Genomic DNA, 56330 nt, shown 5'->3' with positions numbered 1-56330 from the left:
GCGAGCGGCGCGTGCGGGTGGGTGGGGCGCGTGCGGGTGGGTGGGTGCGGGTGGGTGGGTGGGTGGGTGCGGTCAGCGCAGGGAGGCGCGGGCCGAGAAGGCGATGCTGGCCAGCAGGAAGCCGCCGTTGACGATCGTGAAGGCGACAATCACCCAGAGGACCAGCGCGGGTGCCACGGCCAGCACCAGGGCGGCCACGAAGATCACCGCGCCGTAGTCGCGGATCAGCTTCACCAGGCGCACCGGCAGCGAGGTCGAGGTGACCATGCTGGCGGCGTTCGGGCCGGCCTGCATCACCGAGGTGACCAGGTTGACCATCCAGGTGCCCGCGAAGGTCGCCACCAGCCAGGTCGGGGTGGCGGGTTCCTGCGCCACGGCGGTCGCGGCGAGCGCGGCGACCAGGGCGATCTGGGCGGCCACGTCGCAGAGCACGTCGACCCGGGCCCCGGCCGCGCTGCCCTGGCCGGTCACCCGGGCCAGCTGCCCGTCGGCGCAGTCCAGGGAGTACGCCACCTGCCAGCCGATCAGGGCGAGCAGGCCGACCACCCAGGCGGGTACGTCGCCGTCGGCGACCGGGCCGGCGAGCGCCACGACGGTGACCGAGGTGGCCAGCCCGAGCACCAGGTTGCCGATGGTCAACGCGGTGGGGCGCAGTCCGAGCCGCTGGGCGACCAACGCGAAGACGGCACCCAGCCACTGGCTGATCGACTCGCTGAACAGGCCGCCGCCCCGGTTCACCCGGTGGAAGTCGGCGACGGTGGGACGGGGCTCAGCCAAGCTGGTCGCGGATTGCACCGGCGTAGTCTGCCAGCCGCTCCCGCGTCTCGGTAGGCGACAGTGCCAGGTGCTCCAGGATGGTGTAGCGGTCCGGGCGGGTACGCGGCGCGAACTGCACCGCCTCCACGAACTGGTCGTCGGTGAGCGCCACCTCGGCGGGGAGCCGGGGCAGGCCGTGCCGGGCGAGGCAGGCCGACATCTCCCCGAAGCGGCGGAGGTCCCCGCGCAGCCAGGTGCAGAACAGCGCGCCCAGCCCGGCCAGCTCGCCGTGTGACGCGGTGCCGGGGAAGAGCGAGTCGACCGCGTGCATGATCTCGTGGCAGCCGCCGCTGGACGGTCGACTGGTGCCGCACACCGCCATCGCCAGGCCACTGGAGATCAGCGCCTCGGCCAGCACGGTGACGAAGGCGTCGTCGGCCATGTCGCCCGGGTGGTTGAGCACCGCCTCGGCGCCCGCTCGCGAGAGTGACGCGGCCAGCCCGTCGACGGGCTCGCCGCGTACCCGGCGGGCCAGTTCCCAGTCGGCCAGCGCGCTGATGTTGCTGATCACGTCGCCGATGCCGGCCCGGTTGTGCCGGTCCGGGCCGCTCTCGACGAAGTCCAGGTCGACGATCACCGCGATCGGGATGTGCACCCCGTAGGAGCCCTTGATCCCGTCGGTGATGAGGCTGGACACCGGGGAGCCGATCCCGTCGTTGGCGAGGCTGGTCGCCACCGACACCATCGGGAGGCCCCGACGGGTCGCCGCGTACTTGGCCACGTCGATGGTCTTGCCGCCGCCGATGCCGACGACCGCGTCGTACGACCGGGCGCGGAGCTTGCCGCCGAGGTCGTCGGCGGCGTCCAGGGTGCCGCCGGAGACGGTGAAGACGTCCGCCGAGCGCAGGGACGGTCGGATCAGCTCCGCGATCTGGGCACCCTGGCCGGGGCCGACCACCACCGCGACGTCACCGCCGGCGGAGATCCGCCCGTCGGCCAGGATCGCGCCCAGGTCGGCGACCGCCCCGCGCCGCACGTCGATGTGCAGCGGGGTCAGGATGCTCCGCGCTAGTAGCGGCACGCGATCTCCCGCGCGCGGGCCAGGTCGGCGTGGTTGTCGACCTCGACCCACGGGACGTCGCCGATCGGCGCCGCCCGCACCTCCCCGCCCCGGTCGGAGAACTCCTGGTAGCCGTCCTCGTAGTAGAGGTTCGGGTCCCGCCGCCAGGTCGCCTCCAGCGCGTCGGCGAGAGCGTCGGCGACCTGCGGCTCGATCAGCGTGGCACCGATGTACTCCCCGTACGCCTCGCCCGGGTCCATCAGCTTGGTGATCCGGGTGAGCTGGCCGGCGGCGTCGAAGGTGGTCTTCATCTCCTCTTCGGCCAGCGGCTTGAGGGTGTCCACCGCGAGCAGGATGCCCGGCCCGCGTTCGGCGAGCAGGGTCTTCTCCACGCTCACCGGGTGCACGGTGTCCCCGTTGACCAGCAGGACCCCGCGAGCGAAGTACTCCCGGGCCAGCCAGAGCGAGTAGGCGTTGTTCCACTCCTCGGCCTTGTCGTTGTGCACCAGGGTGATCGTGACCCCGTACCGCTTCTCCAGGTCGGCCTGCCGCTCCCGGACCGCGTCCGCCGCGTAGCCGACCACGATCACGACGTCGGTGAGCCCGACCTCGGCGAGGTTGCCCAGCGCGATGTCCAGGATCGTGGTCTCGCCGTCCACCGGCACCAACGCCTTGGGCAGGGTGTCGGTGTACGGGCGCAGCCGGCGTCCCGCTCCGGCCGCGAGCACCATTCCGATCATCGCGACATCCTCCCTCGTCCTGCTCCCCGTCATCGCTGGAGGATAGCGCCGGTTGGTCGGGCCGCTCTGGTCAACCGGGTCAGCCGGGCAACGCCGCCAGGTCGGCGAGCATTGTCAGTCGTTCCTCCGCGCCGAGAGCGGCGTACGGGCCGGCCGCCCGCCGGTCGGTCTCCAGCTCGATGGCGGTCCGCTCGGGGCCGGCCGGCAGGGCGGCGACGCTCGATGCGGTGTGCCCGGCGGCGGTCCAGGCCGCGGCGTGCGCGTCGGCCCGGTGGTATCGCAGCGTGCCGAGCCGGTTGAGCAGCAGCACACCCGACGGGGTGCCGTCCGGCTCGTGCGGGGGTGCCATCGCGGCGAAGGCGGAGCCGCCGTGGTCGCCCTCCTCGTCGGCCAGCACCAGGGCGTACGACAGTAGCCGGCCCAGGGCTGCCACCAGCCGGGACACCCGTTCGCCGTGCCCGGCCCACAGTTCCTCGGTGACCTCGGCGTGCACCTGGTACAGCTCGGTGAGGAAGGCCGCCCCCCGCTCGGTGGCGGAGAGTGTGCCGTCCGGGCCGCGGTGGAGCATCCCGTACGCCACCTGCTTGTCCACCGTCCGCCGGACGGCGACCGGGTCCTGGTAGCGGGTGATCGCCGCGAACCCGGGCCCGTCGACCCTGCCACCGGGTGCGGCCAGCCGGGTGCGCAGGTCGACCAGGAAGCCGGTCGCCGCCACTCCGCCGTACCGTTGGGACAGAACGGCCCCTCCGCCGTCGCGGCCGGCCAGCATGGCGGCGCGGAAGGCCCGGTCCACGGCCGGGGCGAGCAGCCCGGCGAACCGGTGCGGCGCCAGCTCGACGGTGTTCACTGACCGATCGACCGCAGGAGGGCGAAACCCTCATCCGCGATCCGCCGGATCAGGCCGTCGTTGACGTCGCGGTGCTCGTCCAGCAGGGCCACGTCGTCCTCGGCCAGCCAGCGGTACTCGGTGTGCTTGCCGGCCTCCAACCTCGGGCGGTCGAGGTCGCCGTCGACGCGGACCAGGAAGTCGTACTCGATGCGCGTCAGGTCGTCGTCGCCGACGTAGCGGTACTCGCCCACCTGGCCGAGGACGTGCGAGAGGACCCAGCCGGTCTCTTCGGTGATCTCCCGGCGTAGTGCCTGGTCGATGTTCTCGCCGGGGTCCAGGTGGCCGCCGACGATGTCCCAGCAGTTGGGGAAGAGGCGTCGGTGGGGCGAGCGGCGCTGGAAGAAGATGCGGCCGTCGCGGTCGACGATCAGCGCGCCGGCGCAGCGCAGGGGCTCGGTGGACACCGTTCGACAGTAGCGAGCGCCTGATGTCTCGCCGAGGCTCGGTCTTGTCCCGGAAACATCAACGGACGACCATGTTCGTACCGGATGCCACCGTCCCAAGGGAGTGATGTGTGATGCAGGTACGGGATGCGATGTCCAGCCAGGTCCTCGTCGTCGGTCCGGAGCACACGCTCCGGCAGGCGGCCCGGATGATGTCGGCCCGCGGTGTCGGGTCGGCGGTCGTGATCGACCCGGACTCCGAGGGCGTCGGGATCATGACCGAACGCGACGTGTTGAAGGCCATCGGCGCTGGTCTGGACTGTGACGTGGAACGCACCGGTGCCCACCTGACCTGGGACGTGGTCTACGCCGGGCCGGAGTGGACGGTGGCCGAGGCGGCCGCGGCGATGGCCCGGGGTGGGTTCCGGCACCTGGTGGTGCTCGACGGTCGAGAGGTGGCCGGGGTGATCTCCGTGCGGGACATCATGCGGGTGTGGGCGGAAGATCAGGCCGCCGTGGCCACGACCTGACCGGGCGGGGCCAGAATCTCGGCGCGCGCAGGTGTGCCCGACCGGATAGACGGGTAGGGATTTCCTGCGGGCGCGGAGATGCCGTGGCTCGCGGGGGAGGTCCCGATGCGCGACGCGGAGCGGCTGGTCGAGCAGCAGTACGCCATGCTCCTGCGTCGGGACGTGGCCCGTCTACCGGATCTCTACGCCCCGGAGGCGTTCTACGCCATGCCGGGCGTGACGGTCCGTCCGATCGAGCTGCCCGCACTTCTGCGCACCTGGACGGGCGCCTTCCCGGACCTGCGGATCGACCCGCTGGGCGCGGTCCGCACCGGCGGTGGTGCCGCCGTCGAGCTGCGTCTGACCGGCACCCACACCGGCACGCTGCACTCGCCGTACGGCACCGTCGCGCCCACCGGCCGGACGGTGAGCTGGGAGGTGGCCGACGTGGTCCGGGCCCGCAAGGGCCGGATCGTCGCCTGGCGCTCCTACTTCGACTGGAGCCAGCTCCTCGACGCGCTCGGTGTGCAGCTGGAGGGACTTTCCCGGGCGGCGCACCACGACGCGCTCGCACTTCCGGTCTGATCTGTCGCCGACCGGTGGAGTCGGGTCACCCGTCCCGGTGGCTCAGGATGCGGACATCGCCGTGCCGTCCGCGCGTCCCCCACCGCCGCCCGTACGCTCAACATCCATGACCGCCGAGCAGTTGATCTCCTTTGCCCGTGGGGCTCCCTCGCTGGACATCGTCGATGTCGAGGGGCTCAAGGCCGCCGCCGTCCGCGCCTTCGACGCCGACCCTGCGGGGGTCACGGCGTACGGCACCTCCGTCGGCTACCTCCCGCTGCGAAAGTGGATCGCCGAGAAGCACGGGGTGGAAGCCGACCAGGTGCTGGTCACCAACGGGTCGCTCCAGGCCGACGCGTTCCTCTTCGACCACCTGGTCCGCCCCGGCGACGCGGTGGTGGTGGAACGCCCGACGTACGACCGGACGCTGCTCAATCTCCAGCGGATGGGCAGTGAGCTGCACGGCATCTCCGTCCAGCCGGACGGCCTGGACACTGCCGAGCTGCGCAAGCTGCTGGAGTCCGGGGTCCGACCCCGGCTCGCCCACGTGATCCCGAACTACCAGAACCCGGCCGGCATGACGCTGTCGGAGGGGAAGCGTCGGGAGTTGCTCGACCTCGCTGCCGAGTACGAGTTCACGATCTTCGAGGACGACCCGTACGCGGACATCCGCTTCCGTGGTGAGGCGCTGCCGTCGATGCTCTCGTTGGACACCCGCAACGTGGTGGTGCACGCGTCGAGCTTCACCAAGACGGTCTGCCCGGGTGTCCGGGTCGGTTACCTGGTCGGCCCGGCGGACCTGATCGCCGACATCGCCAAGAACGCGACCAGCCTCTACATCTCGCCCGGCATGGTGTCGCAGGCGATCGTGCACCAGTTCTGCGTCTCCGGTGACATCGACCGTTCCATCGAGACGGTCCGGGCGGCGCTGGGCGAGCGGGCCCAGGTGCTCGCCGAGTCGTTGCGCCGGCACCTGCCGCAGGCGCGCTTCGTGGAGCCCGACGGCGGTTACTTCCTCTGGGTGGAGTTCCCGGAGGACGTGCTGGTCGACCGGCTCGCCCCGGCCGCCGCCGAGCGTGGGGTCGCCGTGGTCAAGGGCAGCGACTTCGTGTTGGACGGTGGGCGGCACGCCCTCCGGTTGGCCTTCTCGGCGGTGACCGCCGACCGGATCGACGAGGGTGTCCGTCGTCTCGCGGCGGCCGTCGAGGCGGTCCGCGCCTGAGCCAACTGTCGGGTTCCCGACAGAACGACGATGCCGGCCGTCCCGGGACTCCCGTCCGGGCGGCCGGCGGCCCACAATGCTGCGAGCGTCACCCGTCGGATGTAGCGGAGATCACCGCCCGGCCCGATCTCGGGTGACGTGGCAGCACAACCTCCCGCCCCCACCGGTGCCGGGTGGGCCGTGTCGTCCCCGCACCCCCCCGATGCGGCCCGGCCCACCCGGCACCACCCCAAGGGCTGTTCCACAGGTCTGGCCGCTCGGACTCCGCCTCGGTGCGGCCACCCCTTGCGAAACGGGCCCGGGCGACCGCCGTCACACCTGTCATCGACCGTGGTCGGCGTAGCCTGCAAGCCGCAGCCGAGCGTGGGAGGTGACGCGATGACGGATCGGACAGAGCGGGACCGGACGGCATCGTCCACCCCTGGTCGGGTGTTGCGACCCCGGGCCTGGCCGTCCCCGGTCCGGGCGATGACCCGGATCCTCAACGCGGACGGCTCGCCGCCCGTGCCGACCCCGACCGGCACCGACCGCAGCTCGGTGGTCGACTGCGCGCTGTACGTCGACGGCAGGCGGCAACCCGGCGAGTGGACGTACGCGGACGCCCTGGCGGCGGCCCGCCGCGAGGAGCACGGCTTCGTCTGGCTCGGTCTGCACCAACCGGAGCTGGCCGAGATGACGGCCATCGCGGAGACCTACGGTCTGCACGAGCTTGCCGTCGAGGACGCCGTCAAGGCCGAGCAGCGCCCCAAGCTGGAGCGGTTCGGCGATGTCGTCTTCCTGGTGCTGCGTACCGCGAGGTACTGCGAGCACGCCGAGCTGACCGAGAACTCCGAGGTCGTGGAGACCGGGCAGGTGATGCTCTTCATCGGCCCGAACTTCGTGATCAGCGTCCGGCACGGCGACGCCTGCCGGCTCGCCCCGATCCGGGCCGACCTGGAGACCAAGCAGGAACTGCTGCTCCAGGGCCCGTGGGCGGTGGCGTACGGGGTGACCGACCGGGTGGTCGACCTCTACCTGGAGGTCGCCGACCAGATCGAGGACGACCTGGACGTGCTGGAGGCCGAGGTCTTCGACCGGCACGGCCACGGGCGGATCCAGCGGATCTACCAGATGAAGCGGGAACTGGTGGAGTTCAAGCGGGCGGTGGTGCCGTTGCAGCGGCCGCTGATGACGCTGACCTCCCAGGTCAACCGGGACGTACCCAAGGAGATCCGTCGTTACTTCCGAGACGTGCAGGACCACCTGAGCCGCACCGTGGAGCAGGTGAACTCCTATGACGACCTGCTGAACTCGATCCTCCAGGCGAGGCTCGCCCAGGTCACCGTCGACCAGAACAACGACATGCGCAAGATCGCCGCCTGGGCCGGCATCGCCGCGGTCTGGACCGCCATCGCCGGCATCTACGGGATGAACTTCGACAACATGCCCGAGCTGAAGATGACGTACGGCTATCCGGTGGTGCTCGCCCTCATGCTCGGCGTGTCGTTGGCCCTCTACCGCTGGTTCCGCCGCAACGGCTGGCTCTGACCGAGCGGGGCGGAAGCACCCGACTGCTCGGCCCGACCGGCGCATTGCGCTGTGATCCACTCGGCTTTCGTGAAACCGGGGCATCACGCACACCTGGACGCCCCGGTTTCAAGGAAGCCGAGTCGATCTTGCCCGGAGCCGAGCGCCGAGCGCCGACACGACACAGCGCCAGCGAGCGACAGCGCCGACACGCGACAGCGCCGGCGAGCGGGGAGTGTCCCCGCTGCGCCGGCGCTCGGTGCGGTGTCGCTGGGTCAGCGACGGCCGTTGGTGCGGGCCGTGTCCTTGCCCAGTGCCTTGGTGATGTCGTCGGTCGGCCGGCCGGAGACGTCCGTGGCACCCTCGGCGACCGAGGGGACCTTGTCGGTCGGCCGGACGCCGGTCGGCTTGGCCGTGCCGGTGGTGCTGGCGCTGCTGCCGCCGGCCACCGCCGAGCTGCCGGCACCCGTCATCCCCGCCGCGCCGGTCATGGCTGACCCGCCGGTCATCGCGGGCCCACCGGTCATCGCGGACCCGTCGGTCCCCTTGGTGGCGGCCGGCGTGCGCACCTCGATCGAGTCGACCTCGTCGCGCATCGGCTCGAGGGTGCGGGTCGGGTCGTACTCGGCCCACTCCTGCTGCTCCCGGCGACGGCGCATGGCGACCGCGCCGGCGACGCCAGCGACGACACCCGCTGCCAACAGGCCGGTCATCATCGAGCCGCGACGTCGCGGCTGCTTCTTCTTACCGGTGATCCGCATGGTCTTCGACTTGGCCTTCCTGGTCAGCGGCCCTGCCTGCGCGGCGCCGTCACGGGCCGCCGCGGCCAACGGTGCCAGCGTGGTGAGTGTCGTCCCCCAGCCGGTCGACGCGCTGTCGCGTACCTTCGCCGCAGTCGGCGCCACGTAGCCCCGGGCCACCTGGACCCGCGGACCGACGGTCGCGCCGGCGCCCTTGGCTGCGTGGTTCGCTGCCTGCATCAGGTGGCTGATGCTCTGGTTCAGCTCGGCCTTGGCCAGCTGCCCCTGGGACTTACGCCGCCCGAATCCAAACACGGTCCTACCTCCTGGGAGTTGTTCCTTCGTCATCCTCCACCTTCGGATGCCTCCGCGATGCCAGATCGGGCACATGGGAGGATCCGCATGGAACTGACCAACGAGTGAGGAGTACCCGTGGCCGAGGCTGTCTACGCCACCCTGCACACCAACGCTGGCCCGATCCGGCTGGAGCTCTTCCCGAACCACGCTCCGAAGACGGTCCGCAACTTCGTCGATCTGGCCGAGGGCAACCGGGAGTACACCGACCCGCGCACCGGTCAGCCGGGCAACGGGCCGTACTACGACGGCACCATCTCGCACCGGGTGATCAGCGGATTCATGGTCCAGATGGGCGACCCGACCGGCACCGGTCGGGGTGGCCCGGGCTACAAGTTCGCGGACGAGTTCCACCCGGAGCTGCGCTTCGACCGGCCGTACCTGCTGGCGATGGCGAACGCCGGACCGGGCACCAACGGTTCGCAGTTCTTCATCACCGTGTCGCCGACGCCGCACCTCAACAACCGGCACACCATCTTCGGGCAGGTCGCCGACGAGCAGTCGGTGAAGGTCGTCGATTCGATCGCCAGCACCCCGACCGGCCCGAGCGACCGTCCGCTCCAGGACGTCGTCATCGAGCGGGTCGAGATCGAGCGGTCTGCTTCCTGACCGACCGGCGAGGTACCTTTGCTCGCATGATTGAGCGCTCCGGAGCACCGCACCGGCCGGCGCCGGTGGTCAGCGCGGTGGTGGACGGATGGTCGGCCCGGTGAGCGAGTCTCCGCCGACCACCCCGGTCTGCTACCGGCACCCCGGCCGGGAGACCTATGTCCGGTGCACCCGCTGCGACCGGCCGATCTGTCCGGACTGTATGCGGGATGCGTCGGTCGGGCACCAGTGCCCGGAGTGCGTCAACGAGGGACGTCGGAGTGTCCGGCCGGTGCGTACCGCCTTCGGTGGCGGTACCGCCGGCCGGCACGGCTACGTCACCAAGACCCTGATCGCGGTGAACGCGCTGCTCCTGCTGCTCTCCATCGCCTCGGCGCGGGGTGGGGACGCGGCGATGGGGGGCTCCGGCTTCGGTGGCCTCATGGGTGGCGGCACGCCGCTGACCGAGTGGGGTGCGGTGCTCGGCCGGGCGTACCTCTCCGACTACACGCTCGGTGGGATCGCCGAGGGCCAGTGGTACCGGCTGGTCACCGCGATGTTCCTGCACTACGGCGTGCTGCACCTGCTGCTCAACATGTGGGCGTTGTGGGTGCTCGGTCGGTCGCTGGAGGCCAACCTCGGGCGGGTGCGGTTCGCCGCGCTCTACCTGATCGCCGGCCTGGGCGGCAACGTGGCCGCCTATCTGTTCAGCAGCCCGAGGGCCGCCACCGTCGGTGCGTCGACCGCCGTGTTCGGGCTCTTCGCCGCGCTGATCATCATCGAGCGCAAACTGGGTCGGGACATCTCCCGCATCATCCCGATCCTGGTGATCAACCTGGTGTTCACGCTGGCGGTGCCGGGCATCTCGATCCCCGGGCACCTGGGCGGGCTGGTCGTCGGCGCGCTGATGGCGTTGGTGCTCGCGTACGCGCCGCGGGGTCGGCGCACGTTGGTGCAGGTCGCCGGCGGCGCCATCATCCTGGTGGTTCTGCTCGCGCTCGTGCTCTTCCGGACCGCCCAACTGCTCGGCTGACAGATCACGGGGTCGGGCGGGCGGCGCGCAGTGCGGCGGCCACCTCTTCCGGGGTGGCCCCGAGGTCGTACCGGCCGAACAGGTGCAGCGAGTTGCCCGCGTCGATCTCCAGGGTCTCGCTGGTCAGCCCCAAACGTGGCCGACGGTCGACGGTGATCGCCTCGACCGCCGACCAGGGCAGCAGTCGTCGGCCCGCGAACCCGTGGATGACGGTGAGCCCCGCGGGGTCCACGGCCAACCGGACCGGCACGACCAGGTCGCGTACCGCCCAGCCGGCCACCGTGACGGCGGCCAGGACGGCCACCACCAGGCGGACCGGGTCGCCGTCGGCGAAGAGCAGCCCGAGCGCGACGAGCAGGACGGCGCCGGCCAGTTTCGCCGCTGGCAGACTCGACGGCACTCGCCACTGTCGGGCCGCGGTGATCTCATCCACCCGCCCAGCATGCCAGCGGTCGTCGGATTCCGGCATCTCGTAAGAGTGGGGCCGGACGGTCGGTCGCGGGACGACGTAGGATCGGGGCAGCCCAAGTTACCGGGGAGTAAACATGAGTGACGCGGTCATCGTCGGCGCGGTACGTACCCCCGTCGGGCGGCGCAAGGGCAGCCTCGCCGGCGTCCACCCGGTCGATCTCTCGGCGCACGTGCTGCGCGCCCTCGCCGAGCGCACCGGGCTCGACCCGGCGCAGGTCGACGACGTCTTCTGGGGTTGCGTCTCCCAGGTCGGCGAGCAGTCGTGGAACATCGCCCGCAACGGCGTGCTCGCCGCCGGCTGGCCCGAGACGGTGCCCGGCACGACGCTGGACCGGCAGTGCGGCTCCAGCCAGCAGGCACTGCACTTCGCCGCCGCGACGGTGCTCTCCGGCCAGGCAGACCTGGTGGTGGCCGGTGGGGTGGAGTCGATGACCCGGGTGCCGATGGGCTCCAGTGTGGCCGGCGGCATGCCGTTCAGCGACCAACTCCGGGACCGTTACCGGGGCGTCGAGGGCTTCGCCGACGACGCGCCCCTGCCGTTCAACCAGGGCGTCGGTGCCGAGCTGATCGCCCAGCGGTGGCGCCTCTCGCGTACCCAGCTCGACGAGTTCGCGCTGGCCAGCCACGAGAAGGCAGCCGCCGCACAGGACGCTGGCGCGTTCGACCCGGAGCTGGCGCCGGTGCCGCTCGCCGATGGTGGGAAGTTCGCCGCCGACGAGGGCATCCGCCGGGACACGACGTTGGCCAAGCTCGGTGAGCTGGCCACGCCGTTCCGTGCCGACGGCGTGGTGACCGCCGGGTCCGCGTCCCAGATCTCCGACGGCGCCGGGGCCCTCGCGGTGACGACCTCCGAGTGGGCCAGCCGGCACGGCCTTCGGCCGCTCGCCCGGATCCACACCGCCGTGGTCGCCGCCGACGACCCGGTCACCATGCTCACCGCCCCCATCCCGGCCACCGCGAAGGCGCTGCGCCGCGCGGGGCTGGGCATCGAGGAGATCGGGGTGTACGAGGTGAACGAGGCGTTCGCCCCGGTGCCGCTAGCCTGGCTGGCCGAGACCGAGGCGGACCCGGAGCGGCTCAACCCGCGCGGTGGGGCGATCGCCCTCGGTCACCCGCTCGGCGGCTCCGGTGCCCGGATCATGACGACCATGCTCCAGCACATGCGGGACAACGGGATCCGCTACGGCCTGCAGACCATGTGCGAGGGCGGCGGCATGGCCAACGCCACCATCGTCGAGCTGGTCTGACACCGGAAAACGTCTCGCCTCAGCCGGAAGGGCCGCCTAAGGTGCCCAGCGTGACGACGATCGCCGGTGAGCGTGCCCCCGACTGGTCCAGCGAGCAGTGGCAGGTGCGGGCCCGGTCCTGGGTGGACGCGCGCCTGAGCCGGACCGGCCGTCGGGTGACCGGGCTGGTGGAGCCTCGGGTGCGCCCGTGGTCGCTGGTCTGGCGGGTGCCCACCGACGACGGCCCGGTCTGGTTCAAGGCCAACAATCCCGGCACGGTGCACGAGGCCACCCTGATCGCGACGCTCGCCGAGCTGACACCGCATCGGGTGCTGACACCGATCGCGGTGGACGCGGAGCAGGGCTGGTCGCTGCTGCCCGACGGCGGTGAGTCGTTGCGCGACGTGCTGGCGCGCGACCCCGATCTGACGCACTGGGAGCGGGCGCTGCCCGGGTACGCGGCGCTCCAACTGGCCACCGCGCCGTGCGCCGACGAGCTGGTCGCCCGGGGCGTGCCGGACCACCGCCCCGAGGCATTGGCCGAGCTTCTCGCCGAGCTTCTCGCCGATCACGAGTCGCTGCTGATCGGTGTCGAGGGCGGGCTCAGCCCCGACCTGCACGAGCGGCTGCGGGCGGAGCTGCCGTCGTACGCCGAGCGGTGCCGTCGGCTCGCGGACATCGGCATCCCGGCCACGGTGCAGCACGACGACCTGCACGACGGCAACGTCTTCGCGGGCACGGACGGCTACCGCTACTTCGACTGGGGCGATGCCTCGGTGGCGCACCCGTTCGGCACGCTGCTGGTGACCCTGCGCTCGATCCGGCACGCGAAGAAGCTGGCGGCCGACGACACCGGGCTGGCGCGGCTGCGCGACGCCTACCTGGAGGCGTGGACCGACCGGTACGACCGCCGAACCCTTGTCGAGGCCGCCGACCTCGCGATCGGCCTGGGGCCGGTGAGCCGGTCGCTGTCCTGGCGGCGAGCCCTGGACACCGCCGACGAGTCCCGCGCCGAGTACGCCGACGCGGTCCCCGGTTGGCTGGAGGAGCTTTTCGCCGCCAATCCCCTCCAACCGGACTCCTGACCACGATCCGTCCAAGTCGGAAGTCGGACAGGCAGTGCGACCGGCGCCGTGGAACTTCCAAAAAACCCGCGTGACCCACGTCACCCCGTCGAAGACGTCGTTGGGCAGGTCATGGACGTCTTCTCCCGAACGTTCCTTCCGGCCGCCGCTGAGGCTGGCCTGGCCGTGCAGACCGTGAGCCGGCACATGCCGGTCTTCCGGCGCTGTGTCGGCTCCGGTGACGCCACCATCCTGGTCACCCGTTGCAGCCGCCCCGACCGCCCGGTCACCGGCGACTACCTGCTGCTGCTCACCCACCGTCGACTGGTGGTGACCCAGCAGACCCGACTACTGCACCGTCTGCGCCTGCATCTCAACACCGAGTTGCGCGAGCTGAGCAACGTCACCTGGAGCCCGGACCCGCGACTCCAGTCGGTGGAGATGGCGGCCACCGCGATCGACGGGATCCGCGAGCGGTTCCTGATCCGTACCAGTCACCCGAAGCAGGTCTGGCAGCTCGACGCGCTGCTCAACCACGCGTTCCGGACCCGCCTGCGGGTGCCCCGTGAGCGCATCCTCGCCACCATCGGTGACGCGCCGGCCGCCACGCGGCCCAGCACGTTCCGCCCTGCCGTGGTGAGCTGACGCCCCACCGGGCCGTGCGTCGCCTTTACCGAACTCGAACACGCACCGATCGCGCCCGGCCCACCGGTCGGCAATCATGGGCCGGTGACCGTCGAACCGCCGCACCGCGGGCTCGTCCTCGTGGTCGAGGACGAGCCGGCCATCGCCGACCTGGTCCGGCTCTACCTCACCCGGGACGGCTTCGGCGTCCACCTGGAACGGGACGGCGCGGCTGGCCTGAGCGCCGCGCGTCGGATCCGCCCGGTGGCCTGCGTCCTGGACATCGCGCTGCCGGGCCTGCCCGGCACCGAGATCTGCCGCCGGCTGCGCGAGGCCGGTGACTGGACCCCGGTCATCTTCCTCACCGCCCGCGACGACGAGGTCGACCGGATCGTCGGCCTGGAGTTGGGCGCCGACGACTACGTGACCAAGCCGTTCAGCCCCCGGGAGCTGGTCGCCCGGGTGCGCGCGGTGCTGCGCCGCTCCGCCGGTGGCCCGGAGGGCGCGGACCGGCAGCGCGTCGTCGGCCCGGTGACGCTCGACCCGGCCCGCCGAACGGTCACCGCCGCGGGCGCGCCGGTGCAGCTCACCTCCACCGAGTTCGACCTGCTGGCCCATCTGATGGCTCGGCCCGGCCGGGTCTTCACCCGGGAGGAGCTGCTGGCCGGGGTCTGGGGGTACGCGGCACACGCCGGCACCCGCACCGTCGACGTGCACGTCGCGCAGGTACGGGCGAAGCTCGGCCCGGCCAGCGTGATCCGGACCCACCGTGGCGTCGGGTACGCGGTCGATGCCTGACCACTCCGGGCGCGCCGGGTCACCGACCATGGCCCTGCCGGTGGTCGGCACCTCCCCACCCGCCGCACCTCGACGTGGCCGCCTCGGCCGTACGCTCACCGCCCGCGCGGTCCTCGTCACCTGCGCGGTGGCACTGGTGTCGGTGCTGGTCACCGCGATCGTGGCGGTGCCGTTGGCGATCCGCGGCGCGGAGCGGCGCGACCAGGAGGCGCTCGCCGCACAGGCCCGGCTCGCCGCCGAGGTGCTGCGCACCCGCCTGGACCGGGGGCGCACCGCCGACGAGGAGCGGCTCATCCAGCAACTGCGCAACCAGGACATCGACGCGTACCTGATCCGGCGCGGAGCGGTCGACCGGCCGGGCCTGCCACCTCGGGTGGTGCAGCGGATCGGGCAGGGGCGCAACGTGTCGGTCCGGCGCGTCGTCAACGGCGAACGTGCCCTGGTCGAGGGCCGGGCGCTACCCAACGGCAACGGGGTGGTGCTCTCCCGCCCCTCGGCGAACGGGCTGTGGGCCCAGGTGCTGCTGAGCCTCTGGCTGCCACTGCTGGCCGGGTTGGCCGCCGGTGTGGTGGCCGGGTTGCTGCTGGCCCGCCGGCTGGCCCGGCCGATTCGCGTCGCGGCCACCGCCGCCGCCCGGCTACGCGCCGGCGACCGCGCCGTCCGGGTGCCGGTCGAGTCACCGGACGAGGTCGCCGACCTGGCCGAGGCGTTGAACGGGCTGGCCGGCGCGCTGGCCACCAGTGAGGGGCGGCAGCGGGAGTTCCTGCTGTCCGTCTCGCACGAGCTGCGCACCCCGCTGACCGCGATCCGGGGGTACGCCGAGGCGCTCGCCGACGGGGTGCTCGGCGCGGACGACACCGTCGACACCGGTCGGACCATGCTGGCCGAGGCCCAGCACCTGGACCGGCTGATCGGGGATCTGCTGGCGCTGGCCCGCCTGGAGGCCGCCGACTTCCCGCTCGAACCGGTGCCGGTGGACCTGACCCAGCTGGCCGTGGACGCGGAGCCGACCTGGTCCGGCCGGTGCGCGGCGGTGGGCGTGCCGTTCCGGTTGGAGACGCCAGGTCAGCCGGTGCCCGCGTACACCGATCCGGGGAGGATCCGGCAGGTGCTGGACGGGTTGCTGGAGAACGCGCTACGGGTCGTACCCCCGGGGTCGCCGGTGGTGCTCGCGGTCCGGCCCTCGGGCGCGGGCCCGGCCTCCGGCGGTGAGCTGGAGGTCCGCGACGGCGGGCCCGGCTTCACCGACGACGACCTGGCGGTGGCGTTCGAACGCGGTGCCCTGCACCAGCGTTACCGGGGCGTGCGCAAGGTGGGCAGTGGGCTGGGGTTGGCGCTGGCCGCCGGCCTGGTCCGCCGGCTGGGCGGGGAGATCGCCGCCGGGCACGCGCCGGAGGGCGGTGCCGCCTTCACGGTCCGGCTGCCCGGCGATCCTTACCTGGCTCGAACATCGGCCTGACGCTCCGCTCGTCGTCGGCGGAGATGCTGAGGGCTCCACGGACGAGAGGGAACGTCATGCCACGTTGGGGATTCGCCACCGGCACCACGGCACTGCTCGCGGCGGTCACGCTGGGCGTCAGCGGCTGCGGCGCGGCCGAGGTGGCCGGTCAACCCGCCCGGGAGGCCGCCGTCGAGGTCGCGGCCGCGATGGGCGTGGAGGGTCAGGCGCTGACCGCGATGGGCTTCGACGCCGACGACCTGGACGTGCAGACCGTCGCCGCGCCGGCCACCCCGACGCCGGGTGCCTCCCCCACCGCCAAGGAGAAGGCCCGGGAGAAGCGCGGCGAGGAGTGGCGCAAGCGCCGCCAGGCCCGGGTGCTGTTGCGCAAGAACACCCTGCACGGTGAGGCGGTGGTGAAGACGAAGGACGGCGGTACGCAGACCGTCGCCGTGCAACGCGGCGAGGTGACCGCGATCGACGGCGACTCGATGACCGTCAAGTCCACCGACGGCTTCACCATGACCTGGACCTTCGGTGACGACCTGCGGGTCGTCGAGCGGCGCGCCACCGTGCAGCCGAGCGAGGTCAAGGTCGGCGCGACGCTCGGCGTCGCCGGCGCGAAGGACGGCGACAAGGGCGTGGCGCGACTCGTCCTCATCCCCCGCACGAAGTGAGCGAAGGGGCCCCTGATCGACTCAGGGGCCCCTCCTCCCGTCAGTAGACGCGGGAGCCGATGAAGTCGTCGTGACCGTAGCCGACCGGGTTGGCGGCGGTACGGGCCTCGAACGACCACTGCTGCCGGGTGTTGCTGGAGCAGCCGGTCAACCGCAACCGGGGTGTGCCCAGCCACGGGCTGTCGAACGCCACGCAGAGGTTGCTCGCCGCCGCCGGCTTGATCTGGTTGCCGACGAAGACGAACTGCTGGGCGGCGCTGCCGTTGCAGTCGTAGATGTTGACCGCCGTGCCGGAGGTCATCGAGCTGTTGGCGACGTCGAGGCAACGGTCGTGGGACAGCTCCGAGTGCAGCGACCGCCGGTTCTGGTCGTACCAGAAGCCCTGGTTACGCCCACCGTGACAGGAGTGCGGCTGCTGCACGGTGCCGTTGCGGGAGTCGTACCCCTTGCCGTCGACGCAGGTGCCGGTGGCCAGGTTGCGCAGTTGCTTGAACTCCAGCAGGCCCGGGTAGAGCACGCCGCCGCCGGTGCTGGCCGGGTCGACGCAACTGGCCCGCTGCTGACCGGAGTTCCAGAACTGGGTGATGCACTGGGCGAACATGCCGTGCCCACGGGCATTGGGGTGGAACGACTGACGGGCGGCGTTCTCGTTCCAGATGCCGACCTCGATGAAGAGGCCACGGACCGAGGTGTTGTCGGTGCACACCTCGTGCCCGTGGAAGAGCCGGCTGGCGTCCAGGTAGCGGGTGCCGGTGTTCGCGGCGGCCGAGCGCAGCGCCGACTCGAACAGCGGCACCGCCTTGTTCCGGGCGAACGCGGCGTCGGCCAGGTAGAGCAGACAGCCGCCGGAGTACCAGCCCGGGAAGTTCGGGTTGTCCTCCACGTCCGGGCTGCCGGGGCTCGGGTACGACATCAGCACCAGTTCGTAGTCCGACCCGAGGTAGCCGGCGTTGGTCATGGTCTGCCGGATGTCGGTGAGCGCCGACTCGACCGCCTGCCGGCTGCCGTCCGTGCGGATCGTCCACTGGTCGGTGTAGGTGGGGTAGCAGGGCCCCTGGAAGAGGACCCGCCGGATGGCGCAGTCGGTGGCGACCGGGCCGAACTGGATGGTCCCGTCACCGTTGGCGCCGACCACCACCCAGATCAGCTTCACGTGTGTGTTGCGTGCCTTGATGCCCAGGTAGTCACCCTGGTTGAGTTCGTTGTGCTGGGTCGGGCCGCCGGCGATGAGGTTCCACGGGGTGGCACCTGAGCAGGCGATGTTGTACTGCGCGTCCGACGTGATGCCGGTGCGGAACACCGCCTGGTCGTACGAGCGGTCGCACCAGTTGCCGTCCTGGTGGGTGCCGGGGACGTAGTTGCCGACCCCCTCGCCGGAGATCTCGCTGTCGCCCATGGTGACCAGCGCGGTGCGGCGTTGGTCGATCGGGCGGATCTGCGGGCTGCCGTAGAGGGCGGTGGCCTCGGCGGCCCGGATGGCCTCGAGGTTGGCGGGGAGTGGTTGGACGGTCGGACGGTCGGCGGCGGTGGCGGGGGTGGCCGGTCCGGCGAGCATCGGTAGGACGAGAGCGGCGACGGCTACGGCGACGGTGATGGCTCGTCGTCGGGTCGCGCGTTCGGGCCTGGCGGGGATTGCAGGCATCGACGCACTCCTTTCGGCTCAGTCGCGGGACGTCGACTGAGTTACCAGACGGTAACGTGCGGATCAATAGATGTGAATGCGCTTCGGATCCTTGCGCGCCGGCTGCCGAACCGCTCGGATCGGACTATCCGGGCGCCCTGGACGCGCCGAAGCTGACCCGCGGGGTCGGCGGCGTGGTGGCCGGACGCGCCGAAGCGGACCCGCGGGTCAGCGAGCCGGCGGCAGGGCGTAGCCGACGTAGCCCTGGAACTCCAGCCGCCAGCCGGCCGGGACCAGCTTCGTGCAGGCCGGCCGACTGCCGGTGCAGACGATCGCGTCGACCGAGGCGGGGTCGGCCGGCGGTCGCTCCGGCAGCACCGACTGCAACGCCACCAGGTCCGGTGAACCCCCGTCCGGCTGCCGCAACAGCAGCCACCACGGGTACTCCCAGTTGTCGTTCTGCTGCACCAGCCCGATCCGTCGGGCACCGCTGTCGCGGACCGCCGTGGCGGCCCAGCGGAACTCGTCGGCCCACTGCGGACGTCGCAGGAACCGGGTGTCCCAGTCCGAGGTCGTGAAGACCGAGCCGGCGCCGACCAGCCGTCGCGGAAAGCCGTACGACAGCGCGAGCACCCCGGCCAGCGCCGACGTGGCCAGCACGGTGACCGCCGCCAGCGTGGCCACCGACCGCCGGGCACCCGAGCGGGCCGGGTTGACGCGTCGACGGCGGAAGAGCGAGTCGAGCCAGAGCCCGGCCAGCGGCACCGCCAGCACCACGGCGTAGAGGATCAACCGGTTGCCCCACGGCTGCCACTTGATCATCGAGGTGTGCAACAGGACGGCCGCCAACACCACCACCGCGTACGCCCGCAGCGGCCCGGTCTGTTCGGGGTCGATCCGCCGCGGACGGGCGAGCGCGACGACCGCACCGATCAGCACCAGCGCACCGGTGAGGGGGAACGCCACCCGGTCCTCGTCCGGATACCAGGCCGGCTCGGGAAAGATCTCCCGACCGAAGGTGATCGCGCGGTCCTGCGGGTCGACCCCGATGGCGCCCGCGCCGTCGATGATCGCCTCGGCTCCGGCGCGGCGCAGGGGTGCCAGCGGTGTGTCGAACGCGGTGTGCCCGATCCGCAGAGCGTTGACCAGGACCGACGGCGGGTCGTGCCGTTCCATCGGGATCGACTCGCGCAGTCGGGGTGGCCCCAGCGGGTGCCCGAACTCGGCGGTCACCCGGGCCAGGAACGGGCCGACGACCACTGCCGCGACCAGCAGGATCAACACCGAGGCGCCGACCGTGCGGGCCAGACCGCCAGCCGGCCGAGGTCGCCGAACCCCGCCGGCCGCCGTCGGGCCGGGTGATGCCGCGCCGGCCGCCGTCGGATGGTCTGTCGCCGCGTTCGCGGCCGGGGTCTGCCGCGCCGCGTTCGCGGCCAGGGTCAGCCGGAGTTGGGCCAGCCCCCAGAGCAGCAGCAGCGGACCGACCGCGATCAGACCGCTGGTCTTGGTCACCGCGGTCAGACCGGTGGCCGCCCCCAACCCGAGCACCGTTCCCCAGCCGGTCCGCCGACGCAGCCCGTCGAGCACCAGGGTCGCCGCGCAGGTCACCCACGCCGCACAGACCAGGTCGGTCTGCGTGCTGGTCGCCTGGAGCACCACCATCGGCGTGGTCGCCAACACGAACGCGGTCAGCAACTGCGCCCGCCGGCTGCCGCCGAGCTGCGCGGTGATCCGTGCGGCCACCAGGAGGCAGACCACCCCGGCCGCCCACTGGACCAGGTTGTGCAGGTGGTCCCCGCCGGTGAGGAGGCGCAGGTGCAGCAACAGGTACTCGGCTCCGGGCGGGATCGTCACCTGCCGGTGGATGGCGGTGGGCCAGAAGTCCAGGTCACCCTGGGCCACCCAGTGCTCGACCTTCGGCAGGTGATAGGTCTGTGAGTCGAAGTTGTTGGGCTCGGCCAGCAGCGCGACCAGTAACTCCAGCAGCACCAGCCCGCCGATCGCGCCGACGAGCAGCCGCTCGCCGCGTCCCGCCGTACGCCAGGCGTCGACCGCCACGGCCAGCAGGCCCGACGGTGCCCGGAGTGCGCGGGTCGGCGCGAGGTCGGGTCCGGTCACGTCGTGCTCGGCGGCGGCGGGCGGGTCGGCGCTGCCGCCGGACACCACGGCACCGACCGGCACCGGTCGCGGTGCGGCGGTGAGCGTCGGCGCGGAACGCGTCGCCCGTCGCTGCCGCAGACCGGCTGCTGTCGCGGCTGCGGCCAGGAAGACCAGCCACGCGGCGGCGAAGGCCGGCCGGGTCAGCGCGTGTAAGGCACCGAGGACCTCGACGACGAGCACCGCATACACGCCGGTGAGTAGAACGGCGCGCACCACGGCGAGCCGTAGCGGCGCGACCGCTCCGACCTCGCGCGGCCTCATCGCGACGGTGAGCAGGAGCGCCCCCGCGGCGGGAACCGCCACGAGCAGAGAGCCGGCAGCCGACATGGCCGGTAGTAAACACCATCCGTCTGGGCCCGCCACGCCGACGGCCTGATGGTGGCGGCACGTCGAAGGTCAACCAGCCAAGCTAGGCTGTGCCCGACGTGTTGTCGCCACCGTGGAGATTCCCGTGAAGCTCTCGATCCTCATGCCGGTCTACAACGAGGAAGAACGCATCGCGGATGCCCTCAAGCAGGCGTTGGCGGTTGACTATCCCTGCGAGATCGAGTTGGTCGTCGTCGACGACGGCAGCCGGGACGGCACCGGCGAGGTCCTCGGTCGCGCCGACGACGCCCGCCTGCGCGTCATCACCCACCAGCGCAACGCCGGTAAGGGTGCCGCCATCAAGACGGCGGTCGACAGCGCGGAGGGTGACTACATGGTCATCCTCGACGCCGACCTGGAGTACGACCCGCAGGACATCCCCAAGCTGCTCGACCCGGTGCTCGACGGGCGGGCCGAGGTGGTCTACGGCAATCGCACCTTCGGCAGCCACAGCGCCTACAGCTTCTGGTACGTGATGGGCAACAAGGGCGTCACGATGGCGGCGAACGTGCTGTTCAACTCGTACATCGGCGACCTGGAGACCTGCTTCAAGCTGATGCCGGTGGCGCTCTACCGGTCACTCGACGTGCGCTCGCGCGGCTTCGGCATGGAGGCCGAGGTGACCGGCAAGCTGCTGCGTCGCCGGATCCGCCCGTACGAGGTGCCGATCAGCTACCGGGCTCGTGGCCGGGAAGAGGGCAAGAAGATCACCTGGAAGGACGGCGTCGAGGCGATCTGGATCCTCGGCCGCGAACGCGCCCGCCGCCGTTCCACCGCGTCACCCGCGCGCTGACCCCAGAAACGCGCTGATCGACCGTCGCAGGCCGTCGGCGTCCAGGCCGTGCCACCGGGCGTGGTCGGCTGGATCCCCGTATCGGCGCAGGTCGGTCTGATCCACCCCGAGGGCGAGCAGCCGATGCGGCACCTCCGCCATGGCCCGGCTGACGACCGCGCTCGACGTTCCCGACAGGTACGGCTCGACCAGCACCACCTCGGTCGCGGCGAGTGCCCGCAGACCGGACGTGTCGAACGGCCGGGGAGTGTGGGTGTACGCGACCGTCACGTCCATCCCCTCGGTCGCCGCCAGGGTGGGATCGAGCATCGGCCCGACAGTCAGCACGAGCGGCGCGTTCGTCCCGCCCTGCCGGATCACCCGCAACCGGTCGGCGTCCGGGTACGCCCGGGCGTTGCGTTGCTCGCTCAGCCGCAGGTAGACCGGATCGTCGGTGGTCGCCGCCCCACGCAGCAGCGGCGCGACCTCGTCGGGGTGGCCGGGCACCCGCACCGTCCAGCCGTGGCCCAACGAGTCGAAGAGCGCCACGTCGCCGGGCGACTGGTGGGTCCGGCCCTCAGCCGAGCCGTCGTACGACGCCCCGATGCTGACCAGGACAGCGCCCACGCCCTGGTGGTCCAGGTCCAGCTTGATCTGCTCGTACGTCCGGTCCACCAGGAACGTCGCGTAGGAGTGCACGATCGGGCGTAGCCCGGTCAGGGCGAGCCCTCCGGCCACCCCGATCATCAGTTGCTCCCGGATGCCGACATTGAACACCCGGTCCGGGTGCCGGGTGCCGGCCGGCGCGAACTGGGCGGCCGAGATGTCGGCCAGTACGAGTGCGGTGCGCGGGTCGTCGTCGAGCAGCGCGGTGGTGGTGTCGATGAAGGCGTCACGCATGGCGGTCATCCCTTGTTCTCGACGTGAGCGACGACGAGGTGCGGCCGTCCCGGCCGGTGCCCGGTCAGCGCCACGTACAGGTCGGTGTGGTCGCGGCCGTCGACGGTGTCGGCGGTCCAGCCGTTGACGGTGAATCGCCTGGCGATGCCGCCCGCCCAGCCGTGGGTGGCCGACGAGTTGTCGACCACGATCGCGGTGAGGTTCGCCAGGGCGGTGGCACCGGCGTACGCGATCGCCTCGTGGTTGGATCCCTCGTCCAGTTCGGCGTCGCCGAGTAACACGTACACCCGGGGTTTGAGCAGCCCCTGGGCCCGTAGCCCGAGGGCGGTGCCGACGGCCAGCCCGAGCCCGTGCCCGAGCGAGCCGGAGCCGATCTCGACTCCGGGGACCAGCACCCGGTCCGGATGATGGCCGAGCCGGCTCGCCGGCCCGGCCAGGTCGTCGAGCCAGGCTTCCGGGATGAAGCCGTGCGCGGCGAGCACCGCGTAGTAGGCGGCCGGTCCGTGGCCCTTGGAGAGCAGGAACCGGTCGCGTTCCGGGTCGTCGGCGGCGTCGGGGGTGACCCGCAGCACCCGGTCGTAGAGCACCTGGATCACGTCGATGGTCGAGTGCGCGCTCGGCGCGTGCTTCTCGTCGCCGGTCAGTCGTCGGATCAGCCCGGGAAGCCGGGGGCCGCTGTCGGTGGTCACTGTGGTTGTCATGCCACTACTGTGTAAGTTGAAGTGGACTTCAACTCAAGGACCTGGTGATGCAGGATCTATTGACGATCGGCGAGCTGTCGGTCCGCTCGGGCGTGGCGCCGTCGGCGCTGCGCTACTACGAGCGACTCGGGCTGATCCGCGCCGATCGGACCGGCGGCAACCAGCGCCGGTACGCCCGCGCCGAGTTGCGGCGGGTGGCCTTCATCCGGATCTCCCAGCAGGTCGGCGTCTCCCTCGACGAGATCCGTGCGGCACTCGACTCGCTCCCCGAAGCCCGTACGCCCAGCCCACAGGACTGGGCGCGGCTCTCCGCGAGCTGGCGCAGCCGGCTGGACGAGCGGATCCGGCTGCTCACCAGGCTCCGCGACGACCTGGACGGCTGCATCGGCTGCGGCTGCCTGTCGTTGCAGCGCTGCACGCTCAACAACCCGGGGGACACGCTGGCCGGCGAGGGCCCGGGCGCCAGGCTGGTGCTGCCCCGGCCGGTGGACGACCCGACACCGGCGGGCTCGCCCGCCTGACGGCCGGCGCTCACCCGACAGGCCTGCTCAGCTGATGGCGGACCCGCCCCCCGGCGGGCGGGTGAGCAGCACCTTGCCGAAGTGGTCGTTCGACTCGACCAGCCGGTGCGCCTGCGCCGCCTCGGTCATCGGCAGCCGCCGGTCCACGACCGGTCGGATCCGGCCCGCCTCAACCAGAGGCCACACCTCGTCCCGTACGCCCTGGACGATCTCCGCCTTCTCCGCGAGCGGTCGGGACCGTAGCGACGTCGCGGCGATGCTCGCCCGCTTGGTCACCAGCGCGCCGAGATCCAGCTCGGCCTTGCGCCCACCCTGCATCCCGATCACCACGAGCCGACCGCCGGTGGCCAGCGCGGAGACGTTCCGCCCCAAGTAGGACGCCCCCATGATGTCCAGGATCACGTCCACGCCACGCCCGTCGGTGACCCTCCGGACCTCCTCGACGAAGTCCTGCTCCCGGTAGTCGATGATGTGTGCCGCGCCCAGCTCGCGCAGCCGGTCGTGCTTGGCCTCCCGCGCGGTGGTCAGCACGGTCACGCCGAGGGCCGCCCCGAGCTGGATGGCGAAGGTGCCGATCCCGCTGCCCCCGCCGTGCACCAGCAGCGTGTCGCCCGCGCCGAGCCGCGCCACCTGAACCAGGTTCGACCAGACCGTGCAGGCCACCTCGGGCAGTGCCGCCGCGTCGACCGGGTCGCAGGCCGGCACCGGCAGCAACTGGCCGGCGGGGACCGCGACCCGCTCGGCGTACCCGCCGCCGGCCAGCAGCGCACAGACCTGCTGCCCGACCGCCCACCCGGCGACGTCCGCGCCAACCTCCGTGATCACCCCGGAGCATTCCAACCCGGGGTACGCGGGCGCGCCCGGCGGCGGCGGATAGTGCCCCTGCCGTTGCAGCAGGTCAGCGCGGTTGACCCCGCTGGCCCGCACATCCACGATCACCTCGTCCGGGCCCGGCTCCGGGTCGGGCACCTCGGCCCAGACCAGCGCGTCGGGTCCACCGGGCTGCGGGATGGTGATCGCCTTCATGGAGTCAGTCTTACCCGATCTCGCCGGGCACCGCAGCCGCACCCTCCAGCCCACTGTGGACCCACCAGACCGCCTGGCCGGCGTATTCGGGGAGGGACGCCGGGCCGCCCGACGGGAGCCGTGGCAGACTGTGCGTGGCCGTACGCCTGCGGGTGGCGGCCCAGGAGGGTTCGCCTAGTGGCCGATGGCGCTGGTCTTGAAAACCGGTAAGGCAGCGATGTCTTCGTGGGTTCGAATCCCACACCCTCCGCCAGCGCGCTCCCGGGAGAGCGCGAACGTTGATCGACTCGGTTTTCAGGAAATCGGCGTATTGGCACGCCCGGGACACCGCGACTTGCACGAAGGCGAGTGGATCACGGGCCGGTCGGGACACCGGCACCGCGCCGGGTCCACGCCTCGTAGCTGAGAAGCGCGACGAGGAACACGGTGATCAGGCCGAGAGCGGCCAGGCCGGGCAGATAGCGGCCGACGGGAATCAACAGCAGCGCCGCGACGGGAGCGACGAACTGCCCCGGTCGTACGCAGCGGACGCTGAGGCTCAGGAACGTCGCCCGGCCCGCGAGGAACAGGGCGGTCCCGCCGAACAGCGCGACAGCCGGCATCCAGTCCGAGATGCCGTGGGACTCCTCGTGCGCCAGACCGGCGAGGACCTGCTCGACGCCCAGCGCCACGTAGATGGTCCCGGCGAGCAGCGGGAAGTGGGCGAGGGTGTAGGCGTTGGCGCCAACGTGGGCCCGTCGTAACCCGGACTCCATCGTCAAGGCTTGGCCAGCGGCCATCGCGGTGGAGGAGTACAGCCAGTACAGGCACACCGTGACGGCCAGCGTGAGGATCGCGGCCAACAGGATCGGTCCGCGGATCCGCTGGACCCCGACGCCGGCGGCGACCGAGATCAGGGACTCACCGAGCGCAATGATCACCACGAGGCTGTGCCGCTCCGCGAAGTGACCGGGACTGCGCACCGGCCACCCGCTCAGCACCGAGGACACCAGCCCGCCGCCCATGTCGATCGTGAGGGCCGCCGCCCAGAGCAGGAGCTGTGCGGTGCCGCCGAACACGGCACCGAGGACGAAGGGGATCCAGGACAGCGCGGTCGAGAGGGCGTAGAGACGGAGGGTCCTGCGCAACTGTCGGTTGCCTGCCGCGGCCCAGTGGAAGAGCGCGATGGCGATAACCCGAAGCGTGACGTAGGCCAGCACCAGGATCAGCCGTTGCCTCGTCGTACCCGGTCCGGTCGCCCAGGCATCGGGGATGACCAGCGCGAGGAGGAAGACGGCCGCCATCGAGATCGTCACACCGAAACGGATCAGCCCGACGTCGGTGCGGACGTGGTTGCCCAACCAGGAGTAGACCACCCAGGAGATCCACAGCAACAGGAGTACGAGGAATCCCTGTGCGAGCGCCACCGGCGACGGCCGCTCGCTCATGAACGTGGTGACCCGGATGAGCCCGAAGACGAACACCAGATCGAAGAAGATCTCGAACAGGGTGGGTCGATGTGTCTCCGCGGTCGCCACCGGACGCGACCGGAAGATCCTCCACATCAGGTCATCTTCACCGGTTGACCGGTGGCAGTCCGGCACCCGGTGTCCCGGTCACTCCGGCGGGTCGGTGGACCGTCGGGCCTGGCGGATCGTCTCCTCGGCCAGTCGCTCGACCGCGCGTCGGCGTTCCTCGGCGATGGCCCGCTCGTCCCGGCGACGGAACGTGGTGAAGACGGCTGCCACGAAGTCCCGCCAGATGCCGGCCACGGTGTCCCCCTGAGGAACGTTGCCCGACCCCAACCGTAGCTCTGGCAAACCACAGTGGGTGAGCGCGTGCTTCCGGTCGTCGGAGGGGCCGCGGCGGGGTAAGAAGGGGCTGGTATCTCCGCACACCGGAAGGACGCGTCCCGATGACCCTGGAACGACCGATTGCCCCGGACCCGTACGAGCTGCTGCCGACGCTGCCCTCGTTCACGCTGACGAGTGAGGACGTGCAGAACGGCGAGCCGATGGATGCCCGGCACGCGCATGACAGCACCGGGGGTGACAACGTCTCGCCGCAGCTGACCTGGTCGGATTTCCCCGCCGAGACGAAGAGTTTCGCGGTGACCTGTTACGACCCCGACGCGCCGACCGGCAGCGGCTTCTGGCACTGGGTGCTGGTGAACGTGCCGGTCACCGTCACGCAGTTGCCCAGCGGCGCGGGTGGCGCGGCGGGCACCGACCTGGGCGGGGCGTTCGCGGTCCGCAACGACTACGGCCAGCAGGGCTACGGCGGGGCGGCCCCGCCGGCCGGTGACCGGCCGCACCGGTACGTCTTCGCGGTGCACGCCGTGGACGTCGACCGGCTGGACCTGACCCCGGACGCCACCCCCGCCTACGTCGGCTTCAACCTCACGTTCCACACCCTGGCCCGAGCGGTGATCCGCCCGACGTACCAGATCAAGGAATGATCCGTACCCCGCGATCTTGCGCTTTGTGGCGAAACACGGTGCAAGATCGCGGGGGTGGCGGGTCAGGACGGAACGCGGGCCACCGCGAAGACGGACTGCCCGAACGGGGGGCGGACGAGTTGCTCGGCGGCCTTGGTGGCGGGCAGGACGACGGTGTCGTACACCTTGACCATCGGGCCCTCCTTCGGCATCAGCCGGAAGACCTTGGTGGCCATGAAGTAGCCGATCAGCCCCAGCGCGTTGGCGTAGTGGATCTTCTCGACGGTCAGGCCGGCCTCGGTCATCGCGGCCTGGAGCGTCTTCTTGGTGTAGCGGCGGACGTGCCCGGTGGCGATGTCGGCCGGGCCCATCGCGAACTGGAACGCCGGCACGATGATGATCACGGCGCCGCCGGGTCGGACCAGGTCGCGCATGCTGCGCAGCGCGCCCACGTGGTCCTCGATGTGCTCCAGCACGTTGTACGAGACCGCGGCGCTGTAGTCGCCCCCGTGCTCGTGCGGCAGCAGCATCTGCCGGACGTCGATGTTCGGCCGCGCGGCGAGGCGCTCCTTGAGCTGCACCAGCCGGTCCGGGTCGGCCTCGGTGGCGGTGAACCGTGGCAGACGCTGCGACCATTCCAGGGCGTAGTCACCGAGGCCGCTGCCGATCTCGATCGGGTCCTCGCCGAGGTACGGCACCGCAAGTTCGATGAACCAGCGACGGTGGTTGACAGCGGTCGCCAGGCCTTCCAGCACCTCGGACTGCACGCGCTGATCCCCAGTGATTTCTGCCATGCGTCGATTCCTCACGATATGAACTCGACCCGTGCCTGGACCGACAGAGTGAATCATCCGCTGGGACGGCAGAAGAATCGGGGCATCGGGGGTGGCCGAATTGTGGTCGGGGGGTGGGTTCGTGATCGGCGGGTCGGCGAACCCGGCACATAGTACGGCAGTACCCCGAAACATGTCACGGCAGCGCCATGTCCTGACTACCCTATGAATTGTCATGACTACTCCCGAATCGGACGTGCCCAGCGACGGTTCGGCCGTCGCGTCGTCGGCGCAGGGGGCCGCAGGTGATGCTCGGCCGTCCCGCAGGGGGAAGTGGGCCGATCTGGCCGCCGTGCTGAGCTTCGTGGTGCTCGGCTTCTGGGTCACCGGTCGGCTCTGGTTGGACCCGAGCAGTGATGTGCGGGACAACCAGTCCGATCAGTCGCAGTTTGAATGGATGATGGCGCACGGTGCGCGAGTCGTCACGCGTTTTGCATATCCGTTCCATTCCGACCAAATGAACGTTCCGGACGGCGTCAATCTGATGGCTAATACGTCCGTATTATCCGTCTCATTGCCGTTAGCGCCGATAACTCTGCTGTTGGGCCCCCGGGCGACATTCCTGGTCTTTCTCACCGCCGGAATGATTGCCACCGCCACAGCCTGGTACTTCCTGCTCTCCCGGGTCCTGATCGGCGCCCGGGGGCCCGCCTGGCTCGGTGCCGGCTTCTGCGCCTTCGCGCCCGCCATGGTGTCGCACGCCAACGGGCACCCGAACATCGTGTCGCAGTTCGTCGTCCCACTGATCATCTGGCGCACCCTGCGACTCGGCGAACCGGGCCGTTGGCTGCGCAACGGGGTTCTCCTCGCGCTCGTGATCGTCTGGCAGGCCTTCCTCAACCTGGAGATCCTGCTGATGACCGCGATCGGGCTCGGCGTGGTCGTCGGCGTGCTCGCCCTGGGCCGCCCGGAGCTGCGATCGCGGATCCGACCCTTCCTCGCCGGCCTTGCCGTCGCCGCCGGGCTCGCCGGGCTGCTGTTGGCGTACCCCCTGTACGTGCAGTTCTTCGGGCCGGGCGCGTACTCCGGGCTGTCCCGACTGATCCGTGGCTACTCCAGCGACCTCGCCTCGTTCGTCGCGTACTCGCGGGAGTCACTCGCCGGCAGCCCGCGTACCGCCGCCGGTCTGGCCAAGAACCCGACCGAGGAGAACAGCTTCTTCGGTTGGGCGCTGGTGGTGCTGGTGATCGCCCTGGTGTGGTGGATGCGCCGCTCGGTCGTGGTGCTCGCGCTCGCCGGGCTGGGGTTGCTCTTCGCGGTGCTCTCGTTGGGCCGCGAGGTCCGCTTCGACAACCGGGGTACGGGGGTGCCCGGTCCCTGGGCGGCACTGGAGAACCTGCCCATCCTGCACTCGGTCGTGCCGACGCGGTGGGCGTTGGCGATCACCCCGATCGTCGGGCTGCTGCTGGCCTTCGGTGCGCAACGCGCCCGCGAGCTGGCCCGCTCGCACCCGGCCGCCCGTGGGCAGATCCGCTTCGTCACCGCCACCGTGCTGGTGATGGCTCTGTTGCCGATCGTGCCCACCCCGCTGCCGGTGGCCCGTCTGGACCCGGTGCCCACCTTCGTGACCAGTGGGGCGTGGCGTCCCTACGTGGCCGGTGGGCGCAGTGTGGTCACGCTGCCGTTGCCGGACACCACCTACGCGGAACCGCTGCGCTGGTCCGCCGAGACCCGGCTGGACATGCCACTGGCTCGTGGCTACTTCCTGGGTCCGGACACCCGCCCGAACGCCGACCCCCCGAAGGTCGCGCTGTTCGGTGCTCCGCCGCGCCCCACCAGCAGCTTCTTCTCCACCATCCGGCGCACCGGGGCGGTGCCACCGATCACCCCGCAGGGCCGGGTTCGGGCGGTCGACGACCTGCGGTTCTGGCGGGCCGGCGTGGTCATCCTGGGCCCGCACGAGCATGAGGCGGCGCTGCGTCGGGGCATGACCGAGCTGACCGGGATCCAGCCGGCCTTCACCGGCGGTATGTGGGTGTGGGACGTCCGGTCGTTGACCGACTGAGTCATCCGCCTAGCGGACGCAGCAGCCCGGGCGCCCTTAGCGGACGCAGCAGCCTGGGCGCCCTTAGCGGACGCAGCAGCCTGGGCGCCCTAGCGGACGCAGCAGCCCTGGCAGACCTTCGGTCGCGGCAGGGTGAAGGCGAGGCAGCAGGTGCGCCGCTGCACAGTCGGCTCGCCGGTTGGCCCCGGCACCAGCTCGATCAGGTCGGCCAGGTCGAGTGCGCCGAGCAGGGTGTCGATGCTCTGCACCGTGGAGCCGGGCAGGTTATCGGCGGCCCGCAGGATGCCGTGCGCGATGCCGGAGGCGACCGAGCCGAGCAGCGTGCGGGTGCCCACCCGCACCTCGGACTGGATCGCCGTGATGAGCGGTGCCAGGTGGGCGTCGAGCAGGGAGGCACGCAGTGCGCCCAGCAGCTCCGCCTCGTCGGCGACGACCCGCACCTCCGGCAGGCCGGCGAGCGCCAGTGGGTCGTTCGGCAGCACCGCCACGGTGATGCCACGGCGCAGGCCCATGGTGAGCAACTGCCGGTGGTCCTCGAAGTGGATCAGCACGTCGGTCGGGTCGAGCAGCGGCACCCGCCGGGCGGAGGCCCAGCCGAGCACGACCGGCAGCGCCGTCCAGTAGCTGTACGACTTCCAGGCCAGCGCGGCGCAGGCGTGCGGGGTGCCACCCCAGCGGATGGCTGCGCCGTTCAGCAGCTCGGGCAGCCGGCTGCCGTCGATCAGGGTGGTGGCGGGCGCCCAGCCGAGTTCGTCCTGGACCACCAGGCCCCGGGCGAGCCCGGGAAGATCATCGGTGCCGAACATGGCGCGGAGCGCCGCGGTGACGGGGGCGAGTGGCGTGGCGGTGGCATCCCGCCTCGGCAGCACCGCTGTCACCTGAGGTCCCCCGTCCGCGTGACCGAGGAGTGAGCCTCGGCGGACGACCAGTGCCGTCCTGAGCTAAGGCTAGCCTAACCATGCTCTCTGGTCTAAGGGAAGCCTCACCTTGGTCAAATCGGGAGGCCCAGGTCACGCCGGTTTTACGGCGGGAACATCGCTCCGTGCTTCGCGTACTACCCGGCGTCAACACGGGGAAACGCTGCCGCAGGATCGATGTTCATCGGTGGATTGTCAAGCGGTGTGTCGGCAAAGTGCCAGATGCGTGTGCGCTCGGGCACAGAACGTGAAACTTATAGCCCCGGCCACGAGGAAGCTGATGACGACCTCACCCCTCGAACGGGCTGCCGACTCCTTCGCGGCCGAGCTAGCCCGGCAACGGACCGGGCGAGGGCTGTCCAAGAAGCAACTGGCCGTCCTGATGGGGTTCGACCCGTCCTACGTGAGCCACGTCGAGGGGCGCCGGCACCGTCCGACCGAGGACTTCGCCCGCCGTGCCGAGGCCGTCCTGGAGGCCAGCGGCGCGATCTGGCAGCGCTTCCGGGAGTACGACGACCTGCGGCACGCCCGCACCGGCCAACCGCACCGCGAGCCGTACCTGCCCGGTCAGTGGCTGCCGCCGGGCACCGGCCTCGTCGTGGAGCGGGAACTCGCCACCCTCACCCACACCGACGAGGGCTACCGGTGCGTCATCCACCGTGAGCTGTACAACGCCGGCACCGAGCCGGTCACCCGGTACCTGGTCCGGGTCGCCGTCGACCGCTACCCGAACGACCCCGGCCGCTCCAACCGGCACCACCGGGAGCACCCGCTGACGTTCGCCGAGCTGCAACTCCAGGCCCGCCGGGACGACGGCGGCGGCGACCCGGAGCCGATGCACTGGCGGGCCAAACACGATCGGGACGCGTTCAAGGAGATCTGGCTGCTCTTCGAGAACGGGGAGCGGCGCTTCCCGCTCTACCCGGGCGACCGGGCCACCATCGAGTACGCGTACAGCGTCGGGCACGAGAAGTGGGGCCCCTGGTTCCAACGCGCCGTCCGGCTGCCCACCCGCCAGCTAGCCGTACGCCTGGACCTGCCGGCGACCCTCGACCCGCAGGTGTGGGGCGTGGAAACCTCGCTCTCCGCGGAGGAGGGCCCGCTGCGGACGGCCCCGCAACGGCACGACGAGGGCGACCGGGCGATCTACGACTGGCAGACCGACGACCCGCCGCTGAACGCCCGCTACCGGATGCAGTGGCGCTTCCGGGCCCGGCCGGACACCGAACCCGACAGCGGCCCCGGCGGCGCCCGGGTCCGGCCCAGCGACCGGATGCGCGGCCTCGGCATCGTGCAACGCGGCGCCGACCTGCTCCGCCAACGCGTCCGGCCGTTCGACCTGCCCGTCGAGGAACCCGTCGCCCGGGACCTGGTCGACCGGCTCAGCACGGCCCTGGCCCGGCTCGATGAGCTGCACCCGTTCAGCAAGGGGGTGGGGGTGGCCGCACCGCAGCTCGGGATCGACCGGGCGGTGGCCGTGGTCCGGCCGCCGGACCGCTCGGCGGAGCCGGTCGTGCTGCTCAACCCCCGGGTGGTCGACGCCGACCCGGACACCGACGAGCAGTACGAGGGCTGCCTTTCCTTCTTCGACTTCCGGGGCCTGGTGCCCCGGCCGCTGCGACTGGACGTGGAGCACGCCCAGTGGGACGGCAGTCGGGTCATCACCTCGTTCGAGTTCGGCATGGCCCGACTGGTCGCCCACGAGATCGACCACCTGGAGGGGCGACTCTACGTCGACCGGATGGCGCCCGGCGTGCCGTTGGTGCCGGTGGAGGAATACCGCGAGACCGGCCACCCCTGGCGCTACTGACCAGGAAGGGGACCGGGGCGCGTGCCCCAGGGGGCAGGGGCACGCGCCCCGGTGTGGGGGGAGGAACGTCTAGAGGTCACCGAAGGTGTCGTAGCGGATGTGCGGCGGCGGCACCTCGTCCGCGGCGAGCACCCGCAGGGTGGACCGGACCATCCGGGCCGAGCCGGAGACGAAACAGTCGTGCGTCGTCCACGGGCCGTAGCGGGCCACCACGTCCGCGATGTCGCCCTGCTCACCGTCGAAGTCCGGGTCCTCGCTGCACGCCGGGGTGACCGACAACCACGGGTGTGCGGCCACCAACTCCTGCAACCCGGCCAGGCCGTACAGGTCCCCGGCCTGCCGGGCACCGTAGAAGACGTGCACCCAGCGGGTCCGGTTGTAGCTGGCCAACTCCTCCACCAGCGCCTTGATCGGCGCCAGGCCGACCCCGCCGGCCACGCAGAGGATGTCCCGTTCCGAGGAGCGGTCCAGGGTCATCGACCCCATCGGCGCCGCGAGGCGCAGCAGCTCACCCGGTCGTACCCGACGCACCAGCGCGCCGGACACCCAGCCGGCACCCGGCGACCGCACGTGGAACTCCAGCACGTTGTCGTCGTTCGGGGCGTTCGCCACCGAGTAGTTCCGCCACACCCGCGGGTGGTGGCGCGGCGCCTCCAGGCTCACGTACTGCCCAGCCTTCCAGCGCAGCGGATGCTGCAACGCCCGGCAGGTCAGCACGGCGGTGTCCGGGCCGTACCGCTGGTGGGTCAGCACCTCCGCGTGCCAGAACGGCGGGGCGTCGTCGGCCGCCGCGCCGGCCACCATCAGGGCGGCGATCGCGGCGTACGCCTCGCGCCACGCCTGGTCGTACTCCAGGTTCCAGCCGTCCCCGGCGGTGCTGCGGAGCGCGTCCAGCAAGGCAACTCCCATCGTCGCGTAGTGCCGGTCATCGACGTGGTACTTGCGGTGGTCGCGGCCCAGCGCCCGGAGAAACTCGTCGAAGCTCTCCGGGTCGTCGACCGTGTGGATCGCCGCGATGATCGCTTCCAGCAGGCGGTCGCCCTGGCCGCTCATCTGCACCGGGAAGAGTTGCCGCAGCGTGGGGTCGAGCAGGAACACTCGGGCGTAGAAGTGGTCGGTCAGCCGGGCCCGGTCGTCCTCGACCAGGGTCCAGCTCTCCTTCAGCAACCGCGCGAGGTTGTCCACGGGCGCTCCTTCTCCAGACGACAGCGGATCGGGCCCCCATAGAATCTCCACGGAGAGTGTCGACTGGTCGCACAGAATGTGCGATCGGCTCATGCTGACCGGTCGGCCGTGCCCCCGGTGCCGCCCGTCGGGCAGAGTGGTGCGGTGACCGTTGAGCTGACCCGCCCGGTGTCCCGCCGACTGCTGGGCACCGAGACGCTGCTGGTCCTCGGCCTGTCCCTCGGCCAGTCCGCGGTCTACGCGGTGGTCTCGATCATCGCGAAGCTGACCGCCGAGGGTCCGCTCTCCAAGCAGACCGCCTCGCTGAACACCTCGGCGTCCACCCGACCCTGGCTGGACCTCACCTACCAGTTGCTCGGCATCGTCTTCGCGCTGCTTCCGGTGCTGCTCGCCGTACACCTGCTCAGCCGGGACCCCGGCGACCCGGCGCGGGCCCTCGGCCTGGACGCGCGGCGGCCCGGCCAGGATCTGGCCCGTGGCGCCGGCCTGGCGGCGCTGATCGGCCTGCCCGGGCTGGCCCTGTTCTGGGTGGCGGCCCAGCTCGGCATCAACGCCACGCTGGTGCCGGCGGCCCTCCCGCAGGTCTGGTGGACGGTCCCGGTGCTGATCCTCGCGGCCGTGCAGAACGCCGTGCTGGAGGAGGTGATCGTGGTCGGCTACCTGGTCACCAGGCTTCGCCAGCTCCAGTGGCGGCTCGCCGCGATCATCGCGGCCAGCGCGCTGCTACGCGGCTCGTACCACCTCTACCAGGGCTTCGGCGCGTTCGTCGGCAACGCGGTGATGGGCGTGGTGTTCAGCCTCTTCTACCTGCGCACCCGGCGGGTGATGCCGCTGATCATCGCGCACACCCTGCTCGACGTGTTCGCCTTCGTGGGCTACGCGCTGCTGCCCCGCGAGTGGTTCGACTGGCTCTGACGGCTCAGCGCCGGTCGCGTCGGTAGACGGCCACCGTGCGGGACGCGAGCCGGTCGGCCGCCGCCGCGTCACCCAGCGCCGCCGCCAGCACCGCCGCGCCCGGCAGCAGCCGGGCCACCAGCCGCAACGCAACCCAGCCACCGGCCTGCGCCGTGAGCGGGGCAGCGAGCCGCCAGGCAGCCTCCGCCGCCCGCGGCCAGGCCCCCTCGACCGGGTCGCCCGCCGCCTGCGCCGCAGCCAGGGCCGCCTCCGCGCTCGCCGCGTCCGGGTGTACCTGGGTGAGGACCAGCAGCTCGACGGCCCGGTCGGGATGCGCCGGGTCCTTGCCGTACGCGGCGGCCAGGTGCAGCACCAGGTTCGCGTGCGTCCACAGCACCGAGGCCAGCTCGGCCAGCGGCGCGAAGAACCCCGCCAGGGCGGCCGTCGCCCCACCCGCGCCCGCCGAGCGGACGAACCGCCGGGTGGCCAACCGGGCCAGGCCGTCCGCCGGCGCGTCCGGATACCGGGCGCGCAGCCGCGCGGCCCACTCGGCCGCGCCGGGCCCGAGCGTCCGCACGGCCGCCAGAGCCAACAGCTCCGGTGCGAAGCCCGGGTGGTCGAGCACGCGCGCGGCGACCGCCCGCAGCTCCGATTCCGGGGTACGCCCCGAAGCCGGCTCGACCTGCCGCTTGGCGGTGGTTGCCAGTGCGGTGGGCTGCTCCTGCTGCTCGGTGGGGGTTGCCAGTGCGGCGGGCTGCTCCTGCTGTGGGGCGGGAGGTGCCAGTGCGGCGGGCTGCTCCTGCTGCTCGGCGGGGGTTGTCAGTGCCGCGGGCTGCTCGGCCACGGGCTCGGGGGCGGATTTCGCCGGCGTGGTGCTCTTGCGAGGGGTTGCCGTGCGTTTGGTGGCACTCGCGGCGCGCTTGCGCGGTGCCGGTGTGGTCGGGGTCACCTCGACGGTGGTCTCGACGGCCTTCATTGGGGCTGCCTTCTTCGGGGCGGCCTTGCGGGCGGGGGTGGTCCCGGTCTTTGGCTCGGCGCGTGCTGCTTGTCGTGAGTCGGTGGCTGCGGGAGCCGCCTGCGGGCTCGGTGGGTTGCCGGCTGCCGGGCGGAGCTGCTCGGCGCTCGCTGGGCGTGGCTGCTTGGCGCTCGCCGGATCCGGATCGCTGCTGCCCGCTTCGACGCTCTGGGGACCTGGTCGGTCGCCGTTCGTGCCGCCGGTCGCCGGTTGCGGCTGCTCGGCGCTCACGTCGTTGGCCGCGTCGGTCGGCGGGCGCCTGGGCTGTCGGGGCAGCGGCCGATCCGGATCCGGTGGCTGGAACAGCACCGCCGGGGCGGGCTTCGCCCGGCGAGGGCGCTGGCTCGCCGGAGCGGCTGGCGGCGGCGACTCCGCGGGCTGCTCGGCGGCAGTCGGCGGCGTGAAGGTGGCCCGCGGAGAGCGCCGACGCGCTCTTTCAGCAGGCTCTCGACGGGTCGGCTCGCTGGGCGACTGCTCCTGCATATCGATGGAGCGTAGTCCCGATCACGCCGTCGCACAGCGGTGAAACACGAGGGCGGGCGGTCCTGGTGGGCGTACCCCGGAAGTCGTTTTGCTCCCGGTGGGTGGCGACCTGTATCCTCGGGCGCGGTGGTCTACGGGCCACCAGGGAGACTTCGCCTAGTCTGGTCTATGGCGCCGCACTGCTAATGCGGTTGGGGTCTTAAAGCCCCTCCCGGGTTCGAATCCCGGAGTCTCCGCGCGAAAGTCAGGTGTGTAGACTGGCTGAGCACGAGCGCCCGTAGCTCAATGGATAGAGCATCTGACTACGGATCAGAAGGTTAGGGGTTCGAGTCCCTTCGGGCGCACAAGATCAAGAGGGCCTGGGCTGCGGAAACGCGGCTCAGGCCCTTTCTGCTGTCCGGCTTGTTCGGACGATGGGTGTCCCGTGGATGCCACTCGGGTGTCATCACGCTCCGTGACGACGGGTTCTGTCGGGGGTGTTTACCTGGGGTTCCTCATGCTTGACGGGTGCCTGAGGGTCGGAGTATTAGCCTCTGGTCGGGGTTGCGGGCGGTTGCAGCGGCCGTCCTTGCGGATCTTCGCGCGGGTGCGTTGGGCGGCGGTGAGGACGAGGTGGGCGGTGGCGTCGGCGCAGCGTCGTTGGGCGTGGGGTAGGACCCTGGTGTAGGTGTCGGACGTGACGACGATGCTGGAGTGGCCGAGCATGTCCTGCAGGGTCTTCAGGTCAGCGCCGGCTTCCTGAGCAAGGGACGCGGCGCCGTGACGCAGGTCGTGCAGCCGGACTGGCGGTGCCGGCGCGTTTGACCAGAAGCCGAAACCGACCGCTGGCATAGCCGGGGTGCAGAGGGCTGCCGTCCTTGCGAACGAACACGTACCCGGAGAGCCCGCGGCAGCGTCCGCACGCCGTTGAAGCGGCGCCGCTTCCGCCAAAGCTGTCACGCCGGCAGAAGGCCGTGAACCGCACCCACCCGAAAATCCGCGCCCGCGGCGAACGCGTGATCGTCACCCTCAAGACCTGAAAGATCCTGAACAAGCTGCACTGCTGCCCACGGCGAGCGACCCCCATCGTGCAGGCCATCCTCGTTCTGCACCGCGTCGAAGCCAACCGCTACCCAGGATGAAAAGGCTCATTCTGTTGAAAGAACCTATCGACCGATGGCCCCACGTCTTTATCCCATGCTGTCCGCCATGGACGTTACGACCCTGTCATCCCGGGCTCTACGCCTCGCTGAGATCACCTCACTGACTGACATGCTGTATCTCACGATCGACGGTGACGCCATGCCTCGAATGCCATGCAAGGTGTCCGAATTGGCGTGGAAGGAGGTAGATGCACTCATATCTGAGCTGCGCCGGGATCTTCTCTTCCTGTGATCATCGGCTACAATCTTGCGCGCACGGGGGATGGCCGTGGTCGGCTATGGCACGGGGGGAAATCGTGAGCACGTCTGTACGTCACAGCGGGAGTGTGTTCTCTCGCGGCAATCCTGTATACCCCAGGCGACCCGCTCCGAACCCGAGAATCAACCACCGCATTTCCGTGCCGAGCTATAACACGGTTGTCATCGTTCCGGCGCGGAATGAAGAGGCCGGAATCTTGCTCTCCCTCAAGTCGCTGCACAGGCAGACTCGGCGGCCCGATCTCATCGTCGTGGTGGTCAACAACTCGACCGACAACACCGAGCAATACGCCGCCGGGTACGCGGGTGACCCGAGGACCCCGCCGACAGTCGTTCTCACGCTGAACGACAATCCGCACAAGAAAGCCGGCGCCCTCAACTACGCCATGGAGTGGCTGCGAGTGCGAGTGGGCGGTCGCCTGGACGCCGTCCGGCACGTCCTCGCCATGGACGCAGACACCGAACTGCATCCCAACTTCCTCGAGCGAGCCATCAACGTGATGGCCTCCGACCAGAAGATCGGTGGGGTCAGTGCCGCCTGCTTCGGCCGTACCGGCCTGTGGGGCAGCCTCTGGCAGCGATACCTGCTCGGCATGCAGATCCTTGAGTACGGCCGTGCGGCGCACGCGCGGTATCGAACCAACGTCCACACCATGTCCGGCGCCGGGTCCTTCTACCGGGGTACCGCCTTGCAGTCCGTGATCGATCGGCGGGGTCAGGTCTTCTGGGAGGACCACCGCAACCTGGTCGAGGACTACGAGACCACTCTGGCGCTCAAGGAAGCCGGCTGGAAAGTGACTGCGAACGAGTTCTGCATCGCATACACCGACCTCATGCCGACCCTGCGCGAACTGGTTGTCCAGCGCGAACGCTGGACCCGCGGCACTGTCGACGCGCTCCGCCTGCGGGGGTGGAGCGCGTTCACCCGGCGCGCCATCGTCACCCTGTTCTTCAACTTCTTCGGCTTCGCGTGCTTTCTGATCTGGGGATCGGCGTACTGGACCTCGCTCGCCGGAGGTAATTTCCAGCACTGGCCGGCCATCTTGCTCCTGACTGCTTTCTGGGCCGTTTATTCGGCAGTGGCGGTCCGTCAGCTCGGCTGGAAAGCGATGCTCGTCCAAGCGTTGCTGATTCCGGGGATGCTGTTCACTCTGCTAAACATGTACTGGTCCATCTCCTCCGTCCTAAAGTCGTATTTTACTCCCGTTCCCGCGTGGAAATAAGGACGGTCCGGGGATGAATTCGCTCAAGGGTGCGGGTGTCATCGGGGTGCTCGGCTTGATTGCCGTTGCGGTCAAATTCGCGGCCGACGTCCCTTACCTTGTATTCATCGTGACGGCCATTCTGATGGTTGCCGCGGTGTTCGTCTACCTTGCGTCACGCAAGCGTAACCGTCAGGATTTGGAAAGCGCCGAGTTGTCCGGCATTACCCGAATGCTCGGATTGGACGGAATCTCCGAAGCTAGGCGGGGACGCGGCACGCGACGACGTGGCGGGTCGGTGTTCGTGCCGGCGCTGCTCGTGGTTCTTCTCGTAGCCGGAGTAGGTCTCACCGGGTGGAACCTCGTGCGCCCCGAGTTCGAAGGGGCGGATCCCGATTCCGCGTCCGTGAACGGTCCGCTCCCCGGCCAGCGCTCAACCAAAGACAAGAAGCTCCCCAGGCATCCGGACGATACCTTCTTCGACAACTTCCATTACCGCGCCCACAACGACCCCGCGCTCGCCGCGAACGGGTGGCAGGTTCGCACAGAGGGCGGTGGTCCCGGTATTGCCGACTCCTGGACCGCCGACACGCTCAGCTTTCCGGTCGACAAGAGCGCCAAGGGTGGCAAGGCTCTCCAGTTGCAGGCCTCGACGGACGGTACTAAAGCGGGCACGCGCCAGACCGAACTTTTCACCACGGAAAGCGGCTTTTTCCGAGGGACGGTCACGGCCCGCGTGTTTTTCACCGACAAGCCAGTGACCGGGCGCGATGGAGACCATCTCAACCAGGCGTTCTGTACCATATCGCCCTTACATACCTCGGCGGACTACAGCGAGCTCGACTTCGAGTACCAGCCGAACGGAGGCTGGGGTACGGTCGGGTCCAAGATCGACATGGTCAGCTGGCGCAGCTCGACGCCGGGCGACCGGGCGACGGACGACTACAAGGGAAGCCTCGCCGGCTGGCGCACCCTGATGATCACCGTCACGGACCAGCAGGTTACCTACTCGGTTGACGGACGCGCGCTGTTCATCAGCATAGGAAAGACCGTCCCACGCGAACCGATGCGGCTCATGTTCAACACCTGGTTCATCGATCTGCCCTTCAAGGGCGGCCGCACCTACAACATGCGAGTCAACTGGGTCTACGCGAAAGCGAACAAGGTGATGTCGGTGGCTCAGGTGCAGAAGGAAGTCGACCAGTTTTACACCAAGGGCGACCACCACATAAACACCCTGACGCCGAGCTGAGCGCGCAGGCTACTACGGCAGCCGCCATTAGCTGTCTGACCAGGGTGGACACCGCGGGTGATATGGCCTCAGCAGCAGAACGGCGGCCACCTCCGTCAGATGCGCGCGAATCATGGTGCTGAGCTTCGCTAGCCTCTGCACGTGATCTCCTACCGCGCTACCGCTGCCGCGGATCTCGACCGCGTGACCCCGTGGATCGTGACCGAGCCCGTTGGTTGGATCATCGCCGACCGTTACCTGGCCGATCTGGCCGAGGGCATGTACCGGCCGGAATGGACCTGGATCGCCGAGTACGACGGCCAGGTCGTGGGACGGGCATTGTGGTGGGGGCCGAAGGGCAGCCCGCATCCGGTCGCGCTCGACTGCCTCGACGTGCATCCGGCAGTGGGTGACCGTGCCGCCGTCGCCGCCGAGCTGATCAGGGCCGCGCTGGCCGGGATCCCGGAGCCGGTGCAGTACGTGATCGAGGTCACCGGTGGCTGGCGTGACGTTCCGGCCACCGTGTCGGCCGTGGAGTGGCGGCGGGCGGCGGCGCATGCGGCGGGCCTCACCCGGGAGGTGGAGCGGCTGCAGTTCGAGTGGGCACCCGCCGACGGGGTGCCTCCTGCGGCCGGCAGGCTGCGGTTCACCGAGGCCTCGGACGAGGAGTTCCTCGCGGTGTTCAGGAGAGTCGCCGTGGGCAGCCTGGATGCCCAGACCCGTGCGAACCTGGCCGCCAAGGGCGTGGACGCGACCGTGCGCGAGGAGATGGACTTCTATCTCGGGGCGCCGGGCAGGCGGGAGTGGTGGCGGATCGCCTACACGCGCGAGGGTGAGGTGGCGGGCATGGCGATTCCCTCCGCGACCCCGTACAACGTGAACGTTGGCTATCTCGGGGTGGTGCCGGAGTTCCGCGGGCGCGGCTACGTGGACGAGGTGCTCGCCGAGATCACCCGCCTTCACGTGACCAACGGGGAGTCGCGCATCACCGCCACCACCGACATGGGCAACGCGCCTATGGCGGCCGCTTTCGGTCGCGCCGGATACCGCAACACGGGGATCCGGATCAACCTTTCCAACGACGTCCAGCCCTAGACGAGGAGAGGCGAGCTCGGACCGCCGCGCCATCACTGATTGGAAGACGGTTTCGACCGTCTTCAGGGTTCCGTGCGGCTTGCCAGCAGACCGCTGGGCGAAGGTCAGGGCAACTGGGCATCAAGTTCGTCGAGCGCGTCGTGGACGTACTCCTGCCCGAGGCCGTCCGGCAGTGTGACACGCACTCCGTAGACAAGCTCCACAAATGCCTGTCGTACGGTGGCCAGCTCTGCGCTGGTCAGCTCGATGCGGTGCCACGACGCCGTGGGCGACTTGACCGGACCGTCGACGAGCCTGTCGGCGACGGTCTGGGCCAGTGCGTACGGAGTGCCGGTCCGCGCGTCCCACTCGTCGCCGCCCAGCTCCTCCATCGCGCACGCGACGAGCTGCCCCCAGCGGCGGAACTCCGCCGGATCGCCGCGCAGCTCGTACCCGGTGGGATGCAGTCGCACAGCCCTACGGCCGATCGGTACGTCGTCCAGGCCAACGCTCATCTCGCCGAGGTCGAACTGAACGCCCTGCCGCCGCCAACCCTGCGCGATGTCGAGCGCGCCCGCACGGGCGGCGCCGGCCAGCAGCAGCGCGGTGCTCACGGCCCGCTCGTTCCGCTCGATGGCATGCATCAGCGCGGTGTGCCCGTGACGATCGACCGCGTTCGGGTCTGCGCCTGCGGTGAGCAGCACGTCAACGGCGGCGTGGTCGGCGCGCCGGGCGGCGAGGACGGAGTCCGGGCCGGCGCCGTCGGAGAGCGCCTGTGCCACGGCCGCCGGATTGGCCGCCCGGACGGCCGCAACGAGGTCTGCCTCACGATCCATGCGGACGACCCTATGTGGATCGAGTCGACGGAAGGTGCCCGAAAACCGCACCGGCCCCGGGCGGATTGTCGTGCGACCATGGGCCGCGCCCGCCGCCGAGAACGTGGCCGACCCTGACGGGAGTCGTCGCATGGCATTGCCGTCGCAGATGAGCCGCCGGCTGACGTTCCTGTTCGCGGTGGCGGCGGGAGTGGCCATCGGCAACCTCTACTGGACGCAGCCGCTCCTCGGCTTCATCGCAAGCGACCTCCGCACCGAGACCGCGACGGCCGGCTGGCTCGTGACCGCGACACAGGTCGGGTACGCCGTCGGCGTCCTGCTGCTCGTGCCGCTCGGTGACGTCCTCGACCGTCGGCGGTTCGTGCCGGTGCTGTTGTTGACCTCGGCCGCCGCCCTGCTGCTGTGCGCGCTCGCGCCGTCGATCGGCGTACTCCTGCTGGCACTCGGTCTGCTCGGGGTGACGACGATTTCCGGGCAGGTTCTCACGCCGCTCGCCGGGGATCTTGCCGGTGCTGCCGACCGTGGCCGGGTGGTCGGCACCGTCGGGTCTGGCACCTTGACCGGCATTCTGGCCTCCCGCACGATCAGCGGGTTCGTCGCCGACGCCGCCGGGTGGCGCGCGATCTTCGTCCTCGCCGCGGTGGTCGCGGTTCTGCTCGCGGTCTTGCTCTACCGAGCGATTCCACCGCTGGCACCGCGGACGCGTATGCCGTACCCGCAGCTCATCGCCTCGGTCGGCGCGGTGGTCATCCGCGAGCGCGCGGCCCGGTGGACGCTGGTCCTGGCCGCCACCGGCTTCGCCGTGTTCTCGCTGTTCTGGACGGCGCTGACGTTCCTGCTCAGCGGCGCGCCCTTCCACTATCCGGCGCCGGTGATCGGGTTGTTCGGGTTGGCTGGCCTCGCTGGTGTCCTCTCCGGCCTGCGCGGCGGGCGTCTGCACGACCGCGGGTGGTCGTTGCCGGCCACCGGCGCGGCCTGGGTGCTGGCCCTGTGCGCCCTCGTCGTCGCGGTGTTCGCCGGCCGGTCCGTCGTCCTTCTCGTCATCGTGATCGTCATGATCGACGTTGCTCTCCAGACACAGGCCCTCCTCAACCGGGCGCGGTTGTTCGCCCTCTCCCACGAGGCCCGCAGCCGGCTCAACACGGCGCTGGCCACCAGCAACTTCATCGGCGCCGCTGCCGGCTCCGCCGCCGCGACGACGCTCTGGTCCGTGGGTGGCTGGGCAGCGGTCACGATCACGGGTACGGCACTCTGCTGCTTCGCGCTCACCGTGTGGGCGCTGGGACGTCGCGGCCCGCTCGTGATCCGCGTCGCCATGCCCGACGGCGCGGCAGCGGACCGCAGTGGGTCGCCCGCACCCGCCTGACAAGAGGCCCTAGTGGTCGTGGGGCTTTCCGCCGCGTTCGAGAGTGAGCAGCGGCTCGGCGAACACGGGCGCCGGCGCGTCGGGGTCCGCGGCGACGACCTCCTCCAGCCGGCGGAAGCCGGCCTCCAGGTCGTCGGGGCTGAGCTGCGCAAAGAACGAGAGGGTACGCAGGCGCAGCCGTTCGAGCATTTGGCGGTAGGTGCCGGTGGACGGCTCGGTGACCGTACCGAAGCTGGTGACGCGCCAGCCGAGGGACGTGAACATCGCGATCACCTCGTGCAGTGGCTGGAACAGCGAGGCGTCCACCGCGTACCCGTTGGGGAAGTGCGCCAGCCACCACGGCCGGGGGTGGTGGTCGCTGAAGTTGGCCCGCAGCAGCAGTCGGCCGCCCGGCCTGATCACCCTGGTCAGTTCCCGGGCTGCCCGGGGCTTGTCCTGAACGTGGTGCCAGGACAGGAACATGAGGGCGTAGTCGACGCTGCCGGACGGCACCGGCAGGTCCTCGGCGGCGCCGGCCAGATACCGCACTCCGGGGTGCTGGGGTTGCGCCTGCGCGACCTCGCGCATGCGAACCGATGGCTCGACGCCGGTGACCGGCCCGAACGCCTCCGCCAGCGCGGGTGTGAACCTGCCGGTCCCCGACCCGACGTCGAGCCCCGTGAGCGGACGCCGATCGGGCAGCACCGCTTCGAAGGCGCTGATCCATTCGCGCAGTTGTTGCTGGGCGAGCGCACGGCCGCGCGCATAGTCCTGGTGCTGCTCGGTGTCGTAGTCGATCGACCTCATCACGCCTCCCGGATCAAGCGGGCGGCCGGAAAGCGCCGCCTTGATATATCGAGCCGATACATCGGGACGATATTTGACGTCGCATCACCAGGCAAGGTGTCGTCCTGCCTGGAGCCCGGCCGTGGGCGGTCGACGCGCTGCGGGCAACCGGTGTACGGGCAGGCGTCACGAGCCGAGCGCAGCCGACGGGCCAGCGCTTCGGGTGGTCTTCTGAATCCTGATTCGGGTCCGGTCGTCCCGGCGTACGCCCTCTGAGGACGCTCCCAACAATGGGCAGCCGTCGATGTTAGCGCGCACCAACAGCCTCGCTCAAGGGCCCAAATGGGGTCTGTGTCAGGAGAAAGGGGCGGTGCCTGCGACGAGTTGCGGGAAGGTGATCACGCCCGAGGGTCACCGTGTGACACCGGCCGATGTTCCCAGCAAGTTACGACTTGACGAACGCCATGTTATCGCTCACAGTCGATGCTTAAGGACGACGACACCCTTGGCTTACCGGGCGAGCCTGCTTCGTCGACCTGGAATCAGGCGTGTGCCGGGCCATGCAGAAGTCTTGTTAGCGCTAACTACTACGACGCTTGTGCCCGGCCGCGCGTCGCGGTGCGCCCATCTTCGGGCAGGCCGCTCGGCTCTTGGTCACTGAAGGAGGATCATGTCTGCCCTTGATAGGTCTCCATCGATCGCGCCGCCGGCGCGTCGGCGATGGTGGTTGCCCCGAGTTGTCGCCGCTGGCGCGATGGCGGTGCTGGTTGGTGGTGTCGCTGCGGCGATGGTGCCGACGCCCGCCGCCGCGGCAACGGTCGACACGACCGCGTGGTACGTGTTGGTCAACCGCAACAGCGGCAAGGCCCTGGACGTCTACAACCTGGCCACGAATGACGGCGCCCGGATCACCCAGTGGGCCCGCAACAACGGCAACCAGCAGCAGTGGCAGTTCGTCGACTCCGGGAGTGGCAACTACCGGTTGAAGTCACGGCTGTCCGGCAAGGTGCTGGACGTCTCGGGCTTCTCGACCGCCAACGGCGCCAGCATCGTGCAGTGGACTGACAACAACAGCAACAACCAGCAGTTCCGGTTGGCCGACTCGGACAGCGGCTACGTCCGGCTGATCAACCGCAACAGCAACAAGGTGATGGAGGTGCAGGGCGCCTCGACCGCCGACGGCGGAAACATCGTGCAGTACGACGACTGGAACGGCAGCAACCAGCAGTGGCAGCTCGTCCGCGTCGGTGGGACCGATCCCACCACGCCCCCGCCGACCGGCACGTGCGACCTTCCGTCGACGTACCGGTGGTCCTCGTCGGGCGTGCTGGCGAACCCGAGGTCGGGCTGGGTGTCGCTGAAGGACTTCACGGTCGCCCCGTACAACGGCCAGCAGTTGGTCTACGCCACCACGCACGACTTCGGGTCCAGCTGGGGTTCGATGAACTTCGGCCTCTTCTCGAACTACTCGCAGATGGGCTCGGCCAGTCAGAACGCGATGAACTCGGGGACCGTGGCGCCGTCGTTGTTCTACTTCGCGCCGAAGAACATCTGGGTGCTCGCCTACCAGTGGGGTGGGCCGGCGTTCTCCTACCGGACCTCCAGCGACCCGACCAACCCGAACGGGTGGTCGGCGGCGCAGACGCTGTTCACCGGAAGCATCACCGGTTCCGGCACCGGGCCGATCGACCAGGCTCTCATCGGTGACGGTACGAACATGTACCTGTTCTTCGCCGGTGACAACGGCAAGATCTACCGGGCCAGCATGCCGATCGGGAACTTCCCCGGCAACTTCGGCAGCAGCTACACGACCATCATGAGCGACACCACGAACAACCTGTTCGAGGCCCCGCAGGTCTACAAGCTCCAGGGCCTGAACAAGTACCTCATGATCGTCGAGGCGATCGGTTCGACGGGCCGCTACTTCCGCTCGTTCACCGCCACCAGCCTGGGTGGTTCGTGGACGCCGCAGGCCGCGACCCAGAGCAACCCGTTCGCGGGCAAGGTCAACAGCGGTGCGACCTGGACCAACGACATCAGCCACGGTGAGCTGCTGCGCACCAACGCCGACCAGACCATGACTGTCGACGCCTGCAACCTGCAACTGCTCTACCAGGGCCGTTCCCCCAGCTCCGACGGCGTGGACTACGGCCTGCTGCCGTACCGGCCGGGTCTGCTGACCCTCCAGCGCTGAGCTGGCGTCCTGAGTTCGTCGATCCACGGCGGGTCGGGGCAGGTCAGGTAATCGAAGTGGTGGATGAAGGGCCCGTGGCGGACAAACTCCGCCGCGGGCCCGTCCACATCAGGTGGACATGTGGGCATGTGGATGTGACCGACCGCCCGACCTGGGTCGTCGCCGCAGGATCGTCACCCCGTCGGATTAGCGGGCGTGGATAGAATCGGCCCGTGGCTCGTGAATACGACACCCAGCTCATCGAGTCGGTCGCGGTCCGCCGCGCCCGGATGCGGGAGTTGCTGCTGTGGGGCCGGCAGCGCCGGGTCCGTGCCACGGGTGACGGGTTCCGGTGGCTGCGGATCGGGCTCGTCCTGGCGGCCGTGGCCTGCGCCGGGTGTGTGGGCTGGTCGTTCCTCAAGGACGTCATCGCCGATCAGCAGAGGGCCCGCAACCCTCCAACGGTCCAGTCGGAGGGCACGCGATGACCCAGGCGCAGACGCCCACCGCAGGCCAGCTCAGCCGGGTGACCCTGGCCGGCGCGCGTCGACGCATCGATCTGGTGCTGCCGGCCGACGAGCCACTCGGCCTCCTGCTGCCCGAGATCGTCGCCATGATCGGCCACCGACCGATGGACGACTCCCGGGGATACCAGATCAGCACCCTCGACGGCACGGTGCTCGATCCGGCCGGCAGCCTGCGACAGGCCGCCGTCCCGGACGGCGCGATGCTCCGGGTCGACCCCATCTCCGAGGCCCCGCCGGCGGCCATCGTGCACGACGTCGCCGACGAGGTCGGCGACGACCTCGCCCGCCGGTACGGCCGTTGGGGCGTTGCCGCCCGGAGGTGGACCGCCACCGCCGTGTGCCTGATCGCCGCCACGATGGCGGCCGTGCTCGCCGCTGGGCGACTCGGCCCCGCGCTGGTGTGCGTCATCGGCGGCGTGGTCGCGTTGGCGGGTCTCCTCGTCGGGCTGGTGGCCAAGCGGGCCGTCGGAATGGCGGTGCTGCTCAGCGGTGCCGCGATGGCGATGAGCATGGTTCCCGGGCTGACCAGCGGGCAGACGTTGCGCTGGGCCCTCTGGGCTGTCGGCGTGGGCTGCGTCCTGCTTGCGGTGGGCGCGGTGACGGGCAACCGCCGCGCCGGCGTCCTCGGTGGCGGGACGGTGCTGACCCTGGTGGCCGGTTGGGGCGTACCGCTGGCACTCGACATGCCTGCCGAGCGTGTCGCGGCGGTGCTGGCGATCGTGTCCGTCGGAATGCTGGGGCTCCTGCCCCGGATCGCGATGATCGCGTCCGGGCTCACCCGCCTCGACGACCGGCGAAGCAACGACGAGCTGGTGAGTCGAGTGACGGTGGAGGCCGCAGTCGACTCCGCACACCGCGGGCTGGCCGTGGCGGCACTGGCGTCGGCGACGTCGGCGGCGCTCGGCGGTTTCGTCCTGGCGTCCGCGGCGGGCCCGTGGGCAACGGTGCTGGCGGCCCTGGTGGCCAGCGCTCTGCTGCTGCGGATGCGGGCGTTCCCGCTGGCCGTCGAGGTGGTGGGGCTGGTGGCCGCCGCTCTGGTGATCGTGGGCGGCCTGCTGATGCACTGGGTGCGGGATACACCCGGCGCATGGTGGGGTTCGGCGCTCACGGCGCTGGCCTTCTGCGCGGTGGCCCTCGTGATCCTGGCGTACCGGCCACCACCGCACGCGCTTGCCCGAGCCCGGCAGTACGCCGACCGCACCGAGGCGCTGACCGTGATGGCCCTGGTGCCGGTGGCGGTCGGGGTGTTCGGGCTCTACTCGCGACTTCTCAACACATTCTGATTGAGGCGGTGGCATGAGCGCTCCACCGGTGCCCGGCCCGACCCATTCCGGCGGGCACGGACCGTACCCACCACAGCGGCGGGTGCAGGAAAGCTCGTCCACCCCCGCTGCCGCTCCCCGGCAGCCGGCGTCCGCGCCGCAGGCACCGCCGCAACCCGCGCAGGCACCGCGACCGGCACCGACGCCCCGGTCACCCGGTGAGCCGGCGGGGTCGGAGCCGAACGACCTGTCGATCGTCCGGCGGATCCGCGCCGGCGATCCGCCGCTGCGGCGACTGTGGCGCAGCGTCAGCCGGATGTTCACCAGCAGCCGGGCGACCCGTGCGCTCGCCGACCTCGCCGCCGAGGTGCAGGTGCCGGTGCACACCGGCCGGCGCATCGCGGTGGCCTCCGTGCAGGGTGGGGCAGGAAAGACCACCGTGGCGGCGGTGCTGGCGTCGGTCTTCGCGGTGCGCCGGTCCGATCCGGTGCTCGCCGCCGACGCCGACCCGTACGAGGGCTCGCTGACCTGGCGACTCGGCGCACCGGGCGAACCGCCCCTGGACCGGCTGGCGCCCGACCTGATCGCGGCCCGGGGCGGTGACCTCCGTGCGCTGGAGCCGTTCCTGCCCCGCACCGGCACGGGCCTGTGGGTGTTGCCGAGCGGCACCGCGAACCCGACGCTGTGCAGCGAGGTGACGCGGTCGCTGTCGCGACTGTTCGCGGTCGCCGTCGTCGACTGCCCACCCGGCCTGGAGTCGCGGACCGCGGCGGCGGCCATGGCGGACGCGCATTCGGTGGTGCTCGTCGCCGCGGCGACGCCGGACGGCGTGCGGGCCACCTACCAGGCGCTGCGCCGGATCATCGACAGCGGGTACGGGTCGTGGCTGGCGCGTGTGGTGGTCGTCCTGAACGCCAACAACGCCGACGGTCGGGCCGCCCTCGTCGACGATGCCGCGCGCGACCTGATCGAGCAGACGGGCGTACCGGTGGTGGTGCTGCCCTACGACCGTCACCTGGCAGCCGGCGCGCTCATCACGCCGTCGCGGGTCGGCGAGGCGACGCTCGTCGAGGCGACCCGCGCGGCCGCGTTGGCCCTGGCTGCGGCCAGGCGGATGTAAGCGGAGGACGCCCCGATGTCGACGCGCATGGTGCACCGCCCCACCCGGATGGCCCGTCCGGCGTCCACCATGGATCCGCTCGTGCTGGATGCCCCACCGCAGCTGCCCGACGGTCGGTCCGCGGTGGGGCTCCAGGCGCTGCTGCCGATGGCCGGCGCGGGGGTGGCGATGAGCATGATGATGTTCATGCGCGGCTCCGGCTTCGCGGCGTTGGGTGCGGTGGTGATGGTCGTCGCGCTGGCCGCCGCCGGGGCGATGTACCTCAGCCAGCTCGGCAAGGCCGGTCGCCAGCGCCGGGTCCAGCGTGAGCGGTACCAGGACTACCTGGAAGAGCTACGCGAGCAGCTGCGTGAGGACGAGCAGCGCCTCCAGGAGCAGGCGACGGTGCTCGACCCGCCGGTCAGCCGACTGCTCGACGTCGTCCGCAGCCCGGCGCGGCTGTGGGAGCGCCGCCGCGCCGACATCGACTTCCTGCGCGTACGGGTCGGCATGGGCGCGCTGCCCGTCCGGCCGATCCAACTGCGCGAGCAGAGCACGCCGACCAACCCGCTCGACCCGTTCATGCGCCACGAGGCCCAGTCGTTGATGCGCCGGTTCGAGCTGACGCCGGGGCTGCCGCTCCGGGTCGACCTGGACTGCGCCGGCGATGTCAGCGTGATCTCACCGGACTACCAGGACGTGGTCGCCCTCGCCAGCGCGGTCCTCGTCCAGGTCGCCGCGTTCCACGCCCCCGACGACGTGACACTAGCGATCGTCACCACCCCGGAGCGGGCGGTGACCTGGCAGTGGGCGCGCTGGCTGCCGCACCTGCTCGACCGGACCTCGATCGGCCCGAGCGGCCCGACCCCGCTGCTGGTCACCGCCCCCGGGACGCTCGCCGAGCTGCTCGCCGCCGACCTGGAGGCACGGGCCACCAGCGCGCTCAAGTCCTTCCGCCACAACGCGGGGCGCGCCGAGGCCCGTACGCGGTCGAGGCTGCTGGTCATCGACGACGCCCACGGCGAGGTCGCACGCGGGTTGGCGAGCCCCGACCAGTTCGTGGGCCTCGGGAGTCTCGGTGTCACAGTGGTGCACCTGCTCGCCGACCGGCTGCACGAGCCCGGCGACATCTCCCGGCGGATCACCATCGACGGCAGCTCGCTCGTCCTGGAAGATCTCACCGCGTCGCCGCCGATGACCGTGACCGGCACCGTCGACGAGGTGCCGGTGCCGCTCGTCGAGGGCCTCGCCCGGGGCATCGCGCCACTGCGGCTGTCGGCCGACTCCTACGACGACGGCACGGGCACCCCGCCGGCGGACTTCCAGGATCTGCTGGGGCTGTCCGATCCCACGAACCTGGACCTCGCCACCCTGTGGCGGCCACGGGCCGAGCGCGACTTCCTGCGCGTACCCATCGGGGTCGACCCGGTGGGACGCCCGGTGCTGCTCGACCTGAAGGAATCCGCGCAGCTCGGGATGGGTCCGCACGGGCTGTGCGTCGGCGCCACCGGGTCGGGCAAGAGTGAGCTGCTGCGGACGCTCGTGCTCGCCCTGGCGGCGAGTCACCCGCCCGACCGGTTGGCGATGGTCCTCGTCGACTACAAGGGTGGTGCGACGTTCGCACCGTTCGCCGAGATGCCGCACGTCTCCGGGCTGATCACCAACCTGGTCGCCGACGCCGCGCTGGTGGAACGGATGTACACCAGCCTCGACGGCGAGGTGCAGCGCCGCCAGCAGCTGCTCGCCGACGCGGGCAAGGTCACCGACATCGTCGAGTACCACCTGCTCCGCGCGGTCCAGGGCGAGCGCAGCACCCTCCCTCCGCTGCCGAATCTGCTCGTGCTCATCGACGAGTTCGGCGAGTTGCTGGCCGCCAAGTCGGAGTTCATCGACCTGTTCCTCCGGATCGGGCGGATCGGCCGGTCCATCGGGGTGCACCTGCTGCTGTCCAGCCAGCGGGTCGAGCAGGGCAAGATGCGCGGCCTGGAGAACTACCTGGCCTACCGCCTCGGGCTGCGCACGCTCACCGAAATGGAGTCGCGCACCGTTCTCGACACGGTCGACGCGTTCCAGCTGCCGCCGCTGCCCGGCAACGGCTACCTGAAGGTCGACGTCTCGATCTACCAGCGGTTCAAGGCCGCCTACGTGTCCGGCCCGCTCACCGATGGCGCCGAAGCCGAACTCGCCCCGATCGTCGGCCCGCTGGCGAAGCCGATGCCGGTGTTCGGCACCGTCCGCCGGGACACCGACGACGACGTACCCGAGGAGCCGAAGGCGACCAGACGCACCACCGGGCCGACGCTGCTGTCGACCGTGGTGGAACAGATGTCTTCGAGCGGCCAGCGTGTCCAGGCGATCTGGTTGCCGCCGCTGCCGCCCGCGCTGACCCTCGACCAGGCGGCCGGTGGGATCCGCAGCACGCCCGAAGGGCTCCGCCTGGACATCGCCGAGCAGGCCGCCACCGGGCTGCCGGTGCCGCTCGGCCGCCTCGACGACCCGGCCCGCCAGTGGCAGGGCCCCTGGCTGATCGACCTGGCCGTGGGCGGGGGCAACGCCCTCGTACTCGGTGGGCCCGGCACCGGCAAGACGACCACACTGCGCACCCTGGCGCTGGGTCTGGCCACCACCTACCGTCCGACCGACGTCGGGATCTACGGCATCGACCTGCTGGGTAACGGGTTGTCCGGCCTGGCCGGGCTGCCCCACGTCGGTGGTGTCGCCAGTCGTGAGGACCGCGAGCGCATTCGCCGCACCGTCGATGAGGTGCACGCCATGCTCGCGCAACGTCAGCGCGTCTACACCCAGCACCAGTTCGACACGATCAACGACCTGCGTGCCGCCGACGAGCGCGTACGCGCGGAGGTCGGCTGCGTCGACGTGGTGCTGTTGATCGACGGGTACGGCCAACTCAACGCCGAGTTCGAGAGCCTCGAACCCAAGGTGCACGACCTGCTTGCGCGGGGCGGCCGCTACGGCATCCACGTGATCGGCACCGCCCGACGCTGGAACGAGGTGCGCGCCGCGCAGCAGGTCGCCTTCGCCAACCGGGTCGAGCTGCGGCTCACCGAGCCCGCCGAGTCCAGCATCGACGGCAGACTCGCCCGAGGCATCCCGGCGGACCAGGCCGGCCGGGCGCTGACCAGCGGCAAGCTGTTCGCCCAGGTCGCCCTGCCGCGCCTCGACGGCCAGCCCGACCCGTCGAACGCCGGCCTGGTCGCCGCCGTCCAGTCGGTACGGGGATCGTGGTCGGGGCCCGTACCGCCACCCGTCCGGGTGCTGCCCGCGGTGCTCCCGGTGGCCGACCTCGCCGGCACGCCGGCCGGGCACGGGGTGGTGCCGTTCGGTCGGTTCGAGAGCGACTTCACCCCCGCGGTGCTCGACCTCTTCGGTCGAGACCAGCACCTCCTCGTCCTCGGCGACCCCCGCACCGGCAAGACGAACCTGTTGCGGCTCGTGGCCGAGGAGCTGATGGGGCAGTACACCTCCGACGAGCTGGTGTTCGCCGTGTTCGATCCGCGTCGAGGGCTCGCCGACGTGGTGCCGGAGGCCTACCTCGGTGGTTACGCCACCAACGCGACACTCGCCCAGCAGTTGTCCTCGGCGGTGTGCAAGGAGCTGGCCAAGAGGCAGCCGTCCGAGGCGGCGCGTCCACGGATCGTGCTGCTCATCGACGACTACGACATCCTCGCCGCGTCGGCCAGCCAGCCGCTCGGCGCGTTCGTCCCGTACGTGGCGGCCGGGCGCGACACCGGGCTGCACGTCGTGATGACCCGCCGGGTGTCCGGTGCCTCGCGCGGCCTGTTCGAGCCGTTCCCGCTGGCCGTACGCGAGGCCGGCTGTCTGGGCCTGCTCATGTCCGGTGACCGGACGGAGGGGCAACTGTTCACGGGGGTACGGCCGATGGTCCTACCGGTGGGGCGCGGGCAGCTCATCCGCCCGGGGCACGCGCCACGCATGACCCAGACCGCGTACGTCGGCGAGACGAAGGAGCACTGATGACGTTCGACACGGTGGCCCTGTGCCGCGCCGAGCCCGACGCTGCCGCGATGCTCGGCGCGCTGCTCGCGGTCGGGTCCGACCTCAAGATGGACACGGTCGACTCGGCCGGGCTGGTGCAGTTGTTCGACCCCGGCGACGGGCGGCTGTTGCTGACCGTGGAAACCGCGCGAGTGGTACAGGTGCCGGGGGAGGCGGAGCGGTTGCTCGGGGTCACGCTCGACGACTCCTTCGGCGGTCGCGTCTGGTGGGTGGAGAGCCGGGCACCGGACGACGACCCGCAGGCCGCCGAGGTGACCCGCCGCTTCACCGCCGCGCTGGTATCGATAACGGGAGGGCTGACATGGGCGGACCGATGACGGGAACGACCGACACGATCAGCGACAAGGCCGTCGTCCTGCACCAGCACCGTACGGTGGTCGGCCTGTCGCCCTGGCTCGCCGAGGCCGCGGTCGACGCGGTCCGCAACGGGCTGATGCTCCAGCTCGTCACTCCGGCCGGCGGCGTCATCACGTACCCGGTCGAGGTGATGCTCGGGCAGGCACAGGGGCAGTGGGTGGTGCGGGCCGGCGACCAGTACCGCGACGGGCTCACCGGTCTCCCGTTGCAGTGGGACGGCCACCGCTTCTCGTCCGCCAACGGCTCCCAGGGCGGCGGCGCGCTGCCGACCTCCGAACCGTGGACCGGCGGCCTGGAGATCCAGATCGTCACCCTGCACCCGGCCACCGAGGCCTTGGAACTCGGCGCCAGCACCGAGGTCGCCGTGCGCGCCCTCACCGGCAACGACCCGGTCGGGTGGGGCGTCGCCGAGCCGGTGACCGACGGGTGGTCGCGCCGCGACCTCACCTCGTTCTGTCGTACGCGCGCGCCGGCACCGACCAGCGTGGCGATCGTGGGCGGCGAGAACCGGTCGGCGCTGCTCGGTGTCCTCACGGTCGAGCGGGTCGACGTCGGCGTCCGCGAACAACTCCGACTGGCCGGCCCCCCACTGTCGGCGATCGACGAGGCGACGATCGAGGCACTCGCCGAGAAGCTGGCACCGACCGTCCGCAGCATGATCGTGGCTGTGCACCCGGGCCGGTCCGGCGGAGTGCGGTCCAGCACGCCGAGTCTCCCCGCGCTGCCATGGGGCATCCTGGTCGGGCGTCAGGAACAGGCGCTCGACGCCGAGCCCGAGGTGGTCCCGGGTCGGGCGCTCGGCCGGGGCGCACGGCGAGCCTGGTGGTACAGAGTGGACAGCGGGCCGGGCGCCCCGTACGAGAACCTTGCGGCGGTGCTCCGCAGGTACGGCCTGCGTACCGACCGTCAAGGCACCGCCTGAGGGGCCCGCAAGCGCACCGACGACGGTACGTCGATCCGGGGGAGCAGCCCGCCGTGCCTGACGGCGCGTTGCTCCCCCTGACTAGATCGGCTCGTGTGCGCGGTCGATGAACGAGCTGACGCTCTCCGCCTCGGCACGGGTCTGCTCGTGCAGGCCCGGCTCGTTGGCCAGGCTATCGAAGTAGCCCTTCTCGTCGGGGCCGCCGAGATCAAGAATCGTCGGGATGGTGATGATCGTCAGACGCCACTGGAGACGAGGAGTGGCTTCCTTGAGCAGGTCCACCACTCGGGCGCGTTCCGAATCGTCCAGATGCTCAGGCCCGATGCCGCGAAGCCATCGCACCAGACTCTCCGTCGCCCCTTGCACGATGAAGAAGGCCCACGATCGACCGATGCGGTCGACGACCTCGTCCGGTGGCGTCGTCCAGGTGGCACCGAAAACGTCCTCCGAGTCCAGGTACGCCTCGGCCCAGTCGCGCACCCTCTCGGGCGTGACGTCGGCGAGGGTCGGCATCGACTGCTTGAGCCCCGCGTACAGGATGAACCAGTAGTCGTCGAAGAACGCCTTGGGCAGCCCCCAGTCGGTCTCGTCGCCGTAACGGTCTCTGACCTCCACCAGGTAGGCGAGACACATCTCCAACGCCTGTACGGCTTCAGCCCGCTGCTGAGGGTCGGGCAACAGCTCTCGTGTCGCCTTCTCACGCTCGACGGGATCCGCCAGCCGCCACGGAAGCGGCAGGGCAGCCAGCAGTTCGGGGGCAACCCAGGGACCGGTCACAGGAAATCAACTCCGTAGGGCTTGGGCTTGAAGAAGTCACGCGTCGCGTCGAGGTTCGGCATGTGCTCGCTGAACCAGGGAGCGGCCTTCTTCATCGGGTGCGCCGGGTCGACCGCAGCCCGTTCCACCGCCTGGTGCAGATCGGCCAACTGCTCACCCGACAAGGTGCGCCCACCGATAGTAATCGGTACGTTCTGGGCGGCGAGCCGTTCGATCGCCAATTGCGGCGGGTCGTTGCTGGTTTTGCTGAAGAGCCCTGTCCATCCCTCGTCGGTGCCGACCCGGACGCTGACCTCCCGCCCCGGCGCGGCGGCACGCCACTCGAGCATCCGTTCCAACTGGGCGGGATGGGACTTGAACTTGTTGGCCACGGTCTGCGCGGCGGCCTTGACCTCGACCACATGGACGTTGCCGTCAGCGGTCTGGTAGACGAGATCGGCTTCGGGGATGCGACCGGTGTCGACGACCGTGCCGTTGCCCAGGTTGACCCGTTCGCCGATGACCACATTCAGACCGATTTTGCTGCCCGGCGCCAGGTCACCGCTCTGGATCACCTCGTTCGCGGCGCGCAACTCGGCCGCCGCGCCGTCGAAGGCGGAGCGGTCCCCGCCGAGGTTGTCGAGCATGTCGCGGAAGAGGTCCCCCTGCCGGTTGACGTTTCCCGCCAGCCGCCCGGAGTCCTGAAGGTCCATGTAGTCCCGTACAGCCCGGTTGGCCGCACCGTCCGGCAGATCGGTACGGGCGAGCAGGTTCTCCACCTGGGCCCGCGCCTCAGGACCGAGCCGGTCGGCCTGATCGACGAACCGCTGCTGCTCGGCGGGCGTGAGGTCCCGACCTCGGTCAGGGATTCCCCCACCCGGCCCGTTCGCGTCGGGGGTGTTGCCGTCGGGCAGGTTCCCGTCGGGGGTGTTGCCGTCGGGCAGGTTTCCGCCGGGGGTGTTGCCTTCGGGCAGGTTCCCGCCGGGGGTGTTGCCTTCGGGCAGGTTCCCGCCGGGGGTGTTGCCTTCGGGCAGGTTCCCGCCGGGGGTGTTGCC

The 56330-nt window shown here is 70.8% G+C and carries 51 protein-coding genes, 3 tRNA genes and 2 pseudogenes; 33 read left to right on the top strand and 23 right to left on the bottom strand.

Annotated features, from left to right (window positions below; translation table 11 throughout):
* Window positions 1-72 precede the first annotated feature (72 nt).
* The 5 genes from LADH09A_RS11965 to LADH09A_RS11945 form a co-directional block, all read right to left on the bottom strand.
* The gene (locus LADH09A_RS11965; protein ID WP_238644958.1) at window positions 73-795 is read right to left on the bottom strand and encodes a CDP-alcohol phosphatidyltransferase family protein; all 723 of its coding nucleotides are present in this window, start codon (window positions 793-795) and stop codon (window positions 73-75) included.
* Window positions 770-1837 (bottom strand): iron-containing alcohol dehydrogenase family protein, encoded by a 1068-nt coding sequence (locus LADH09A_RS11960; protein WP_238644957.1) that lies wholly within the window; start codon window positions 1835-1837, stop codon window positions 770-772. The genes LADH09A_RS11965 and LADH09A_RS11960 overlap by 26 nt, the downstream gene beginning before the upstream one ends.
* Entirely contained in the window at window positions 1825-2556 is a 732-nt protein-coding gene (locus LADH09A_RS11955; RefSeq protein WP_179781432.1) for a phosphocholine cytidylyltransferase family protein, read from the bottom strand. The genes LADH09A_RS11960 and LADH09A_RS11955 overlap by 13 nt, the downstream gene beginning before the upstream one ends.
* Before the next feature lie 79 nt (window positions 2557-2635).
* Window positions 2636-3403: a hypothetical protein gene (locus LADH09A_RS11950; RefSeq protein ID WP_238644956.1), complete on the bottom strand. Its 768-nt coding sequence runs from the start codon at window positions 3401-3403 to the stop codon at window positions 2636-2638.
* The gene (locus tag LADH09A_RS11945) at window positions 3400-3849 is read right to left on the bottom strand and encodes an NUDIX domain-containing protein (protein WP_238644955.1); all 450 of its coding nucleotides are present in this window, start codon (window positions 3847-3849) and stop codon (window positions 3400-3402) included. Before LADH09A_RS11945 ends, LADH09A_RS11950 begins: the two co-directional genes overlap by 4 nt.
* A gap of 113 nt (window positions 3850-3962) precedes the next feature.
* Between LADH09A_RS11945 and LADH09A_RS11940 the strand changes: the two genes are divergently transcribed.
* From LADH09A_RS11940 to corA, 4 genes are all read left to right on the top strand, one after another.
* Window positions 3963-4358 (top strand): CBS domain-containing protein, encoded by a 396-nt coding sequence (locus LADH09A_RS11940; protein WP_238644954.1) that lies wholly within the window; start codon window positions 3963-3965, stop codon window positions 4356-4358.
* Window positions 4359-4463: 105 nt separating this feature from the next.
* On the top strand, window positions 4464-4922 hold the full coding sequence (locus LADH09A_RS11935) for an ester cyclase (RefSeq protein WP_238644953.1): 459 nt from the start codon (window positions 4464-4466) through the stop codon (window positions 4920-4922).
* A gap of 106 nt (window positions 4923-5028) precedes the next feature.
* The gene (locus LADH09A_RS11930; RefSeq protein ID WP_238644952.1) at window positions 5029-6123 is read left to right on the top strand and encodes an aminotransferase-like domain-containing protein; all 1095 of its coding nucleotides are present in this window, start codon (window positions 5029-5031) and stop codon (window positions 6121-6123) included.
* 378 nt (window positions 6124-6501) lie between these two features.
* Window positions 6502-7650, top strand: coding sequence for a magnesium/cobalt transporter CorA (corA, locus tag LADH09A_RS11925; RefSeq protein WP_238644951.1), 1149 nt, complete (start codon window positions 6502-6504; stop codon window positions 7648-7650).
* Window positions 7651-7904: 254 nt separating this feature from the next.
* On the opposite strand, the gene LADH09A_RS11920 is transcribed toward corA, so the two are convergent.
* Window positions 7905-8717: a hypothetical protein gene (locus LADH09A_RS11920; RefSeq protein ID WP_238644950.1), complete on the bottom strand. Its 813-nt coding sequence runs from the start codon at window positions 8715-8717 to the stop codon at window positions 7905-7907.
* An 84-nt stretch (window positions 8718-8801) separates the two neighbouring features.
* Between LADH09A_RS11920 and LADH09A_RS11915 the strand changes: the two genes are divergently transcribed.
* Window positions 8802-9332: a peptidylprolyl isomerase gene (locus LADH09A_RS11915; protein WP_238644949.1), complete on the top strand. Its 531-nt coding sequence runs from the start codon at window positions 8802-8804 to the stop codon at window positions 9330-9332.
* Window positions 9333-9432: 100 nt separating this feature from the next.
* The gene (locus LADH09A_RS11910) at window positions 9433-10344 is read left to right on the top strand and encodes a rhomboid family intramembrane serine protease (protein ID WP_238644948.1); all 912 of its coding nucleotides are present in this window, start codon (window positions 9433-9435) and stop codon (window positions 10342-10344) included.
* 4 nt (window positions 10345-10348) lie between these two features.
* Here the strand turns inward: LADH09A_RS11910 and LADH09A_RS11905 are convergent, their stop codons facing one another.
* The gene (locus LADH09A_RS11905) at window positions 10349-10813 is read right to left on the bottom strand and encodes a PH domain-containing protein (protein WP_238644947.1); all 465 of its coding nucleotides are present in this window, start codon (window positions 10811-10813) and stop codon (window positions 10349-10351) included.
* A 76-nt stretch (window positions 10814-10889) separates the two neighbouring features.
* Here LADH09A_RS11905 and LADH09A_RS11900 point away from each other — a divergent pair, with 76 nt between their 5' ends.
* The 6 genes from LADH09A_RS11900 to LADH09A_RS11875 all read left to right on the top strand — a co-directional run bounded on the left by LADH09A_RS11900 (window position 10890) and on the right by LADH09A_RS11875 (window position 16642).
* The gene (locus tag LADH09A_RS11900) at window positions 10890-12062 is read left to right on the top strand and encodes a thiolase family protein (protein WP_238644946.1); all 1173 of its coding nucleotides are present in this window, start codon (window positions 10890-10892) and stop codon (window positions 12060-12062) included.
* Between the two features lie 50 nt (window positions 12063-12112).
* Complete coding sequence (locus tag LADH09A_RS11895) at window positions 12113-13126, top strand: phosphotransferase (RefSeq protein WP_238644945.1); 1014 nt, start codon at window positions 12113-12115, stop codon at window positions 13124-13126.
* 111 nt (window positions 13127-13237) lie between these two features.
* Entirely contained in the window at window positions 13238-13750 is a 513-nt protein-coding gene (locus LADH09A_RS11890; RefSeq protein ID WP_238644944.1) for a hypothetical protein, read from the top strand.
* A gap of 84 nt (window positions 13751-13834) precedes the next feature.
* On the top strand, window positions 13835-14527 hold the full coding sequence (locus LADH09A_RS11885) for a response regulator transcription factor (RefSeq protein ID WP_238644943.1): 693 nt from the start codon (window positions 13835-13837) through the stop codon (window positions 14525-14527).
* A complete protein-coding gene (locus LADH09A_RS11880; RefSeq protein WP_238644942.1) occupies window positions 14520-15986 on the top strand; it encodes a sensor histidine kinase in 1467 nt (488 codons plus the stop codon). Before LADH09A_RS11885 ends, LADH09A_RS11880 begins: the two co-directional genes overlap by 8 nt.
* 56 nt (window positions 15987-16042) lie before the next feature.
* Window positions 16043-16642, top strand: coding sequence for a hypothetical protein (locus tag LADH09A_RS11875; RefSeq protein WP_238644941.1), 600 nt, complete (start codon window positions 16043-16045; stop codon window positions 16640-16642).
* 40 nt (window positions 16643-16682) lie between these two features.
* Here the strand turns inward: LADH09A_RS11875 and LADH09A_RS11870 are convergent, their stop codons facing one another.
* Together LADH09A_RS11870 and LADH09A_RS32075 are read right to left on the bottom strand one after the other, a co-directional pair.
* Window positions 16683-18284 (bottom strand): ricin-type beta-trefoil lectin domain protein, encoded by a 1602-nt coding sequence (locus tag LADH09A_RS11870; protein ID WP_238644940.1) that lies wholly within the window; start codon window positions 18282-18284, stop codon window positions 16683-16685.
* Window positions 18285-18491: 207 nt separating this feature from the next.
* On the bottom strand, window positions 18492-20750 hold the full coding sequence (locus LADH09A_RS32075; protein ID WP_372492259.1) for a phospholipid carrier-dependent glycosyltransferase: 2259 nt from the start codon (window positions 20748-20750) through the stop codon (window positions 18492-18494).
* 124 nt (window positions 20751-20874) lie between these two features.
* Here LADH09A_RS32075 and LADH09A_RS11855 point away from each other — a divergent pair, with 124 nt between their 5' ends.
* Window positions 20875-21582 (top strand): glycosyltransferase family 2 protein, encoded by a 708-nt coding sequence (locus LADH09A_RS11855; protein WP_238644939.1) that lies wholly within the window; start codon window positions 20875-20877, stop codon window positions 21580-21582.
* On the opposite strand, the gene LADH09A_RS11850 is transcribed toward LADH09A_RS11855, so the two are convergent.
* Together LADH09A_RS11850 and LADH09A_RS11845 are read right to left on the bottom strand one after the other, a co-directional pair.
* A complete protein-coding gene (locus LADH09A_RS11850; RefSeq protein ID WP_238644960.1) occupies window positions 21568-22461 on the bottom strand; it encodes a transketolase family protein in 894 nt (297 codons plus the stop codon). The two genes, LADH09A_RS11855 and LADH09A_RS11850, sit on opposite strands and share 15 nt — an antisense overlap.
* 5 nt (window positions 22462-22466) lie before the next feature.
* Entirely contained in the window at window positions 22467-23162 is a 696-nt protein-coding gene (locus LADH09A_RS11845) for a thiamine pyrophosphate-binding protein (RefSeq protein ID WP_238644938.1), read from the bottom strand.
* 47 nt (window positions 23163-23209) lie between these two features.
* On the opposite strand from LADH09A_RS11845, the gene soxR reads away from it, so the two are divergent.
* Entirely contained in the window at window positions 23210-23683 is a 474-nt protein-coding gene (gene soxR / locus LADH09A_RS11840; RefSeq protein ID WP_238644937.1) for a redox-sensitive transcriptional activator SoxR, read from the top strand.
* Window positions 23684-23710: 27 nt separating this feature from the next.
* Here the strand turns inward: soxR and LADH09A_RS11835 are convergent, their stop codons facing one another.
* Window positions 23711-24709: an NAD(P)H-quinone oxidoreductase gene (locus LADH09A_RS11835; protein WP_238644936.1), complete on the bottom strand. Its 999-nt coding sequence runs from the start codon at window positions 24707-24709 to the stop codon at window positions 23711-23713.
* Between the two features lie 163 nt (window positions 24710-24872).
* Here LADH09A_RS11835 and LADH09A_RS11830 point away from each other — a divergent pair.
* Window positions 24873-24962: transfer RNA gene (locus LADH09A_RS11830), tRNA-Ser, on the top strand.
* A 100-nt stretch (window positions 24963-25062) separates the two neighbouring features.
* On the opposite strand, the gene LADH09A_RS11825 is transcribed toward LADH09A_RS11830, so the two are convergent.
* Complete coding sequence (locus tag LADH09A_RS11825; RefSeq protein WP_238644935.1) at window positions 25063-26253, bottom strand: low temperature requirement protein A; 1191 nt, start codon at window positions 26251-26253, stop codon at window positions 25063-25065.
* 51 nt (window positions 26254-26304) lie between these two features.
* Window positions 26305-26460, bottom strand: a complete 156-nt coding sequence (locus LADH09A_RS11820) for a hypothetical protein (protein ID WP_238644934.1) — start codon at window positions 26458-26460, stop codon at window positions 26305-26307.
* Window positions 26461-26603: 143 nt separating this feature from the next.
* Here LADH09A_RS11820 and LADH09A_RS11815 point away from each other — a divergent pair, with 143 nt between their 5' ends.
* Window positions 26604-27146 (top strand): YbhB/YbcL family Raf kinase inhibitor-like protein, encoded by a 543-nt coding sequence (locus LADH09A_RS11815; RefSeq protein ID WP_238644933.1) that lies wholly within the window; start codon window positions 26604-26606, stop codon window positions 27144-27146.
* Window positions 27147-27208: 62 nt separating this feature from the next.
* On the opposite strand, the gene LADH09A_RS11810 is transcribed toward LADH09A_RS11815, so the two are convergent.
* Window positions 27209-27919: a class I SAM-dependent methyltransferase gene (locus LADH09A_RS11810; protein ID WP_238644932.1), complete on the bottom strand. Its 711-nt coding sequence runs from the start codon at window positions 27917-27919 to the stop codon at window positions 27209-27211.
* A 214-nt stretch (window positions 27920-28133) separates the two neighbouring features.
* Between LADH09A_RS11810 and LADH09A_RS11805 the strand changes: the two genes are divergently transcribed.
* Window positions 28134-29963, top strand: coding sequence for a DUF6311 domain-containing protein (locus tag LADH09A_RS11805; RefSeq protein WP_238644931.1), 1830 nt, complete (start codon window positions 28134-28136; stop codon window positions 29961-29963).
* 89 nt (window positions 29964-30052) lie between these two features.
* Here LADH09A_RS11805 and LADH09A_RS11800 read toward each other — a convergent pair whose 3' ends face one another.
* Window positions 30053-30829 carry a hypothetical protein gene (locus tag LADH09A_RS11800; protein ID WP_238644959.1) on the bottom strand — a complete coding sequence of 259 codons (777 nt, stop codon included), beginning with the start codon at window positions 30827-30829 and terminating at the stop codon, window positions 30053-30055.
* A gap of 331 nt (window positions 30830-31160) precedes the next feature.
* Between LADH09A_RS11800 and LADH09A_RS11795 the strand changes: the two genes are divergently transcribed.
* On the top strand, window positions 31161-32690 hold the full coding sequence (locus tag LADH09A_RS11795; protein WP_238644930.1) for a peptide deformylase: 1530 nt from the start codon (window positions 31161-31163) through the stop codon (window positions 32688-32690).
* 69 nt (window positions 32691-32759) lie between these two features.
* On the opposite strand, the gene LADH09A_RS11790 is transcribed toward LADH09A_RS11795, so the two are convergent.
* Window positions 32760-33875: a globin domain-containing protein gene (locus tag LADH09A_RS11790; RefSeq protein WP_238644929.1), complete on the bottom strand. Its 1116-nt coding sequence runs from the start codon at window positions 33873-33875 to the stop codon at window positions 32760-32762.
* Window positions 33876-34019: 144 nt separating this feature from the next.
* Here LADH09A_RS11790 and LADH09A_RS11785 point away from each other — a divergent pair, with 144 nt between their 5' ends.
* Window positions 34020-34790, top strand: a complete 771-nt coding sequence (locus tag LADH09A_RS11785) for a CPBP family intramembrane glutamic endopeptidase (protein ID WP_238644928.1) — start codon at window positions 34020-34022, stop codon at window positions 34788-34790.
* Window positions 34791-34794: 4 nt separating this feature from the next.
* On the opposite strand, the gene LADH09A_RS11780 is transcribed toward LADH09A_RS11785, so the two are convergent.
* The gene (locus tag LADH09A_RS11780; RefSeq protein ID WP_238644927.1) at window positions 34795-35745 is read right to left on the bottom strand and encodes a hypothetical protein; all 951 of its coding nucleotides are present in this window, start codon (window positions 35743-35745) and stop codon (window positions 34795-34797) included.
* Window positions 35746-36412: 667 nt separating this feature from the next.
* Here LADH09A_RS11780 and LADH09A_RS11775 point away from each other — a divergent pair.
* Both LADH09A_RS11775 and LADH09A_RS11770 read left to right on the top strand, forming a co-directional pair.
* Window positions 36413-36503, top strand: a tRNA-Ser gene (locus tag LADH09A_RS11775).
* Between the two features lie 35 nt (window positions 36504-36538).
* Window positions 36539-36611 (top strand) — tRNA-Arg (locus LADH09A_RS11770).
* A gap of 136 nt (window positions 36612-36747) precedes the next feature.
* On the opposite strand, the gene LADH09A_RS32070 is transcribed toward LADH09A_RS11770, so the two are convergent.
* The gene (locus LADH09A_RS32070) at window positions 36748-37098 is read right to left on the bottom strand and encodes a tyrosine-type recombinase/integrase (RefSeq protein ID WP_372492258.1); all 351 of its coding nucleotides are present in this window, start codon (window positions 37096-37098) and stop codon (window positions 36748-36750) included.
* Between the two features lie 51 nt (window positions 37099-37149).
* Between LADH09A_RS32070 and LADH09A_RS11760 the strand changes: the two are divergent.
* The 4 genes and pseudogenes from LADH09A_RS11760 to LADH09A_RS11745 all read left to right on the top strand — a co-directional run.
* Window positions 37150-37388 (top strand): annotated as a pseudogene (locus tag LADH09A_RS11760) (IS5/IS1182 family transposase); the annotation flags it as partial.
* A gap of 419 nt (window positions 37389-37807) precedes the next feature.
* The gene (locus LADH09A_RS11755) at window positions 37808-38890 is read left to right on the top strand and encodes a glycosyltransferase family 2 protein (RefSeq protein WP_238644926.1); all 1083 of its coding nucleotides are present in this window, start codon (window positions 37808-37810) and stop codon (window positions 38888-38890) included.
* A 13-nt stretch (window positions 38891-38903) separates the two neighbouring features.
* Entirely contained in the window at window positions 38904-40121 is a 1218-nt protein-coding gene (locus tag LADH09A_RS11750) for a glycoside hydrolase family 16 protein (RefSeq protein WP_238644925.1), read from the top strand.
* Window positions 40122-40262: 141 nt separating this feature from the next.
* Complete coding sequence (locus tag LADH09A_RS11745) at window positions 40263-41195, top strand: GNAT family N-acetyltransferase (RefSeq protein ID WP_238644924.1); 933 nt, start codon at window positions 40263-40265, stop codon at window positions 41193-41195.
* A 104-nt stretch (window positions 41196-41299) separates the two neighbouring features.
* On the opposite strand, the gene LADH09A_RS11740 is transcribed toward LADH09A_RS11745, so the two are convergent.
* Complete coding sequence (locus LADH09A_RS11740; protein WP_238644923.1) at window positions 41300-42010, bottom strand: ankyrin repeat domain-containing protein; 711 nt, start codon at window positions 42008-42010, stop codon at window positions 41300-41302.
* A 130-nt stretch (window positions 42011-42140) separates the two neighbouring features.
* Between LADH09A_RS11740 and LADH09A_RS11735 the strand changes: the two genes are divergently transcribed.
* On the top strand, window positions 42141-43376 hold the full coding sequence (locus tag LADH09A_RS11735; protein WP_238644922.1) for an MFS transporter: 1236 nt from the start codon (window positions 42141-42143) through the stop codon (window positions 43374-43376).
* A 9-nt stretch (window positions 43377-43385) separates the two neighbouring features.
* Here LADH09A_RS11735 and LADH09A_RS11730 read toward each other — a convergent pair whose 3' ends face one another.
* Window positions 43386-44162 (bottom strand): class I SAM-dependent methyltransferase, encoded by a 777-nt coding sequence (locus tag LADH09A_RS11730; protein WP_238644921.1) that lies wholly within the window; start codon window positions 44160-44162, stop codon window positions 43386-43388.
* A 649-nt stretch (window positions 44163-44811) separates the two neighbouring features.
* Between LADH09A_RS11730 and LADH09A_RS11725 the strand changes: the two genes are divergently transcribed.
* The 7 genes from LADH09A_RS11725 (at window position 44812) to LADH09A_RS11695 (ending at window position 54519) form a co-directional block, all read left to right on the top strand.
* Window positions 44812-46335 carry a non-reducing end alpha-L-arabinofuranosidase family hydrolase gene (locus LADH09A_RS11725; RefSeq protein ID WP_238644920.1) on the top strand — a complete coding sequence of 508 codons (1524 nt, stop codon included), beginning with the start codon at window positions 44812-44814 and terminating at the stop codon, window positions 46333-46335.
* Window positions 46336-46547: 212 nt separating this feature from the next.
* A complete protein-coding gene (locus LADH09A_RS11720; RefSeq protein ID WP_238644919.1) occupies window positions 46548-46802 on the top strand; it encodes a hypothetical protein in 255 nt (84 codons plus the stop codon).
* Window positions 46799-48124: a type VII secretion integral membrane protein EccD gene (gene eccD / locus LADH09A_RS11715; protein ID WP_238644918.1), complete on the top strand. Its 1326-nt coding sequence runs from the start codon at window positions 46799-46801 to the stop codon at window positions 48122-48124. Before LADH09A_RS11720 ends, eccD begins: the two co-directional genes overlap by 4 nt.
* A gap of 13 nt (window positions 48125-48137) precedes the next feature.
* Window positions 48138-49223, top strand: a complete 1086-nt coding sequence (locus LADH09A_RS11710; RefSeq protein WP_238644917.1) for a MinD/ParA family ATP-binding protein — start codon at window positions 48138-48140, stop codon at window positions 49221-49223.
* A 15-nt stretch (window positions 49224-49238) separates the two neighbouring features.
* Window positions 49239-53198, top strand: a complete 3960-nt coding sequence (eccCa, locus tag LADH09A_RS11705; RefSeq protein ID WP_238644916.1) for a type VII secretion protein EccCa — start codon at window positions 49239-49241, stop codon at window positions 53196-53198.
* Window positions 53198-53557, top strand: a complete 360-nt coding sequence (locus LADH09A_RS11700) for a hypothetical protein (RefSeq protein WP_238644915.1) — start codon at window positions 53198-53200, stop codon at window positions 53555-53557. The genes eccCa and LADH09A_RS11700 overlap by 1 nt, the downstream gene beginning before the upstream one ends.
* Window positions 53554-54519 carry a DUF6177 family protein gene (locus LADH09A_RS11695; protein WP_238644914.1) on the top strand — a complete coding sequence of 322 codons (966 nt, stop codon included), beginning with the start codon at window positions 53554-53556 and terminating at the stop codon, window positions 54517-54519. Before LADH09A_RS11700 ends, LADH09A_RS11695 begins: the two co-directional genes overlap by 4 nt.
* Before the next feature lie 81 nt (window positions 54520-54600).
* Here LADH09A_RS11695 and LADH09A_RS11690 read toward each other — a convergent pair whose 3' ends face one another.
* Both LADH09A_RS11690 and LADH09A_RS11685 read right to left on the bottom strand, forming a co-directional pair.
* Entirely contained in the window at window positions 54601-55296 is a 696-nt protein-coding gene (locus LADH09A_RS11690; RefSeq protein WP_238644913.1) for a hypothetical protein, read from the bottom strand.
* A pseudogene (locus tag LADH09A_RS11685) lies at window positions 55293-56330 on the bottom strand (hypothetical protein); the annotation flags it as partial. The pseudogene LADH09A_RS11685 and the gene LADH09A_RS11690, both read right to left, overlap by 4 nt.

The organism is Micromonospora cabrerizensis (assembly GCF_022230955.1).
In the GTDB taxonomy this organism is placed as follows: domain Bacteria; phylum Actinomycetota; class Actinomycetes; order Mycobacteriales; family Micromonosporaceae; genus Micromonospora; species Micromonospora cabrerizensis.
This window is presented reverse-complemented; position numbering and strand designations above follow the sequence as displayed.

Bases quoted from the DNA above. Each gene is read 5' to 3' on its own strand.
- LADH09A_RS11955 (WP_179781432.1), bottom strand. From the start codon at position 2,556: ATGATCGGAATGGTGCTCGCGGCCGGAGCGGGACGCCGGCTGCGCCCG.
- LADH09A_RS11940 (WP_238644954.1), top strand. From the start codon at position 3,963: ATGCAGGTACGGGATGCGATGTCCAGCCAGGTCCTCGTCGTCGGTCCG.
- LADH09A_RS11935 (WP_238644953.1), top strand. From the start codon at position 4,464: ATGCGCGACGCGGAGCGGCTGGTCGAGCAGCAGTACGCCATGCTCCTG.
- LADH09A_RS11930 (WP_238644952.1), top strand. From the start codon at position 5,029: ATGACCGCCGAGCAGTTGATCTCCTTTGCCCGTGGGGCTCCCTCGCTG.
- corA (WP_238644951.1), top strand. From the start codon at position 6,502: ATGACGGATCGGACAGAGCGGGACCGGACGGCATCGTCCACCCCTGGT.
- LADH09A_RS11920 (WP_238644950.1), bottom strand. From the start codon at position 8,717: ATGACGAAGGAACAACTCCCAGGAGGTAGGACCGTGTTTGGATTCGGG.
- LADH09A_RS11905 (WP_238644947.1), bottom strand. From the start codon at position 10,813: ATGCCGGAATCCGACGACCGCTGGCATGCTGGGCGGGTGGATGAGATC.
- LADH09A_RS11900 (WP_238644946.1), top strand. From the start codon at position 10,890: ATGAGTGACGCGGTCATCGTCGGCGCGGTACGTACCCCCGTCGGGCGG.
- LADH09A_RS11890 (WP_238644944.1), top strand. From the start codon at position 13,238: ATGGACGTCTTCTCCCGAACGTTCCTTCCGGCCGCCGCTGAGGCTGGC.
- LADH09A_RS11880 (WP_238644942.1), top strand. From the start codon at position 14,520: ATGCCTGACCACTCCGGGCGCGCCGGGTCACCGACCATGGCCCTGCCG.
- LADH09A_RS11875 (WP_238644941.1), top strand. From the start codon at position 16,043: ATGCCACGTTGGGGATTCGCCACCGGCACCACGGCACTGCTCGCGGCG.
- LADH09A_RS11870 (WP_238644940.1), bottom strand. From the start codon at position 18,284: ATGCCTGCAATCCCCGCCAGGCCCGAACGCGCGACCCGACGACGAGCC.
- LADH09A_RS32075 (WP_372492259.1), bottom strand. From the start codon at position 20,750: ATGTCGGCTGCCGGCTCTCTGCTCGTGGCGGTTCCCGCCGCGGGGGCG.
- LADH09A_RS11850 (WP_238644960.1), bottom strand. From the start codon at position 22,461: ATGCGTGACGCCTTCATCGACACCACCACCGCGCTGCTCGACGACGAC.
- LADH09A_RS11845 (WP_238644938.1), bottom strand. From the start codon at position 23,162: ATGACAACCACAGTGACCACCGACAGCGGCCCCCGGCTTCCCGGGCTG.
- soxR (WP_238644937.1), top strand. From the start codon at position 23,210: ATGCAGGATCTATTGACGATCGGCGAGCTGTCGGTCCGCTCGGGCGTG.
- LADH09A_RS11835 (WP_238644936.1), bottom strand. From the start codon at position 24,709: ATGAAGGCGATCACCATCCCGCAGCCCGGTGGACCCGACGCGCTGGTC.
- LADH09A_RS11825 (WP_238644935.1), bottom strand. From the start codon at position 26,253: ATGTGGAGGATCTTCCGGTCGCGTCCGGTGGCGACCGCGGAGACACAT.
- LADH09A_RS11815 (WP_238644933.1), top strand. From the start codon at position 26,604: ATGACCCTGGAACGACCGATTGCCCCGGACCCGTACGAGCTGCTGCCG.
- LADH09A_RS11810 (WP_238644932.1), bottom strand. From the start codon at position 27,919: ATGGCAGAAATCACTGGGGATCAGCGCGTGCAGTCCGAGGTGCTGGAA.
- LADH09A_RS11805 (WP_238644931.1), top strand. From the start codon at position 28,134: ATGACTACTCCCGAATCGGACGTGCCCAGCGACGGTTCGGCCGTCGCG.
- LADH09A_RS11795 (WP_238644930.1), top strand. From the start codon at position 31,161: ATGACGACCTCACCCCTCGAACGGGCTGCCGACTCCTTCGCGGCCGAG.
- LADH09A_RS11780 (WP_238644927.1), bottom strand. From the start codon at position 35,745: ATGAAGGCCGTCGAGACCACCGTCGAGGTGACCCCGACCACACCGGCA.
- LADH09A_RS32070 (WP_372492258.1), bottom strand. From the start codon at position 37,098: ATGCCAGCGGTCGGTTTCGGCTTCTGGTCAAACGCGCCGGCACCGCCA.
- LADH09A_RS11750 (WP_238644925.1), top strand. From the start codon at position 38,904: ATGAATTCGCTCAAGGGTGCGGGTGTCATCGGGGTGCTCGGCTTGATT.
- LADH09A_RS11740 (WP_238644923.1), bottom strand. From the start codon at position 42,010: ATGGATCGTGAGGCAGACCTCGTTGCGGCCGTCCGGGCGGCCAATCCG.
- LADH09A_RS11735 (WP_238644922.1), top strand. From the start codon at position 42,141: ATGGCATTGCCGTCGCAGATGAGCCGCCGGCTGACGTTCCTGTTCGCG.
- LADH09A_RS11730 (WP_238644921.1), bottom strand. From the start codon at position 44,162: ATGAGGTCGATCGACTACGACACCGAGCAGCACCAGGACTATGCGCGC.
- LADH09A_RS11725 (WP_238644920.1), top strand. From the start codon at position 44,812: ATGTCTGCCCTTGATAGGTCTCCATCGATCGCGCCGCCGGCGCGTCGG.
- eccD (WP_238644918.1), top strand. From the start codon at position 46,799: ATGACCCAGGCGCAGACGCCCACCGCAGGCCAGCTCAGCCGGGTGACC.
- LADH09A_RS11710 (WP_238644917.1), top strand. From the start codon at position 48,138: ATGAGCGCTCCACCGGTGCCCGGCCCGACCCATTCCGGCGGGCACGGA.
- eccCa (WP_238644916.1), top strand. From the start codon at position 49,239: ATGTCGACGCGCATGGTGCACCGCCCCACCCGGATGGCCCGTCCGGCG.
- LADH09A_RS11700 (WP_238644915.1), top strand. From the start codon at position 53,198: ATGACGTTCGACACGGTGGCCCTGTGCCGCGCCGAGCCCGACGCTGCC.
- LADH09A_RS11695 (WP_238644914.1), top strand. From the start codon at position 53,554: ATGACGGGAACGACCGACACGATCAGCGACAAGGCCGTCGTCCTGCAC.